Genomic DNA, 57,671 nt, shown 5'->3' with positions numbered 1-57,671 from the left:
CTTATGGAATTGCAGGGTATCAAAGTATGTTAGTGAGGCAACAAAGAATGTTGCGCGATGCGGGTTCAAAGACGGCAAATACAATTGTTGATATTGGTGCTAATGTAGGGTTTTTTTCTATGATGCTACGAGAACTTTATCCAAAAGCGCAAATTTATGCTATAGAGCCTGTCCCGCAGATTTTTACAAATCTTAAAGCAAACCTCACTTCTAACCTTGACAAAGTATATGGTGTTGCTATTTCAGATAAGGATGGAATGGTTTCTATGAGTTTTAAGGATCAAGAGTCCGCCGTTAGTCATGTTATTGATAGGGATGCAAAGGATAGTGGTAAAACTGTTAAAGTGCGATCCACAACTTTGGATAACTGGTGTCTTCAAGAAAAAATTAGGGTCATTGACCTTTTAAAAATTGACACCGAAGGTTACGAGGCTCATGTTTTAAGAGGGGCTCAAAAGACTCTTATCAAAACAAAGTATTTACATATAGAGATAAGTTTAGAAGATAACAATAATTACACCTTTAGCCAAATCAACTCTTTGTTGTATAGCGATAAATTTAATTTTCAGTTGGTTTATTTTAGAAATTTTACCGATAAAGGTTATGGACCTATAACAGTTGGGGATTTTCTGTTTCGAAATATTATGTTAGACTAGCCCCCGTAGCTTTAGTGGTATTTCTTGTTTTATGAAAAAAAATCGTATCCTAATAACTGGTGCTTCTGGTATGTTAGGCACAACCTTTTATAGTACCTTTAAAAATTTGTTTGATATTGTTTCCACGGATCTTAAACCCCTAGACCCTTGGACGCAAAGGTTGGATGTAAGAGATAAAAATTCCATATCTTTGCTGGCTAAAAAAATAAAACCCGATTATATTTTTAATTTTGCAGCACTTACAGATGTTGAATATTGTGAATCCCATTCCAACGAAGCTTACGAAACTAATGCCCAAGGAGCCGAAAATGTAGCTTTAGTCTGCAAAAAATACGGTATCCCAATGGTTCATATCAGTACCGCTGGAGTTTTTGATGGGACAAAAAAAATCCCTTATACCGAAGAAGATAAACCCAACCCAGTAAATGTTTATGGAAAGGCCAAGCACCAAGGTGATCTTTCGGTACAGAGAATATTAAAAGGGAATTATCACATTTTTAGAGCGGGTTGGATGATGGGTGGTTTTGACAGAGATAAAAAGTTTGTTAAAAAGATTTTGGATCAAGTTGATCAAGGGAAGACCGAGTTATACGCTCTTACTGATATGTTTGGTTGTCCTACATACACCGAGGATTTTTCTAAGGGTATTGTAAAAATGTTGCGCGTAGCCGATTCGGGACTTTATCATATGGTTAGCGAAGGAAATTGTTCTCGTTACGATGTAGCAGAAAAGATAATTGAATTTTTTGATTTTAGTCATGTTAAGCTGACGGAGGTCACCTCCGATTTTTTTGCCAAGAATTATTATGCACCACGACCGCCTTTTGAGGTCGCTATTAATCAGAAAATTCATAAATTGGGTCTTAAAGTTATGAGAAATTGGGAAATAGCTTTAGAGTCGTACTTAAACAAAATGTTAAAATTTAGAAATGCCAAAAGATAGAAAATTTAAAGAGCCACTGGTTTCTATTGTCACCACAGCCTATAAAAACGAAAGATTTAATCAAAAATATTTTGATTCTGTTAATAATCAATCCTACCCAAATATTGAGGTAATTTTTGTGGATAGTTTATCTCCAGATAATACAGTTGTTGACGCCCAAAAAAGAATTAAAAGAGGTCAGGTAGTGGTGTCTCCCACAAATGCGGGTTGTGCGGCTGGAAACAATCTTGGAGTTTTAAATGCGACCGGAAAATATATATTTCTTTTAGGTCCCGATACTTGGACTGATCCGAAATGTGTGGAACTGCTCGTTAAAGCTGCGGAAAAAGATGACGAACAAATATATACCGCAAGACAAATGACCTACGATGGCAAAGAATTTATTAGCTGCGGGATCGCAGCTGACATTTTTGGATATCCTGCAAGAACTTATAGCAGGGATGGTAAAAAAAGGTTAAAAAAAATCTTTTATGCTGATGGGACTAGTGTTTTTATGAAACGAGAGAACTACATTAAAATTGGAATGATGGACGAAGTCACTTTTTTGTTTGCCGAAGATGTAGATCTCTCATGGAAAGCTCACTTAATGGGGATGTCTGTGATTCCAGTTTTTGATTCTGTTATCTACCATTTTAGTGGTGGTAGCGTTGGTATTGGTGGGTATCCAAATCCCAAAGAAAAATATGTTACCAACTCTAAGAGAAGATTTTTGGCCGAAAGGAATATTATTCGAAATATCCTAAAAAATTATTCTGTTTGGAATGTTTGGTGGATTTTGCTATACTATTTTTGTATTAATATAGTTGAGGCTGTGGCTTTGGTTCTAACTGGACAGGCTTCTTCTGCCTACAATTCATACTTTAGGGCGTATGTATGGAATATTAAAAATATAAAAAGCACATTTAGTAAGAGAAAGCAGATTCAGCAGATTCGTACCGTTGGTGATATAGAAGTTATGAAAAATATGTACTTTTTACCCCACAAAATACTTGCTTTTTTAGAATTAGGTGTTCCTAAAGTTACAAAATAAACCTATGAAAATATTAACAATAATAAATGTTGCTAGAAAAAAAATAATAGAGTTTTGGAAATACTTAAGAAAAAACGCTACCGTTAGGGAGATATACTTGTTTGTTAAAAGGAGTTTATTAGCAAACCTACTTATTATTCCTTTGATTTTAGTTTTTGTCTTTGGTCTTATCATCACCATCCCTATAGTATCCAGAACTATGGCTCACTCCGACGAATATCAGTTTTATTTTAATGCTTTTACTATAATGGCTGGTCAAGAACTTCACAATTATATTCATGTCGCTTTAACCGAATATTTGCTTGCGGGGTTTTTTTCTTTTATAAATCTAGTTACTAGCTCAGGGGTAAATTTTCCCCAAGGCGATCCCTCGTTGGCCACATACTTTTGGGGTCATTGGTTTGGATTCATCCTCTATATTTTGGCCTATATCTTAGGACTTATTGTCTTGCAAAAGAACGATAGCAAAATTAAATTGCGCTCAGTCTTTTTTAGTGTTCTGTATTTCGCATCCCCAGGAATTTTGGAGAGATTTATTAGGATAAATTCTGACTCGATGATGGTAATAGTTTTTTTGAATTATCTTATCATCTCTTTCTGGTTACAAAAAAGCAAGGCATCGGTTGCCAAAACTTTTGTGATTAATCTCGCATTTTTGTTTTTGGGCTCTTTTACCAATTTAAAGTCTTTATTCTTGTTTCTTCCAATTTTTTCCATCACAACAGTAAATTCATTTTTATGGTCGCGACAGAAACACACCTCTTTTAGCATAAATTATCTATACAAATCTGTCCTTTACACCGCTGGGATTTTTTTTGGCGGGATTCTTCTTTGGGTGATTTTTATGCCTAAGCCTTTTGATTACATTAGATTTTGGTATGGGGTAAAGAAAGCAACTGTTCACAGTACGCAGTTTGATTTTGATTATCCGAGTCAATCCTTTGGGAGTTGGAAGGTTTATATATATGATTTTTTTGCTGAATATTTGGGACTATCAGCCCTTGTGGCTGTCGTACTAGTTCTTTTACTTTTTATTCTCGTTAAGAAAAACGATTTAAGAAAGATTTTTAATAAAATGCTACAAAAAGTTAACATAAGAAGTATTTTTGAAGGGGATCTGTATCCTTACACAGGACTTGTTCTAGCGCTATCGCTGGTGTTTTACTATTTAGGGGTTTCCATGCGAGTTGTTCACTGGTCCAGATGGGGGGTCCCGATAGGATTTTTGGGAATAATGCTCTTATCCATGGTATTAGAAAAAGCTGTTCTGATTCTAGATCCTCTGAAAAGATGGTCTCTAAAGAAGGTTCTCTTTGGTTTCCTTGGAATTTTCCTGATTACTACCTCTCTAAGAGTGTTAATTACTGTCGACATGATAAGAACGGATTTTCCAGAAAAGGGAAATTTTCCGTTAACCTATATTGATACAGAGAAGCTAGCCTCTGATTTGGGCATTGCGAAAGAGGAAATGATTCAAAAGATGATGTGGTTTACTGGTTACACACCAAAAACTATAGGAAGTGACTCTTTGGAAAAAATCACGGAGGAAAAGAACAAGGATGTGCGTTATGTTCTTTGGCCTTATTGGAACATTGGTTTGGTTTATACGACGAAAAATGTTGATTTAGGAACCCACAACCAGAGGGCGTTTATTGATAAGTATATGGAGAAAATTTTTTACCGATTTCCAACTTTTGGTGCATTTTATATGCACATAACAAAGTATTTTGCTTGGAAGGTGCTTGGAATTACATGGAATCCGGAAATAGATTCTCTTTTGGAAACTCAGTATGCGGTTGTTAAACTTAAAGAACGGGTTTCCAATATTAGTTTAAATTACAGTGTGGGGTTTAAAGACATGTCTCATTACTTTTTTCCGAAGTCGCTAACCTTTAATATGGCTACCTTAAAGGATGGTTATATGTTTCCTCCTTGCTACTCCTACCCCGATACGAAGTATGTATCCGATGGCAAGAAAGTTGAGCCTCCCAGCGACATTGGAATTGGGGCCAGAACAGCAGGCTTGTATTGTCATAGCACCAGATTTAGGGTATTTTTTAAGGGTACTTACAGAATTAGGGTTGAGGGATTGCCAGAAAATGTGGACAATATTCAGAAGGTTTTTTCAAATATCAGCACACTTTCTTGGAATCCAGACACCAAGACGGCCACAATAGAAGCCAAAAGTACTATGATACCTGGTGATTTTGGTGTAGCTACGGAAGAGAAGAATATTCCCGGTCTACAATTTCGGGTTTTTTATAGTGATTAATTATTTTTAGTCAGGGGAGTTACCCATACATATGGTGATAAAAATGGGTATTCCAAAAATTAAACAACTTGCTTTTAGACCCGAAGTGCTATTTTTTCTTTGTATTGCAATCTTGGAAGCAGTTTATGTATACATTCTGTTTGGTGATGTCGAACTGTTGGCTAGTGGAGATAATTACACATACTTACAATTGGGAAAGAGGGCATTTAACTTATACATTTGGGATACCGCTATTCCTTTAGGGGGTATAAACAACGCAACCCCAAACTTATTGGGATTTCCCCTCTATTCAACACTGTTTAGCTTTCTATCAACGGCTGTTCTTCAAAGGCTGTTGATTTTCTGTTTGTATTTTTTTGGGTTCGTGGGTTTCTACAAATTAACGAGATTATTCTCCCGGAAATTTTCCGTATTTGCGCTTCTTCCTGCAACGGTGCTTTTTTCATTTAACGCATTTGGATCTTTGAATCCATTTTCATTTTTTCCTTTAATGTATGGGGCATATCTTCCACTTTCTTTATATTATTTTATTAAGTTGGTAGAAAGTAAAAGTTTTAGTTTTTCTTACATATTTAAGTTACTGGTGTTATCGGTGATTTTCACTCCCATAAATTCAAATCCTGCTTTGTCTGTGACCATATTTATTCCCCAGGCTTTGTATCTAGTTTTATCAATAAAGAATATGCATAGAGCGAGGGTTTTAAATGTATTAAGTTATTACATCGCCTTTATTTTGGTAAATTTGTGGTGGGTAACACCTATGCTTTATTATTATATGGAAAATGCAAATAGGGTTTTTAAGAGCGGGTGGTTTTCTGCTTCATCGGTGGGGCACTTGTATCAGAATTTTAGATTCATTGGGCAGTGGGGTTGGTACGGCAAACACTTTCTATACGATTATTACCCATTTCATGATTGGTATGACAAGCCAACCATTTTCTTTTTTAGCTATGCATTGGTTATTTTTACGATCGCTTTGTCTTTTGGACAAAAAGTGAGTTCAAGAAAACCCCAAATCTTTTTTATTGCTCTATTTTTGCTCTCCCTGTTTTTGGTAGGGGGGTCTCGTTCGCCTTTTGGTTTCGTTTACACCTTGTTGTTTAATTACTTTCCCGGATTCAAGATTTTTAGAGAACCTTTTACAAAATTCGGTGAATTGTATGTGCTATCCTTCTCGGTTTTATTTTATGTAGCACTCACAAATATTGAAAAGCGTTTTCAGGGAAAGTGGAAATTTGGATTATTTATGTTCGTTTTGTTGTTAGTTCTTATGAACGCAAAACCAGTTCTTTTGGGCGAGCATGTGTGGTCTAAGTGGAATGGGAGCGTTAGAACTTCAAGGATAAATATACCAACATACTGGAAAGAATTTGAAAAATTTACTCACGATAATTTAAAAGATGCTCGAATACTAACTACCCCAAAATCCTATTATGGTGGAGCTTGGAATTGGATTTATGGATTTTCATCAGCCGATGACATAGCGGTAAACTTTGTGGATGGGGGAAACAGTGTTTTGAGAAACCCCATTGCTTCAGGTTCCGAAGCGGGTGAAGTTATAGATAATATATTTCGGGTTGCGGACTTGCCTAAGAATTATCTCGCATTGTTATCTGTTGATTATATATTGCAAGAGAATGATTTAGACTGGAGGTATTCGGGGGAGTTGACTCTGCCACCCAGTCAAAATGATTTAGCAATTAATAAGTTAGGTGTTGAAAAGATCCAAGAGTTTGGCGAATTTGACCCAAAGTATCTTTTAAAAATACCTAACGGAGAAGCAAATACTTCTTTAAGAGAAGAGCTCTATGCCGAACTTACAGGGAGACCCGCTTTAGTTCTGTATAAGGTTCCAGAAGATAATAAATTGCCGAAGTTTTACATTCCGAAAGATCTCGTATATTCGTGGTCAACTATTCAAGAGTTACCCTATGTTTTGAGTACATCTAATTATGCAAAGGGTATTGGGGTTTTTATAAAAGATACAGAGAAGGTTGATGAATCACCTTTGAGAGAATCCGCAGATAGAGTAATTTTTGGTACTAGAAAGTTTTCGCGGTTTTCCTTGGAAAATTTAACATGGAAAGAGGGTTGGGCTTGGCCGGTTGTGGTTAACACGAATCCCACAGATTTTAAGTACAAATTTGTGCAGGTAAAGGAAGATATAGAAAAAGCTATCCCCAAAAACCCCCTTGATAAGGCGGACTTGTTACTTTGGCTTGCTGCAAAAAGAGCTGCGGAGATAGCTAAGTATAGAGTACCCCCACAATTAGAGGAACAACTTGTTAGGGATTATGCGAATCTGGTAGATCAATCAATGGAGGTGCTTAAAAATGTTCCAAAGGAAAAAATAATGAATGACGATGAAAGTGAGGGGGATTTTTGGGGAATGGTGGGTAAGGTGTTAATGTATGTTGAGAGATCCAACGCAACCATTCCTCTTTCTGAATATACTTTTGGTAACAGCAAAGATCCTAGAGTTCTATATAAAAACTTTGTTGCTTGGATTTACGAGGTCTCGACCCCCGATTGTGGCGATTACTGTTACACTTTTAAAGTTCCGGAAGATGGGAGGTACAGTGTTTATGTTGGTGATAGTGTTTTGGCAAAACTAATTTTGCCAAAAGTCAAAATTGCTGATTTGGAATACACGGAGGTCAAAAACCAAAAGGATGAGATAAAAGGTTGGTATTACGATGGTATTACCACATTTCAAAAAGGCAAAAATTATATTGTAAATTTATCGCTCCCTAAAGGTAAGAATTTAATTGGTTCTGGCGGGTGGTTGGTTCCGAACTTCGCTACTTTAGATAGTTCAAGTGCAGATTTTGTTATGCAAAACATTTTTCCGGGTTATTATGTGCTTGGTTCAGATATCGCTCGTCCTAGGGAAATAGAATCTAGCCTAGTTTTGTGGGACGACATGATACATTACAAACCATTGGAAAATTTTGAGAGTGGTAAGAAATATTCGGTATCTTTTGAGTATTCGACTGATTCGGGAGGCTTGGGCATAGCTATTATTGAATCAAATTCCCCAGTTCAAACCCCAATCTCTAATAGTCAGTTGCTTTTGACTAAAGTTTTAGTCAAGGCTGAATTAGATCAGAGCTGTTTGGATAGATCTGGAGAGTCCAATTGTTGGCGTAGTTACAAAAAGATTTTTAGGGCAAGTAACGATGCTAAGTCGGCGCTATTTTACATTTATGCCTACCCGTATGCTCGGAAGGCTTCCCATGTAAGGGTAAAGAATATTAGTGTAGAGGAGGTGTTAGAACCCATCATTGTAGTTAAGAAAGGGGGGAATAAGTCGCTAGATACGACCCCAACTGTTCCTAACATAGTGTTTTCTAAGATAAATTCGACTAAGTACAAGGTTAGTGTTTCAGGAGTAACCGATCCTTACGATTTAATTTTTAGTGAGAGTTACAATCGTGGTTGGAGAATGTATCTGGATGGGACAAAACTTATTTCTAATTCTAGTCATGATATTGTTAATGGATATGCAAATCTGTGGCATGTAAGTCCCGAGGATGCAGATAATAAAGAAAGTTATACATTAGTCATCGAGTTTTACCCACAAAGGATTTTTAGGATTTGTGTTATTTTGAGTTTGAGCACATTTTTGGTAGCCACGATATATTTTATAACGGCACGAATGTTTAAATTTATCACTGCTATTAGAGTTCATAGTTTGTCATGAAGATAATTCTTAAATTAAAATTAAAAGTTGCAAGATTGCTGAAGCTCCTTAAGAAATTCCTGGTAAAAAACAAGGTTATGTTGCTTTTCCTGTTCATGCTGGGTGTTTTGATGGATATGGTATTGCTAGAGTTTGTTTATTCGTTTGTATTTTTTCCCTTAATGGTTTTGTGGTTACTGTGCGAATTGGTGTATACACGAAAACATGATTGGTACCTGATGCTTTCAATAGTATTACTGTCTTTGGTGCTGCCGCTTAAGTTTCTTAGTCTTGAAACTGTCGCCGAGAAAATTTCTATTTGGGCATATTTTTATCTGGTAGTTGCATTTTTTAAGAAACTAAAAAAAAGTGGGAGTAAAATTATCGTTGACTAAGTCAATAAAAACCCCAGGAGTCCTTTTGTTTTTTTTAATTGCGGTTATAGAGATTATTCACATCCAATTGTTATTTGGTGATGGACATCTACTTGCGGGTGGAGATAATTATCAGTACCTACAACTTTGTAAAGAAACCACAAATAATTATTCTTGGAAGGAGTCTCTTCCGTTTGGTGGACCAGGTTACGATGTAGCAAATTTGTTTGGAATTCCCTTATATTCAAAGCTTACGTGTTTTTTATCCCAAGACATTTCGGAGCGTTTGTTAATTTTTACTCTGTATTTTTTAAAATATTTTGGGTTTTTTTTGCTTTCAAAAGCACTTTTTAAAAGATTTTTGCTTTTTGCTTGTATTCCAGCGTGTCTTTTGCTTGTTTTTAATCCTTTTGGAGCTCTAAATCCATTCTCTTATCTTTATCTTTTAGATGGGGCATATCTTCCCCTTTCCCTGTATCTCTTTGTTCGTCTTTTGAAAAGTGAAAGAGTAGACTATTTGACTCTTTCGATAATTGCTTTATCTAGTGTTATTTTTTCCTCATTAAATTCTAATCCTGCTTTATCCATGACGATTTTTATCCCCCAACTCATCTATTTAATATTTAATCTTCATAGACTGAGCAAAATTAAGCTCTTAAATCTGTTTTTATATTCAATGGTTTTGATCTTGTGTAATTTATGGTGGATTGTAGCGCAAGTTCAATACTATTTTTCCAGCGTTGGGATACTTTCTAATGGTAATTGGTCTGACTTTACAAATCAAGGTAGCTTGTTTCAAAATCTTAGATTTATTGGTCAGTGGGGTTGGTATGAGGGGCACTATCTCTATAATTATTATCCCTTTAGCCAGTATTACGATTCTCCTCTTGTAGTTATTGCTACTTACCTAGTTGTCGCTCTTACGATGGGGTATGGGGTTGTATTGGCGCTAAAAAAAGATAGACCAGCATTGTTTGCGTTGGTGTTTCTTTTGATTAGTTTATTTTTGGTTGGTGGTTCAAGACCCCCCTTTGGTATTTTGTACAGGTTTTTATACGATCACATCTCTGCTTTTAAGGTTTTTAGAGAGCCTTTTACCAAGTTTGGTGAGTTATATGTTTTGGCATTCTCCCTTCTTTTTTACAGATTGTTGTTGGGGATTAGAGACTGGATTAAGCCCTATTTTAGAACAAATATCTTCATTTTATTTTTATTTTTGGTATTTATTTTTGGTAAGCCAGCAATTTTAGGTGAGCATGTTTGGGATAAATGGAATGGAAGTATGCGAACTTTTAGAGTATCTGTACCTCAATATTGGGATGACTTTTACAAATTCCAAAAAAAGAATTTAAAAGACGAACGAATTCTTACTGTTCCAAAAACTTATTATGGGTCGGCTTGGAATTGGCCTAAGGGTTTTTCCAGTGCTGATGATGTCGCTGTCAATTTTGTAAGCAATGGTAATACAATTCTTGGAAGACCAATAAATACAGGATCCACTTCCGAAAAAGTAGTTGGAAATTTTTATAGTGATAGTAATGTAAACTCAAATTATTTTAACTTTTTGGGCGTTAAGTATATTCTTCGCGAAAACGATTTAGATTGGAGATATTCTGGAGAACTAACTTTATCGCCGAGCCAACTTGATGATTGGATAAAAAAGTTAAATGTTATAAAAGTGGCAGAATTTGGAAAATTTACGCCGGAATATCTGGAGACAATTGTCAATGACGATCCTAATGTTAATCTAAAAAATGAGCTATACAAGGAACTTCTGAATAGACCCGCCCTCGAGATTTACCAAGTAGATGGAACGGAAGATTCTCAAAAATTTTATCCCATAGGTAATATTTACTATGTAAATGGAGAGATAGAAGACATTTCAGAGCTTCTAAGTTTTACAGGAGCATTAAGTTCAACAGGATTGTTTTTGGAAGACATAGACTTTTCCTCTGTAAAAGAATCTTTTTCTCCAAATCAAATTTACGGAGTCGGTAAGCGGGATTATTTGTCTCGGGGACATTATTTGGTCACTGTACCAGAAAAAGGAAGTTACAATGTTTTTATTAAAGGAGATAAAATCGGACTCACCGGATTTAAATTAACGCCATCCTTAGATATTGTTAAGGGGTGGTATAACATTGGAAATACATCACTTGAGGATAGTAAAGAATATTCTTTTTTTCTTGATATTCCAAGGGGGAAAAATATATTGGCGGGAACCGAACCATGGCACAAATCCAATTTAATTGGTGAGAATAACTATGCCGATCTCGCCAAAACTCTTTTTTTGGAAGAGGGGGGTGATATTTATTATAAGTTTGTAGACTCAAAAGAGCTCAGTGGTAGCTACAGTATATCTTTGGATTATAATTTTTCTAAAGATATCTTAGGGTTTGCTGTTGTTGGTGTGCAACAAGATGGCGGGTATAAAATATTTTCCGAAAAGTTTAGTGGGGCTGGAGCATATTACAACGAAATGGAGTTAAAAAAAGATACTAATTCCCTACTATTTCTAAAACAAGAGTTTCTAATAAACGATAAGTTAAAGTCAAAAGTTGATTTTATGAATATCTCGTTTGCGAAGGCAGGAAGCCCCTCGGTGGTTTTAAAGAAAGTCAGTGACGAGAAGCAACAGAAAACCAGACCCCCTAATATCACTTATACAAAAATCAACCCTACAAAATATCGGGTTCAAGTTGATGAGTCAGGAGACTCCTACAACCTGGTTTTTAACGAATCGTTTGATAAGAATTGGAAGCTATATTTTAAAGGTAGAAATGAAATCTCATCAACTCGTCATTTTAAAATCAATGGTTATGCTAATTTGTGGAAAATAGAACCCGAGGATGTTGGTGATGCATCAAGTTATACGCTGACTGTTGAGTATGTAGTGCAAAGGAAAATAGACCTACTTATTGGGATTTGTCTTACTACTTTCTTTTCTTCTCTAACTTATGTGATAATCCGTGGGGTAATAAAGCTAAAGGAGTACTTAGTTTTTAACAAAGTATGCTTACCAAGAAAAAAATATCCATAGTTCCTGTATCGTACAAAGACGAGGGGAATATAGAAGAACTCTACAAAAGAGTGGTCAAAGTAATGCAAGAAGTAACTTCTGACTACGAAATAATCTATGTAAATGATGCCAGTCCTGACAAATCACAGGAGATTCTAGAAAGCCTTGCCGGAAAAGATAAAAGAGTGACTGTAATTACGCATTCCCGGAATTTTGGCAATCAAAGCGCGTTTTCTACAGGGATGGAGCAAGCTCTTGGTGATGCAGTAGTAATAATGGATGGTGATTTGCAGGATCCCCCAGAGCTTATTGTTGACTTTGTTAAAAAATGGCAAGAAGGTTACGATGTGGTGTATGGACATAGAAGCAAAAGAGAAAAAAGTATGGGAAAGTTTTGGGAGTTAGTGCAACATAATTTCCATGTATTTTTTAGTAGAATAAGCTATGTCAAAATGCCGGTTGATGTGGGAGAGTTTTCACTAATGGATCGTAAGGTTGTTGATATTATTAACTCTCTTCCAGAAAAGGATAGATTTGTACGAGGTCTTAGGGCTTGGGCGGGTTTTAGACAAATAGGTGTCTCTTATGTTAGACCAGAAAGGTTCTGGGGTACTGGTGTTGCGACAAGTGGCGTTTCAAGAAAATTATATTGGGTACGCAAGGAGGTATTTACTTTTTCTTACGCTCCTTTTGATTGGATTTTTTATTCTGCGATAGTAGGAATTTTTGTGACACTAATTACGGTTTTGTTATATTTGGGAGTTGCAATTTTTGCCCCCACTGGAGCAAGGCTTTTCTCTCCGGTTGCTATTTTGGTTTTATTTGTTGGCAGTGTCCAGCTTGTGTGTGTAAGCATTGTCGCAGAATATCTAAGAAGAATATTAGAAGAGGTAAAGAATAGACCATACGCTGTAGTTCAAAAAATAATTAATGATCATAGAATTTCTAAAAAGTAATATCATTGGTGGGTTAGGTGACCAGGTGGGTGGGTTTATTGCGCTCTCTAATAAAAAACTAATTGGTGCCCCTTTTAATAACAACCCCACACATCTTTTGGAAAGTAATCAGCCAATATTTTCTTTAATTTATAATGAGGGGTCACAGATATTTAATCCAATATTATTCTCTAATCTGTTTTCTATAATTAGCGTTTTATTGCTTCTGATTTTTTGCTTTTTGCTTTTTAAATATCTAAAGGTTAATATATTTGTAAGCCTTCTTTTGTCAATCCTATTTACTTTTTCTCCCTACACTTATCTTCATTTAGGGGTGCATCCTGCGTTAATGCAAGTTTGGATGATTCCAGCTGGTATTATTTTACTTCTCAAATCCCAGACTTTAAAACAACAAATTATCACAGGGGTGTTTATCGCTTTTGCAATATTTGTGAGTAATTATTTAGGTTATTTTTTGTTGCTTTTTGCGGGCAGTTTTTTGTTAGCTAATATTACTATCAAACTAACTTTTAAAAAGTTCACCTTTGGTTGGTTCAAATTAGAGCTCGTTAAATATTTAGTGATTTTTGGAGTGGTTCTATTAATTTGTATCCCAACACTTCTTACCTATTTTAAATCTTCATATAGGATTACACCATCTTTTGATGGGGGTGTGAGTAGAACTTTGGAAGATTTCCAGAATTTTAGTGGCAGACCGTGGTATTTAGTTTTGCCTCCAATTCAAAATCCAGTATTTGGAGGGGTTACGAAATCGGTTTTAAATTGGATGAAGAGCGATTGGGGGTATTTTTTGGCGGATGATTATTTTAATAATGAAAGTCCCGAGATGTTTTTGGGATGGGGGAACATTTTAGTTTTTATTTTTTCAATAGCTTATTTTGTAAAGAGATCCAAATGTCAAATGACAAATGACAAAATTAAAACAGCATTAATTTTTGGACTAACGGGATTTCTGGTGTTTTTATTTACTTTTCCCCCTTATTTTGATTTTGCGGGGCATAAAATTTATACTTTGGGATTTATTTTGTACAAATTGTTTCCTATGTTCAGGGTTACACAAAGATTGGGGATAGTGATATTAATGTGCGTTCTCATTGTAAATGGTGTTTTTCTTAGCGAAATTGTAACTAGATATAAAAACTTTAAAACAAAACTTCTTTTAGTAAGATTAATAATCATAGGATACATTGTTTTTACGCTATTTGAGTTTTACATACCAATAACGATAACAGATGTTTCTAAAACACCAGAGGTTTATACCTACCTTGCTCAAGATACAAAAAAAGTGAGTTTTAATTTTGTTGGAGAAACAGGAAGAATTGGTCAATACACGGGTACCGAAATAATCGTTACTTACCCAAGACAAAATTCCGATGATATCTTTTGGATTACAAGGCATCAAAAAGGCTTAATAAACCCAAGGAATTATGAAAATGACGAATATGGTTTTGATTCAATGGAATTTACCAAATGGCTTCCAACGCAAGAGGGTTTGGAACATGCAAGAAGCTATGGAGTTTCTTATATTGTTTTTAGCAAAACTGATCTACAAAAGGAGATTAAATCTGACCCAAACTTTGTTAAGTCCGCCGACCCCGAGAAGTTTTTTAGGGAAAACCTTACTTTGGAGAAAGATTTTGGGGACATTTTGCTTTTTACACTCTCCGCTCGCTAAAGGTGAGCTACGAGTATATACCTATCTAAGCCACTTTAACAACCCTACGGGTTTAAAACTAGCATAAGATGGGTATAGATTTGACAACCAAAACTAGTTGGTTTAACATAAAAAGTGTAATTTATTGAACAAAAAACTGTTTTTTGTGCATTATGACTATTAAAATGATCAAAAACGAGCTTTTTAAGCAAAAAAACGATATTAATTCTATTCTGAATACAAGTATTATAGAAAGAGAAAAAACCGCCGATGCTAAAAACCTTGTCGAAAAAACTTTAATTAAAGTTGTGACCGGACCAAGAAGATCGGGGAAATCGACTTTTTGTTTGTTGCTTCTTAAAGGTAAATCTTTTGCCTACGCCAATTTTGATAACGCTATTATAAAGGGATGTAAAAATCATAGTAAGTTAGAAGAAGCTTTGTTTAGCGTCTATCCAAATACAAAGATTGTATTTTTAGATGAAATACAAAACCTGCTCGACTGGGAGTTATTTGTGAATGGTCTACAAAGACGGGGATACAATATATTTCTGACGGGATCTAACGCTAACCTATTAAGTCAAGAGTTGTCCACTCACTTAACAGGTAGATTTGTCGAGATAAAAATTATGCCGTTTAGTTTTAAAGAATTTCTTTTGGCTAAAGAGATAGACCGCGGGGGTTTAAGTCCTTTATTGAAAGATAACTTTGACGATTATCTAAAATCTGGTGGTTTTCCTGAACTCGTAATGCAGAATTTGAGTCCCAAAGTATATCTGTCTTCTCTTATTGATTCTGTTATCTTAAACGATATCGTTTCTAGGTACAAAGTTCGTAATCCACAAGAAGTTAGAGATTTGATTTTTTATCTATTTTCTAATTTTTCTTCGGAATTTAGCTACAGAAAATTACAATTTTCTTTGGGGATTTCTAGTTTGCATACTACTAAAAAATATGTTGATTTTTCTGTTTCTGCTTTTTTAATTTGTGTATTAAACAGGTATTCTCACAAAGTTAAGGAGCAAATAAGATCACCAAAAAAAGCATATTTAATTGATACTGGTGTGGCAGATGCCCAGGCTTTTCAATTTTCTTACGATTACGGAAAGTTTTTAGAAAACATGGTTTTTTTGGAGCTACTAAGGCGTGGAGCTAGACCAAATTTTGAAGTTTTTTCTTATAAAACTGATAATAACAAGGAAGTAGATTTTTATTTAAACAAAAGACAACTAATTCAAGTTTGTTACGATATTTCGGATAAAAAAACAAAAGATAGGGAAATTTCAGCTTTAATTACCGCTGGAAAGGAGCTTTCGTGTAATAATCTACAGATATTAACTTACGATCAAGAGGGGTTGGAGACAATTGGAGACAAGGAAATTAGTCTTACGCCTGTTTGGAAATGGTTATTAACCTAGATTTTGGGGACATTTTGCTTTTTAGGTTTTAGATTTTCTTTTGGTACAAGTAGTAAATTGGTGTAGTGGAGATGTAATAGGTGTTAATTAGATTGTAAGCGCTCATAATGTAGGGGCTTTCTAGCCATCTATTGTCAGTTTTAAATAAAACTAAATATTTTGGGTATTCGTTAAGTGGCGTTTTGCGTCTTACATACTCTGCCATGTCATCCACAACCCCGATTGTGTAGGGTTTTAAACAACCTTTGTAAGTTCCTCCAATGCCAATAGAGTAGGTGTCGTCATCATTCCCTTCAATGTTATTAATATCCGATGCCACATTGTAAAGCATCGATTCGCAACCTCCAAGTTCTATAAAGAGTTTCATTTGTATGTTTCGTGTAGCAAAAAGAGTAGGATAGACAATAAAGTTTGGGGCAATAACAAAGATTTGGTAAAAAGAAAATACTACAAGGGAGAAAATGGTAGCAGGTTTAATAAGAGAGGTTTTTATACGGGGAGCAATTTTATAAGCAACGAGCAATGTTAACGGTAATACAAAAGGGAGAAGGTAGCGCTCGTAGAGTTTGTTGTCTTCAAAAAGCAAGGCAAGTAAAATAAGATATCCGGAAAAAGGTAGGAACTTCATTAGGGACGAACCCGACATAGTCGGGATCGTCCCTTTTTGTATTGTTCTGATAACAAACGATGAGAAATATCTTACGGTTAAAAATAGGATTCCCGCGACGAGAAATGGAGAAAATCTAAAGAGAAATACTAACAGATAGAATTTATCGCCAAAATTAGAATCGGCGTGATTAATAATATACACCGAGCTTATTTTATCTGTGTTCTCTAAGGAATCGTGAATGATTTGCCTTGTTACCTCTACTGGATTTACCCAGTTGGCAGGAAAGACGATAAGGTAGGTTGCCAAAAGTATCAAGGAAAATATCACACAGGATTTTAGAGTTTGCCCTACCTTTTTATCTACGAACATTCCTTTAATTAGAATAGCCAATCCACATCCAAAGGCGATTACAATTGCTGGAGATTTAGATAGAAACGCCAAACCAAAAAACACTGCCGAAAGAAGGAGGTATCTAAATTTAGAATTTAGGATTTCGGATTTAGAATTTATAAACAAATATGTATAGAGAACTCCTATCAATGAGAAAGAAGAAAAAAGTACATCCACATGAAATTGTCGCGTATAAAAAAGAAAAAAAGGATCTATCAAAACTAACAATAAATACAGCAAGGCAATTTTTCTGTCAAAGCACTTTTTTATTAATCTGTAGGCTATAAAAACAAGAGTTAGTGTTGCTAAAACTTGCGAAAGCTTAACGACAAAATTAATGGTTACAAAGTCGTTTGGAATATTTTCATCCAAAATATGTCCTGTTAGTTTTGGATAGATTACAGTTAAGGCTCTGTAGGCAGTTCCTCCAAGCCACATGGTTGTTACCCCAGGATGTTGTTTTTGATAAGTTCCTGCAAAATCTCCGTTTAAGAAGGCATGTTGAAAGTTTACGGCTCTTCTAAACCAGCGATTGGAATCAATAGAATAAAAATCCCTTCCCAAAAAATACATGCGTGGAATTAGGGCTAAAATTGTAAGCACTGACCAAAAGATTATATTTCTAACATTCTTCATCTTTCGTAAAGGTAAATGTAGGGGTCAATAAAAAATGACAGTGGATAAGAAATTTTTTTTGTTTCACTGGTTTTATATCCCATATTTTGCAAATCCTCATCGTCTTTATTATAACTAAAAATGTATGTGTAATCATGCTCATCAGTTTTTGGATCTTTGGGGTTTGGGTAAAGCATTCTCCAAGCATGGGAAGGGTTAATTTTATTTGGGGCAACACCGCTCTCTGTCAACTCTTTAGATCTTGCCCAGACATAACGGTTATTAAGAATGAAATCGGCAACAAATTGGTAATTAAGGAAAAGCAAAAACAGTACAAATCCTCCAATTAGTATCTTCTCAAATTGTTTTAAAGGTAACTTAATACTATATGCAAAAAAACAAATCAACATGGGAAAACTTAGTAAAAGGTATCTATCGTAAATTGTTCGGTAACTTTGGTTAAGGTTTAAGGATAAAGCATTAATAAGTATAAATATTAGCAAGGGGTTAATCAGTCCTTTGGGATTAAAAATTAGATAAGTTACGAGAAACCCCACCGATAATTTGCTAAAGATGTCTAATATTTGGTAAAAAACAAAATTTCCAGCAAAGGAGTATTTTAACCCGTTAATACTGTTAGCGTAAAATCCCGATCTTTCAGCAATGTTTTGAAAATAAGGGAATTCGCCTCGCGCGGTAAAGCTAAGATTAAGTAAATGAGTAAGCAGTACGGTTATAACAACCGATATTGTGATTAAAACAACCCCCTGTTTTAACGATTTAACGCTTCTTAATATTAGTATTAAAGCGAGTGGCCCGACAAATGCCATTAAGTAAATTAGGGAGGTAAAGATAATGGAGTAAGTGCTAGTTGCATGGGAGAAATTGTCTAAATGGATCCCTTTTATCTCTTGCATTGTTTGTGTCTGTGGAAAAACAAATTGGTAAAAAACCAACAGAATTAGAATGGTAAAAACGCAAGACAGAGCATATTTCCATTTCTTAATGACCATAAGATATATCCCAAAACTTAGAGCCAACAAAATCGCATTTTGCTTGACAAAAAAGGCTAAGACAGTAAAAAGTAATGCTAGGTGAAAATCTTTTTTTCTTTCTTTATGGTTAAATTTTAAGAAGAAATATAAGGAAAGTAGGCAAAAGAAAACCAAATAGTTTTCGGTCATAAAACCAAATGTAGAGTAAATGTGTAGAGGATTAAGAAAAAATAGAAGTGATAATAGTATTATCACCGATCTTTTTGCTGTATAAAGTGAGATAATTCTAGAAAATATATAAAAGTTTCCAACGGATACTATTAAGGTCAAAACGGGTAATGATTTAACAGTAAATATTCTGGAAAAAATTGTTGCCATCAGGCCCTGCGTGTAAAAGGTCGATCCGATGATTGGATACAGCGTAAAGTTCTTGCTAAGAAAATTGCTGACTGTTAAATAGTGAACCCACTCATCGTTTTGCATAAAGTTGATAGATAAAGCAACTGGAATCAAGATCACAAATAGCAAAATTGTAATGTGCCAAGGTTTAATGTTTACTGGCATTGGTAGAGATCATAAACTGGTGAGAAATATAAGTAATAGGTCTTATTAAAACTACATAAATTTATGTACTTGTCAGGGATTCTATCACTATTCTTTACAACAATATAATCTAAGGAAATGGAATCCGGGATATAATCACTTGGACCAAAAGTTTTTCCTTTAAAAAACGGTTTAAAACTGGTAAAAGTTGGACGAACTAATACCGATAAATCCTCGGGATTATTTTTGGTATTTAAATCTTCTGCCACTTTATATAAACCCTCACCAACCATCTCCGCACCTAGATATTTTCTGGCAAATACGAACCCACCGTATAGTTTGTTGTAGTAAGCTGAGTAAGTTGGAGAAATAGAAATAAATAGAAATAAATAGTAAAACCCCCCCATCAAAATTACGGATCTTTTAATAGGTGTTCTTTTTATTGACTCCAGAAAGTCGTTTAAGATATAAGCTATAAGGGTTGCCATAATTGGAAAAATTGTAATTAAATAGCGATCGATTTTTTGATTAAAAAATGAGAGAAATATTACAAAAGAAATAATTGTTACAGTGGGTAGTGTCAAAAGTGTGAATAAACTTGAGCCCTGCTTAATCTTTCTCACGCCCAATCTTATTCCCCATACATAGCAAAAGCTAAAGATTATGCTAAATCTTAAAAACATAGAAGCAATATAAAAGTACCAAGGGGCAAAGTTGTTTCTTCCCACGAGTGCGGTCATTACTACCTCTTCTTTCATTTTTAAGAATGTGTTTATTGGGTTTAATACAAGAGCAGGGAAAAAAGCGAGAGTAAAAGCACCAATACCTACCAAAGAATAAATAAACAGAAGTATTTTTTTGTTGCGAATTGAAATAGCAAGAAGGTGCATATAAATAACAAATAATGGATATGCCGAGATGTATTTTGTTACCAGAGCAAGTGCAGAAAACAAGGAAAATAAAAATAGATACCTGCATCTTTTGGTTTTAAGAAATAGCAGATACGAAATAAACAATGTTCCAACAAAAGCACTTAAATACCCTTCGGCATGAACAAATCTAGTTATCCCTAAATTAAAAGGTTCGGCAACAAGGAGAAATAATGCAAGTAAGGCAATCCTTCTGTTGAATACCTTTTTGAGCCCAATAAAAAAGTAACCAGAAAAGGCGAGATAAGCAATTTCTATGGGAACCTTGGCGAAGAAATTATAAATTGGAAAATAGTTGGCATCATAGATGGGAAACTTATACCCTCTAAGCGCTTGCACTACAAATCCTGCAATATTTAAAAATAATCCTGTGCTTGCCATTAAAGTTACTCCGGGGTATTGATAATCTGGCATTGTGGAAAAAACCCCGTTTTTCCAATTATCAATAAGTTTTTTGCTCCATCCAAACCAAAATGAGGCATCATCATTGGACTCGTCCCAGCCTAGTTTATAAAAACGGGCAAATATGGTAAAAATAATAACAAGGATAAGAATCCAATTAGAGGTCAACCAGCATCTAAGCCTTTGATGAAATTTCACTATTTTAATCTATCAAAAGGTTTCTTATTTGTCACCCTTTACTTACAGGCATGTTGGGGTAGAATTTGGTAGTATTAAATAATATGTATTCTATTGTGGTTCCGGTTTACAATGAGGAAAAGGCGGTTAAAGACACGATTGACAGAGTTTATGCTGTTTGTAAATCAATGGGTGAAAAGTTCGAAGTAATTGCGGTCAATGATGGGTCAAAAGATAGCTCGCTGGGTGTTTTACAAGCCATTTCCTACGATGAATTTAGAGTTTTAAATCACACAGTTAATAAGGGTTACGGGGCATCGTTAAAAGACGGCATAAAACTTGCAAAATACGATCAAATTGCCATTTGTGATGCCGATGGAACTTATCCCATAGAAAGAATCCCAGAACTTTTGGCTGGTCTTACAAGTTATGACATGGTGGTAGGAAAGAGAATTGGTAGATACAAAAAAACACCCTTTATTAAATCGGCTCCAAAATTTATTTTAGATCAAGTTGCAAATTTGGTCGTAGGTAGAAAGATTGAGGATATCAACTCGGGATTGCGCGCTTTTAGAAAAACCGATATCACGCCATTTTTTAATCTTATTTCGGATAGATTTTCATTTACCACTACTTCAACTCTGTCCTATATGTCCAATGGACTTAGCGTAAAATATATTCCTATTGAATATGATTTTAGAAAAGGAGTCTCTAAAGTTAAGGCTAAAGACGGAGCGGATTTTTTGTTTTTAATTTTGCGAACCGTGATGTATTTTAACCCTTTAAGATTTTTTCTGTGGCCAGCTTTAGGTTTAATGGGTCTGGGGTTTGTTAAATTTGTTTACGATTTATTTGTCGAGCCTTATTTAAACATTACCACCTCCTCGATGCTGTTCTTTCTTGCAGGACTCCAAATTTTGGCTATTGGAATGTTGGCGGATCTGATTGTTAGAACAAAGAAGTGAAATCCTCAATACTTTCTGTGTTGGTTTTTGTTGTTAGTTTAGGAATTTTATCCGTCAATCTAAATTCTGTCGGGGAACATTGGGATGAAGTTACAGTTGCTTCGGTTGGCGAATCATATTTAGGGTTTATGAAAAATGGCGATTTTAGCCCCAGTTCGTGGGAACTAAATCACGAACATCCGCCTGTGGCTAAATATATTTACGGTGTGGCTCGTTTCTTAACCAAGAACATCTCACTTTTGCAAGATAAGAGTGGTTATTATCCCGCGGGGCGCGATTTTGTTTTTGCCCGATTTTTTAGTGTTGTGATGTCTGCGATTACTGTCGCGATTATTTTTCTCATCGCTTGGGAATTAACAAAATCGCGCCAGATTGCGCTTCTCTCATCGGCATTTTTATTTGTCAATCCAGTGTTTCAATCCTACGCTCGAATAATTTCTTTGGAAGTTCCGTTGTTGCTTTTTGGATCGCTGTTTGTTTTGTTCTCTATAAAGTATGCCAATACCAAATCACTTAAAAACTATTTAGCAGTTGTTGCCAGTTTTACGCTATTAATTGGTACTAGATACAATGGGGTGTTGTTACTACCACTTTTTATAGGGAGTCTCCTTTTTAGGGAGACTCCCAAACCCAAAAAAGGAGACTCCCTAAAAATGGTTTTAATGCCAGTGTTTTCTCTCTTAATATTAATTGGAATATGGCCATACCTTTGGCATAGCACAATTATTAATTTATTAGCCAGCGCAGACCGTGGTTTAGAGGTGCATACCAGAGAATACTTTATGGGGCAGTTGGGGAATACGCCTTGGTTTTACTATTTTGTTTATTTTGGTGTTAGAACCCCGCTTTTGCTCTTGGCGACTTTTGTGATAGGGGTTTTTTGTCGCCCAAAGAAAGAAAAATTGATGTTAATCGCCTTGTTTTTACTCCCCTTTTTAGCAAGCGTTTTTCCCTTAAAGCAAGATGGTTTGCGCTATGTAAATTTGTATTTAATAGGATTTTCTATAATTTGTGCTTTGGGGGTTAATTTTCTGCTTGATTTAGCAAAGAATAAAATCTTAAAGTCTTCGATCTTAGTTTTGATTTTTGGTTTTTGCTCTTTGCCCTTAATTAGGTTTTTCCCTTACTACTTGGACTACTACAACGGATTGGTCTCAAGTAACAAAATCTACAACCAACGCCTTTTTGAAATTGGCGGTTGGGGAGAAGGGGTTTTAGAAGCAGTTAAGCGCTTACCCAAATCTCAAAGTAGTCTTGTCAAGAAGGTTTATCTTGCCATAAGTCCTGTTCATATCATTCCAGATTTACCAGAAGGCTACAAATCCACGGCTGATTTTTCACAAGCGGATTTTGTCCTCGTAAACACAAATTACCGTTGGTATGATAATATGGTAACAAGCGAAGATTTAGAAAATCTAAAGCTCATAAACACTGTTCTTGTAGGTAATAAATTCCCCTTGATAACTACATACATCCGTAGCAGTATGGTATTATACTAACTAATATGGAAAATCCGAAGATAGCCCACATTAAGCCCGTGTATTTAGAAAAAACTGAAATTTGGGTTTGGGAGTATATTAGAAACTTGACTCGCTACGACCCGTTTATTATATGTGAGGTAGAGAAGAATTTAGACCTTTTTCCCTTTAAACCCATTTACAAAATAGACCCCGCGAAAGGCGCTAAAAAAGCTTTAGGTTCGGTAGTGAGGGCCTTTATTCCTCGTCACTTAGCCGTAGAAGAGGCCATGGCGCAGGTTATCAGCCGTAACAAGCCGGCTTTAATTCACGCTCATTTTGGCTCTAATGGCGTTTACTCGGCGCCGTTATCCTCAAGATTCGGTATTCCGCTGGTGACATCTTTTTATGGGTTTGATACCAGCTACCAAGGATTAGCCGATAAAATGCGCAAATTTAAGCTCCCCACCGATAGATTCTATTGGGAGCTTGCCTATAAAAGATTGTGGGAGGTGGGAAGCGCTTTTACCGTAACTTGTCAGCTGATGAAGGATACTTTAGTCAACCAGTTGGGAGCTCCTGCGGATAAAGTTATCCCACTGCATCTAGGAATGAATTTGGACAAATATCACCTAGTTATTAAAAAGCCCACCACCGCTCCAGTTATTCTAATTGCCAATAGATTTGTTCCCAAAAAGGGCATGGAATACGCCGTTAGCGCCTTTGCCAAGGTTTTGACTCAATACCCAAATGCCACACTTAGAATAATTGGCGATGGTTCCGAAAAAGAAAAAATAACAGCCCTCGTCAACTCATTAGGAATCACAGACTCCGTCAAATTTTTAGGTCTTTTGGGTTACAACGACTACATGGCAGAGATGCAAAAGGCCGATCTGTTTTTGTCACCCAGCGTAAAAGTTTTGGGAGATGAGGAGGGTGGAATCAATACTACAATAATAGAGGCTATGGCAGTTGGCACCCATGCTTTTGCTACAACAGAATCGGGAACTGAACTTATCTATCACGAAAAAACCGGTCACATGGTGAATCAAAGGGATGCTAACGACTTAGCCGATAAAATAGTCTCTTTTCTTAAATCGCCTAATTTGTGGGAAATGCTTGCCAAATCAGCTCGAAAGCATGTAGAAGAAGAGTTTGACAATCATAAGCAAGGCAAGAGGTTGGAAGAAATTTACGATCATGTACGACTTTAGCTTTTATCCGGGAAAAAAAGTTTTGGTTACGGGTGGTCTAGGCTTTATTGGAAGCAATTTAGCCATTAAACTGGTAGAGCTCGGCTCCGAAGTTACCGTTGTCGATGCGCTTATCCCAGAACTTGGGGGCAATCAGTTTAATATAGACCCCATAAAAAAAGATGTCAAAGTTGTAATTGCTGACATGCGAGATTCTGCCAAAATGGAGAAGGTTTTGGAAGGGCAGGAGGTTGTTTTTAATATTGCAGGTCAGGTAAGTCACGAGGATGGAATGGTAGATCCCTTGTGGGATTTAGAACTTAACGCCACCTCTAACATTTATTTTTTAGAAGCCTTAAGAAGAGTCAATCCCACAGCTAAAGTTATCCACTCCGGAACTAGGCAAATTTATGGAAAAATAGAGCATATTCCAGTTAACGAAAGGCATTTGGTCAGGCCCTCCGATACCAACGGCATTAGCAAATTTGCCGGCGAATGGTACCACATGGTCTACGCTTCGGTGTATGGTTTAAAAACCACTTCCATTAGATTAACCAACACTTTTGGACCCAGACAACTCATGAGGCATGGACGGCAAGGTTTTATTCCGTTTTTTATCCGATTGGCGCTAGATGGCAAAGAAATTAGCGTTTATGGCGATGGGTTGCAGGTTAGAGATATGACTTATGTGACCGATGCCAACGATGCTATGTTGTTGGCCGGGCAAAGTGACACTTCTAATGGCAAATACTACAATATAGGGGGCATAAAACCTATTACTCTGTTAGATTTTACTAAAAACATTGTAAAAATGGTTAAAGGCAGTAGTTATCATTTAATACCATTTCCCGAAGGTCGTAAAAAAATAGATATTGGAGATTATGTTGGAGATTACACTAAAATAAAAGAAGATCTAGGCTGGCGTCCTAAAGTATCCATAGAAGAGGGTCTAAGAAGAACAATTTCCTATTACAAGAAGCATAAAAAGCATTATTGGTAAAATGCCATCAAGATATTACCTCCCGCTTATTCTTTTATTCTCAATCTGCCTACTAATCCCATATCTTGGGATTTACTATATTCAGCCCACCACAGATCTTTGGATACAGCGCGCCGTGCATTTTTACTATGCTGTAAAAAGTTTTAATTTTGAAGGTTCTTATACCATGTACCACCCAGGGGTAACTATTATGTGGCTTGTGGGGGTAACTTCGGGGATTTTTTACAAGATTAATGGAGGGGTGGATATTTTTTCTTTTGATATTTTTCCTCAATATATCTTTTTAACGACACTCTCGGTTGTTTTGGCAGAAATAGGAGCCTTAATTGTTTTGTATAAGGTTTTATCCCGAATACTTGGGGAAAGATCGGCTTTTTTATCCGTTGCCGTCTTGCTTTTGGAGCCGTTTTTCTTGGGAAATGCCAGATCTATTCATATGGATACTCTCGTCACACTTTTCGGTTTTATTTCTTTAAGCTATTTTTATCTAGGGCTCAAAGATTTTGTCAAACTAGATTTTGTGGCAAGTGGGGTGTTTTTAGGACTTGGGTTACTCACTCGCATCAACACAGGGGCGGTTTTTGTGTTTTTTGTCGTTTACATACTCTACAGAACATTTAGAAAGAAAATGCAACTTGTACAAGGAGTAAAGTCCTTATTTTTGGTTGGAATTGTGGCATTTGCAGTGTTTTATCTTTTATTTCCCGCCATGTGGTTTAATCCTCTAGATACTTTGTTTAAGGTATTAAAAGAGGGGGTACTTGATACGGCTTTATTGGAAGATTCTAGGCGAAATGTGTTTTTGGCACTGTCTAGTTTTCCGTTTATCCAAAAAGTATTTACTTATCCTATATATTTACTCTTTAGATTAACCCCCGTAATACTACTGTTATCTTTATATTTTGTTGTTGTAGAAAGAAAGAAGCTGGAGCTGGAATCGAGAAAGTTTGTGAGATTTGTAGGGCTTTTTGCTTGTTTTTACTATCTAATTATTACCATTCCTGATAAGCAAATATTTAGATATGTTTTGCCGATTGTTCCAGTCTTTGCAGTTATAGCAGGACTTGTTCTTTCTAGGATAAAGAGAGTTGGTTTGATAGTTGTAATATTTGCTTTTCAGCTATTTACAATTGTTAAAATCTACCCTAACTTTTTTGTTTATTTTAACCCGCTTATTGGGGGTATATCGCGAGCCCAAGATGTGATTAATTTAAACCAAGATGCTACGGGGTACAAAGAAGTCGCGAATTATCTCAATAAGATTTCGACTCCAGCAACAACAGTTGCCATGTACGACAGCAACGCATTCACTCCGATTTTTAAAGGTAATGCCATTATGCTAAAATCTTATCAGACGATATACGGAAAAGATGTGGATACAGACTATGTTTTGCTGCCAATAAATTTGGGAAATGAGTTTTTGCCTAGCAGTAAGTATCACTTATCAAAGACTTTCAAAGTGTCAGGTTACGATTATTATTTCTTGTATGAGAGGATATGATCAATTGGTTTGTTGATTTTAAAAAAGAATTGCTAGAGATTGGTTCAGAAGTCAACGCCTCGATAAAGAGGGTTTTAGACAGAGGTTGGTTTGTGCTAGGATCAGAAGTTACATCTTTTGAAAAAGAGTTTGCCAAATACTCCTCGTCACAATTTGCTGTTTCTTGTGGCAACGGAACCGACGCGATTGCGCTCGCCCTTAAATCATTGGATTTACCTGCAGGCTCGCAAGTTTTAACCACCCCGTTTACGGCAACTTACACTTCATTGGCGATTAATATGGCGGGATTGGTTCCAGTTTTTAGTGATATTGATGAGACTTACAATATAGATGTAAATTTAAAGTTCAATCCGCCAATCGGCGGACAAAGTTCAAAAATAAACAGGTTTGTTTCTCACGAAATAAAAGCAGTTGTACCAGTACATTTATACGGAAATCCCTGCGATATGGACCCCATCGTCAACTACTGTAAGGAAACAGGGGCGGTTCTAGTGGAAGACTGTGCTCAAGCTCATGGGGCAAAATATCGGGGCAAAACTGTAGGAACATTTGGAGAATTGGGTTGCTACAGTTTTTATCCCACAAAAAATCTTGGAGCCTATGGTGATGGTGGGGCTGTAGTTACAAACGATGCCAATCTTGATAAAAAGCTTCGCATGCTTCGCGAGGGTGGTCAATCAGCCAAATATCAACACGATATTTTAGGCGTCAACTCGCGGCTTGATGAAATGCAGGCAGCAATATTACAAGTTAAACTCAAGTTCCTAAAAAAATGGACAGAGCGAAGACAACAAATAGCCAAATATTATTTAGAAAATCTAACAGGAGTCGGCGATCTTAAATTTCCTAAAGTATTAGAAGGTTCTGAACCGGTATACCATCTTTTTGTTCTAGCAACATCAAAACGAGACGAGCTCGCAAAGTTTTTAGCGGAAAAAGAAATTAAAACAGCTATTCACTACCCAATCCCGCTTCACCTGCAAAAATGTTACTCGTATTTAGGCTACAAAGAAGGGGATTTTCCTAACGCCGAGAAAGCCTGTCGCGAGGTTTTAACAATCCCACTACATCCATATTTAACTGATGAGGAGGCTAGTGAGGTGGTAAAAACCATCAAAGGTTTTTTTAGAACATGACCTTTTGTGTATTTATCCGCTCCACAACATATCACAACAAATCTGGAGGTCTAGAAACCCAAAACAAAGTTTTATGCGAAGGGTTAGTAAAAGCTGGTCACAAAGTTTTTGTTGTCACCACAAGTTTAAATAGGGATTATCCCAAATTTGGGATAATCCCTAATCATGTTCCTAATTATGTATTTACTAATTCTCAACCTGGGAAATATTCTTTGCAGTGGTTCAAGGAAAGCGTTAAGGCTTATAAAGATTTATCATCCAAAGAAAAAATAGATGTCCTAATTAGCCAAAGTAGTGCTGGACTTGCTGTTTTTAAGAATGCTCGTAATGTCAATGTCAAGAAAATTGCAATTAATCACGGCACTTCTTTTGGGGAGTTTCAAACTCGCCTAAAACAAGTTCATTCTCTAAGAAATTTGATTCGGCTTATTATAAAAGATCTTCCCATGTTAGTTGGGGGATATTTGGAGGACTATCGACTTTTTAAATTGGGGGATAAAATTGTCTGTGTAAGCGGAGTTGTTAAGGGTAGGGTAGAAAAAGAGTTTCCAAAGTTCCAAGATAAGCTGGTAGTGATTGATAATGGAGTAGATATCGAAAAGTTCAAATGTCGAATGACAAATGTCAAATTAAGATCAAATGACAAAAAGGAAATGAGGTTGTTAACAGTGGGAAGAGTAGTAAAAGAGAAAGGGTTAGAGGTGCTTTTTGAGAGTCTTGAGTCACTTAAGGAGCTTGGGTCACTTAGACTCACCATCGTTGGTGGGGGAAGCGACTTGGAGTATTTTAAATCTCTCGCTAAAACACTGGCGCTCCCCGTGGATTTTGTGGGAGAAGTCACAAACGAAGAAACTGTTAAATATTATCAGCAAGCAGATGTTTTTGTTCTCCCGACCCTTAGACAAGAGGGATTTCCCATGGTTTTAGCCGAAGCAATGGCTTCTGGTCTTCCAATCATCGCGTCCCGTGTTGGTGGAATTCCTTCGGCAATTGTTAGTGGTGAGAATGGTATTTTGGTTACTCCAGCATCTCAAGAAGGGCTTTCTAATGCTATTAGACAACTTGCAGAGAATCCAAAATTGCAAGAAACTCTGTCAGAAAACGCTCTTATTGCCTCCAAAGAAAAATATAGTCAACAAACCATGGTAAAAAAATATCTTACATTGGTGGTAAAATAGTGCAATGAGTTTTAGAATAGCAAGAATTATCTATGATTGGCCAAAGCCTTGGGATGGGTTGGCACCAGCACCATACTATCTAACAAAACATCAAAAGCTTTTGGGTAATTCTCTGACCGTTTTTTGCGGTCGTTGGAATAAATCCGGCGGTCCCGAAAAAATCTCCGGTGTTAGCATAATCTCTTTTCCTCGCGAGCCTGTAGAAGGCGTTATGCTGCTTACCACAGCGCCTTTAATGTCCTTATATTTTTTGTTTTGGAGAGTATTTAACAAAGTTGACATTTATCATGTCCATGGGCATTTTGGTTTGTATATCTATCTTTACAAATTCCTTTTTGGTTGGTTGGATAAAACTCCTCTTGTGGCTCATTTTCATAACACTACTGCGGGAAGAATTGCAATTACCAATGGGGAATCTGTAAACAAAGACGGTTTTTTCGTTAAAAACATTGCAATACTTTTGTCTTTAATCTCCGATAAACTAGCGGTCAAAGTGGCAAGAGCGTGTATTTTTGTAAGCAAACAAAATATCGATGAAGCGATTAAATATTATCATGTTCCTCGGGAAAAATGTTTTTTGGTAGAAAGTGGCGTGGCAACAGAGGTGTTTGATAACAAGATTCAGAAAGGCGATAAAAAGCAAATACTTTATGTAGGAGCTTTAAATTCCAGAAAAAATGTAGAATCCTTGGTTGCTTCTTTGCAGTATCTTCCCGATTTGTACAATCTGAAGATTATTGGAAGAGGCTTCGAAAGTTTCGTTAACAAGATAAAAGAAATCGCAAAAGACACAGGGGTTTTAGAGAGAGTTATTTTTGAAGGATACATAGAAAATGCTCATTTGCCAAAATACTACGCGGAATCTGCCATTTTCGTCATCCCGTCGCTCTATGAGGGTCTTCCCAAAGTAGTTTTAGAGGCGTTGGCATCGGGAATTCCGGTACTGGCGTCGGGGTTTAGTATTAAATCTCCAATCAGCGGCCTGTTTTTTATAGATAACCCCACGCCACGAAAAATTGCAAGCAATATTTTAAAAATAGTGCAATCTAATGTCAAAGTTGATAGTAACTATATCGAAAAATATTATAGCTGGAAGGCAAAGGCGCAAGAAATTCAAAAAATCTATGAGCATCTTGTCGAAAATTAATTTATCCCATTTAAAATATCTTTTTCTTATACCAATAGTATTAGGCTGGTTTTATTACCAAGGATACTACCTTTCTCGCAATTCGTACCCCTTTGACGATCAATCCGATTATTTATCCTATGCTATCCAAATCAAAGATACTGGTGGGGTATTAAAATTTCCCTATAATCTTGTTACTAACAACTTTAGCGAGAATCGGAAAAACCCTTTATATGCTGTTTTACTCTCTCCCTTTGCCAAGGCAAATCCAAGTTTTTTTAGGGATGCCAAGTTTATAAACTATATTTTGTCTTTTACTCTACTAATTACTATTTTTGGCGTGGTTCTAAAGTCGTTTGGAATCGTTCCAGCTATGGCTGTAGCGGTTGTTTTTTCCTGCAATAAATTCTTAATCGAAGAATTTGCGGTGGTTGTTCCAGATAGTCTTTTTGTTGGTCTTTGTGCCGTATCGTGGTTTTTTCTCTGGAGAGGACTAGAAGAAAATGCGTCAAAAAAATTAATTTGGGGTATGGGGGTAGCGTCGCTGGCTTTTTTTGCCAAGCCCGCCGGGATTTTAGTTTTATTATCTTATATTTTTTCGGTAGGGTTAATCTTTAAATTTAAAGTTTTATCAAATAGAAACTTTTGGTTATCGTTAGTTACATTTTTCTTAGTTTCCTCCCCACTTTTTTTGCGTAATATCATTGTCTATAGGAATCCTTTCTATAACAATAACACCTCGCTATTATGGATTGATAATAGGCAGGAGAGAAGGGCAGTTGGTTTTAGGGAAAATCCCCCCACAGCTTTGAATTATTTTAAAACACATCAGCTTGGTAATGAAGTTTCTCAGCTAGCCCAAAATTCTGTAAGGATTTTATCTAATGTTTCTTTAATTGCCTTGTTTGAGGTACAACAACTGCGTTATCCTATTATCCTTTTAGGATTAATGTTGCTCGGGATGTTATTTGACCCGCAAAAAAAGCGAGCATTGTTTTCGATGGTTCTTTTTGGTGCGTTTTTTGTCTTTTTTTCCTACAATTATCGGGTTAGTCCTCATTACCGCCATCTTATTCCGGTTGGGTTTTTGTTTATTTGCTACCCGACTTTCTTTCTAGTTTCTATACTTAAGTCATCTAAGGTACTTAAGTTACTTATGCTTTTAATCTCGTTTACCCCACTAATACTGGCATATCAAACGGGGAAAGTTGTTCCATTGCCCAAAGTAGAGGCTGGGTTAATAGAAATGCCGTCGGAGCAATCGGCGTTGATAAATTTTGCGCAAATTAATTTTACTAAAGATACAATTTACATTAAAGGCAACGAAGAACGGTTGTCATATGAGTGGTATACCAGTATTTCGGGGGTAAAAATAATTCACCCCTACCTAAATTCCTTTGCGGAGTTTGTAAATTTTATAAAGGAAAACAAAATTAGATATATTATTTTGGGTTCATCAACGGTGTATTCATTTCCAGAGATTTATGATGGGTATTTTAACTTTAACTCTGGAAGGGTAAAAATTGTTACAACCCCCAAAAATTGGAGTTTAGTATTTTCTTACTCCGGCAATGACGAAAACAAATTGCCCAGAGTACTAGTTTATGAAATTATCTAAAAAGCAACTAATTTTGGTGGGGAGTTTTTTGTTTTTTTATTTCGTTATTAAAGTTGCTCTGTATTTTTTAAATCCCACGGAGGTTGGTGATTCTTACCGTTTTTTAAAAGCGGGGCTTTCTCTGTCCTCTTTTAGCTACCCGCTAAATGAAAAACGCCTTCCTCTTTTTCCTTGGTTTTTATCCTTAGGAGTAAACAAGTTTGTTTCTAACGAAATTAAGTTTTTTGATCCAATCTGGTGGGGAAGATTTGTAGCCACAGTTTTTTGTTTGGGATCGTTACTTTTAACATTTAAAATATCTTTAAGGCTTTTTAATAATTTTAGAATTGCCTTTTTTACTCTACTACTCACTGCACTTTCCCCAATTTTCTTTTATGGAACATCACGGGTTCTTGCCGAAGGGCAGTTCGCTTTTTTTCTGCTGTTATTCTTATATCTTTATCTTCTTAAGAAAAAGTATTTAGTTCTAGGATTAGTTGCGGGGCTATGCTTTTTAACTAGGTATGAAGGAGCTTTGCTGATATTTGCTTTTGGTTTGGACGCTCTAATTGCCAAAAAATTTAGGAACTTCGGGCTTTTGGTGCTGGGGTTTACCCTGGTTGCAAGTCCCGTAATTGTTCGCAATATATTAATTTTTGCTAATCCAATAAAATCGGCTTATTTTTTGGAGCCTGCTGGTTTTAGCTACAACTTTAAATCAGTACTCATCGTCGTCTCGGCTTTTTTGTTTTGTTTTGGAAATTTGCTCATTTCTCCTTTGTTGCTAATCACATCAATTAAAAAACTTCTTGTTGAGCATCGTCCCATATTTTTCTATTTGATTATGAGTATTGCCCTATTCTTTTTTTGGATTGCGGCAATGCCCCGTTTGTTTGTTTACCTAATTCCAGTTTTTGCTATCTTTACAGTTCCTCCAGTATTGGAGACATTGTCTAAACCTTGGTTTAAATCTAAATTCTACCTTATAACACTATTTATAAATACTATAGTGTTTATTTTGTTTAGAATGGAATACCGTTATCATTTTTTGGTTTTGGGCAAATGGTTTTTGCTGGTATTTTTAGTATTGTCAGTTGCTACAATGCTATTTTTTATTGCGGATAAAGCCAAACTTTTCCTGGGTTTTTTAGCGCTTTCAATACTTGTTTCCGCGGTTGCCTATACAATTCGTTTTAAAGATGTTTATCGGACTGTATATCAAGCCGTGCTCTTCTCTAAAGATTTAGATGGGAAAATAGCCTACAGCGACGAAACCGGTATTACCTCATGGTATTTAGCTGGTCATGACACATTATATTTTGACGACACTGATGGGGAAGAAAGCGTTGATTTTTTAAGATCACAAAGTGTTAAGTACGCTCTAGTTACGAACGAATTCGATGAGTACAGGCGCCTGATTTTTTTGGAAAGGGAGGATAGAGAAAACGATGTTGAGCTTGTAAAGAAATTTACAATAAATGATGGTGGTTATATTAGGTACTCAAAGATTTTTCGGTTAAAATATTAAATGATGAAACTTTCGATTGTGGTTCCGGTTTATAACGAGGAAAAAACATTAAAGAGGTTAATTTCAAAAATACAAGCAGTTAACTTTGTTGATAAAGAAGTAATACTTATCAACGATTGTTCCAAGGATAAAAGCGCTGATATATTAAAACAGTACGCCAGTAAAAAAGGTTTTATAGTATTAAGTCACGGTAAAAATAAAGGGAAGGGTGGTGCTTTAAAAACTGGTTTCGAACATGCTTCCGGTGACTATGTTATTGTTCAAGACGCTGATTTGGAATATAACCCTCAAGACTACAAAATTCTTCTTAACGAGTTAAAGAACGGTAAATTTAAGGTTGTCTATGGTTCTAGATTTATGGGTCAGTATAAAGATATGTCAAATTTGCATTATATTGGAAACAAAGTTTTAACCCTTGTTACAAATATTCTATATGGGCAATCTTTGACCGATATGGAGACTTGTTATAAGTTGATTCCGATTGAGGTTATAAAAGAGGTCGATATAAAATCCAAGAGGTTTAATTTTGAACCCGAAATTACCGCCAAAATTCTAAAAATGGGCTACAAAATTAAAGAAGTTCCCATTTCATATTTTGGTAGAACACACAGTGAGGGTAAACACATCACCTGGCAAGACGGATTTTCGGCACTTTGGACATTGATTAAATTTAGATTTACAAATTAAATGAGTACTTCACTAAGAATCCCGCTAATACTATTTATACTAAGCTTTTTTGCCTATTTCGTTTTTTGGTTGGGGTTAAATATTACTTCCAAAAACGATTTATTAATTCAAAGCGAAGATGCAATCCCCGCTACATATCTTCCTCTGTCATTACTTGACGGTCGAGGATTCGTGCTTACCGAATATTATAACTATTTTAAAAAACAATGGCCCAATCCCGAAAATAAGCTTGGGAAGCCATATTATTTGTTCAATTCTCAAAACGGCGAGTATATCTCGGCTTTTCCAGTAATTGTTCCAATATTAGCGGTACCCTTTTACCTTCCAGTATCAATTTTGGGAATTCATTATAGCTCCGACTTAATTCCAATTACCGCAAGGTGCGCCTCGGCGTTTTTTGTTGCTTTATCGGTAGTATTTGTTTATTTATCTTTAGTTAAGATTACGAGAAACCGCAAAGTCAGTATTCTTTCGGTAGTAGCCTACGCCTTTGGAAGCATTTGTTGGGGTACAACTTCTCAAAGTTTATGGCAACATGGAATAAATCAATTTCTTTTATCGGCCGGTTTCTATTTGCTTTTATTTAATAAATCTTATTCATCAATTTTATTTTCTTTGGCTGTTTTTAGCCGACCGACTAATATTATCTTTGCTGTTTGGGCATTTGTTTATGTTTTAATTAAAGATCGCAAAAAGGCTTTTGTGTTTTTGTTATGGAGTTTGCCTCCATTGCTTTTTCAATTTTGGTACGATGTGACTTACTTAGGTGGGGTTTTAAACCACCCATATAGTGTCCAGCAGTTTACCAATTGGCAAGGTAGGTTTCCCGAGGGATTTTTAGGTCTTCTGATTTCTCCAAGTAAGGGTTTGCTGATCTTGTCCCCGGTTTTCATCTTTGCCTTAACGGGAATTTACTATGTGTGGAGGAAAAATAGAATCCCACGCACAAGTGCGTTGGATTATGTAACGCCCCCGACACAGGGTCGGGGAAATTTATCGGAAGAAATCTCACATAAATCTTGTTATAAAACTGGATTAGAATATAAAGCCTTATCAATAGCCTTGTTGGTGTTTTTTCTCGTTATGGGAAAGTGGATTCATTGGTATGGTGGATGGTCATTTGGTTATAGAATGGTGTCAGAAGCATTACCGTTTTTGACTATATTTCTTGGTATCTATCTAAGCTTTAATTTCAAGAAAACAAATGTTTTAAGGCGTTTCTATTTTCTACTCATTGTATCCATTTTAGTTCAAGTAATAAGTTTGCTTTTTGATTTTAGGTACTGGCATGCAACATACGATGCTGGTCCCTTTTCTACATCTTGGCTCTGGTCTCTAAAGGATTCCATGCTAGTGTATTTTGCAAGGTTGGCGCTAATTAAATTTGGATTTTACCCATGAAAATAAATCTTCTTGTACCTATTATAGTTTTGGCTTTTTTGGTTCGCGTTGTGGGAATTAATTTTGGTTTGCCTTTAGAACTTCATCCCGACGAGGGAAAAATTATCTACCCCGCGAACTCTATGTCAGTTAATTTCGTGGAATCTTTGCAGGGGAGGGGAGACAATGCTTTTTTTAATCCTCACATCTTTTATTACGGAGGGGTTAATTTTTTTATTCTGACCAGTACAATTAAGTTAGTATCTTTCGTGGGTCGTAATTTTAGTGTTTTTAATCTTGTATCGTTGTCTCCAATTTTTCTTTTGGCAAGATTTATCACCGTGTTGTTTGCTACGGCTACAGTATATTTTGTTTACAGATTAGGTAGAGATTCATTTGGAGAGAAGGTTGGTTTACTTTCCGCTCTTGTTCTAGCTTTTTTTCCAACCCATGTTATCAATTCGCACTATTTTTCTCCAGATATTATTGCGACATTTTTTGGAGTAGCCTCTATCTACTTTCTTTCGAGAAGGAAACTTCTCGCATCTTCAATTATGGTAGGTCTTGGGATTGGGACAAAATATTATCCTGCAATACTTGCAGTATTTCTGGGTCTGGGGATTTTAATATTTCTCAAAGGTAGTCTAAAATCACGTCTAACAAAGTTACTAAAATATACTGTCTGCGCAATCGTTGTTTTTATAATCACCAACCCCCATGTAATTTTAAATTTTCCTGAATTTGCTCTAGACATAAAAAATCAATTTGCTCGAAATGGCGGGGGGATATTAGGTTCGGTTAGCCCTAGGTTCTTTTATCTTCTTGTCAATAATGACAGCTCCTCCATGGGTCGTTTCCTTGGAAACAGCTTATTTTTTGATTTGGGTCCTTTAGCACTGTTAGTGGTCTTTATTGCAGTATTTTATCCATGGTTCCACAAAAATGCCTTTGCAAAATATTTATCAGGCTTTGTTATTTGTTATTTTTGTTTTGTATCAGCTTCTATTTCTAAAGAAATGCGATGGTTAATGTTTGAAATACCAATGATTGCTATACTGGTTGGGTACTTTTTCTCCAGCCTAAAATCTAAAAAAACAGCTCTAGTAATTGGTTTTCTATTTCTGCTTTTTCCAATCTATAAATCGGTAACTGTGTCCCTATCTTTTGCTAAAGGAGACACGAGACCAACAATTGTTACTTGGGTCGAAGAAAATATACCCCAAAGTTCCACAATCTTATCCGACCCTATACTTGTTGCTCGAAGTCCTTTTGACGATGAAAAATACCAAGTATTTGAGGTACCCCATGCAAAATATAATGTGAATGAGGCTTATGAGAACGAATCCACCCCCAATTTAGATATTATCCCAAAACCCCTGTATGTGGTAACTAGTAGCAAATTTATTGATTATTACAATTCTTCTGATTTTAGAGCGCTATTTCCGACTGCTTCACAAAAATGGATTGATTATTACAAGAGTATCGAGTCGTTTACTAAGCAAATTAAATGTATCAGAACTAACGAAGATGGTCTAATCAACTTTACGGGACCGGATATTTGCATATATTTGATGGAAAGGTAAGATGTAAATATGCTAAAAGCTCGAAAATCCTTACTTTCGGACAGCGTTTCTGCTACGGGAGCTAATCTTTTTGCCCAGTTTTTTACTTTTTTAATTTCAGCAATTATTGCGGCACAATATGGTGCCACCGAGAGCACCGACGCATTTTTTTATGCTTTAGCTGCGGTAATGGTGGTAAATGCAGCCATCACCGGGGTTTTAAAGTCAGTTTTTACCTCGGTTTTTTTGCGTTTTGTGCATAAGGAAAAACAAGACGAGAAGGAAATTTTGGGCTCGTTTTATTTATACTTTTGCATATTTCTGCTTGTTATTTGGTCTCTTTTTAACATTACCTCTTATCTTGTAACTGCCCATGTAACAATTCCTGGAATTTTGGATCGGGAACTTTTGTTTAGAATGCTTTTTGAATTGTCGTTTCTTATTATCGCAAGTGGTCTTGTGGAGTGTCTTTCTACCGTTTATAACACCTATCAAAAGTATATTATTCCAATTTTAACGCCAATTTTTCGAAGTGTTGTGTTTATTGCGTTTGTTTGGTTTACCAAATCAAACTTAGGGGTAGAGAGTCTTTCCATTGGAAATTCCTTTGCGGAACTTGCTCATCTAGTAATTTTATTTACCATTTTAAAGTACAAGGGAATTTATTTTGGATTTAAGCTAGTTTTCCATCCTGCAGTAAAACGCATGGTAACAATCTCGCTTCCGTCGTTTTTGAGCAATGCTACTACTCGAATAAATGATTTTGTTGACGCCTCTTTTATTGCGCCAGTTTTAGTTGGGGGTGTAACAATTATCAATTACGCTAACAAAATTTCTGCAATTCCGGCGATTTTGCTTACCGGAGGTTTTTTAACTGTAATTCTTACCCATTGGTCATTAAAGGAGAATTTGGAAGGAGACGATTCACTCAAAGAAAGTTTATTAAATTCGCTAATTGCTGTGGGAATGATATTTATTCCAATTTTGGTTGCCATGTTCGTTTTAAGAGAGCCTTTAGTTAAATTGCTGTATGAGCGCAAGAACTTTACCCCAGATTTAACCTACAAAACCGCACTGCTTACAGGTCTTTATCTTTTTGGTCTTTTGCCTCTTATGCTGGGGCGGATCCTAACTCGTGCATTTTTAGTAATAGAAGATACTTGGACGCCATTTTGGGTGGGAAACATTAGAGCTGTAATTAATGTCGTAACCAACATTTTGTTTATAAAAGCATTGGGTTATCCAGGAGTTGCTGTTTCTACATCTTTTACCTCTTTTCTGCTGTTTGCTTTTATGTTTGTAAAGCTTAAAAAGAAAATACGGCTTGCCATAACTAAAGAATATATCGTTGAATGGGGCAAGGTTTTGTCTTCTGGGGCAATAGCCGGTTTTGCTATATTTTCCTTTTACAAATTCTTTGTCCACTCCAGCTATTTGTACCTGTCTTTATCGTTTATCGGGGGTGTTGTGTCACTTGGGTTTTTCTCCGCATATGGACTTTTAGTTTATTTATTATCTTGTTATTTGTTAAAAGTTAAGAAACTGACCGAATTAAAGCAATTAATATTTAAAAAGGGGTGAGACCCGATTTTGGGTCTCACCCCATTTGCATATGAATATTTGTATATTTTCGACAACTTTTTTTCCGAATACGGGTGGGGGGGAGAGATTTATTCATGGATTAGGAACCCATCTATCCGAATCTCAAACCGTTTTTGTTCTTGTCCCTTTTGATCAAAAGATGCTAGTTAATTTTAAGCCCAATTATTCAATATTACGCCTGCGATTTATCAACCCTTTTTTACAGCACAAAAGACTATTAGAAGCAATCCTCTTACTCAATCTTTCCTATTATCATTTGAAATACCGCTTTAATCTTGTTCAAGCAGTTGTTTTGTATGAGCCTGGATTTGTCGCAGGAATTTTTGGAAAAATATTTAATGTCCCGGTTATTTTACGACCAACTGGCGAAGATATTCAGTTTGACAAATCTATCTCATACGGAAGAATCTCCAACCCATTTTATAAATCACGAGTTACTCAAGCTCTTAATCTTGCCACAAAAATTGTTGCCATAAGTCCTACTGTCAAAAAAACCATTATGGAGTTTACCAACGGTAAGCTAAAAGAAAAGATTGTGGGAATCTCAAACGGTGTCGATTTAGAGAAATTTAAGATAGGGGAAATTGGGGTAACGAAGAAGATAGGGGAGATAAGATTGCTAACTGTTGGAAGGAATGTACCAAAGAAGGATTATCCTACAATGCTTAAAGCTTTAGCTGTAGTTGTCAAGGAGTTCCCGCAAGCCCATCTTGACATTGTTGGCGGGAACGAAGGGGGGCTTACTCCAATCATTTCTCAACTCGGGATTACAAACAATGTAACTCTGCTTGGGAAACTTCCAAAAGATCGTGGTGACTTTTTGCAATATCCTCCGCAGGAAGTTTTGGATTTATATAACAAAGCCGACCTGTTTGTTTTTAGTTCGTTAATAGAGGGTTGTCCCAATGTAATCCTAGAGGCAATATCGGCAAAGTTACCAATTGTTGCAGCTAATAGCCCAGGTACTTGGGACTATGTTAAGGATCTTCAAACTGGGTTGCTGTTTAAACCTGGGAACTTTGTAGATATGGCTAATAAAATTATCAAGCTAATAAAAGATAAAGATCTCTATTGTAAGATTCAAGAGTACCAAAAGAAATATTCTCAAGAGTTTGATTGGTCAGAAATAGCACAAAGATATCTCAAGTTGTATAATAACATTACATGAACATTTCAATTGTAGTTCCTTGCTATAACGAGGAAAAAAATATCAGACCATCGGCAGATGGTCTCAAAGAAGTTCTCACAAAAATTGGTAAGTCTTGGGAGGTGATTTTTGTTGACGATGGGTCAAAGGATGCTACTTGGGAAGAAATAACACAAGTTTGTAGAGAAAATAAACAAGTTTGTTTCTCACAAAATAAAGGCTTTAAAGGCGTTCGACACATGAGAAATTATGGGCAAACGGCAGCCTACCAAGCGGGGTTTGACGCGTCAAAAGGCGATTTTGTTATAACTTTTTCTTCGGACAACGAAACCCCGGCAGAAGAGATAGAAAAAGTCATAGGCAAGCTTGAGGAGGGCTATGATATGGTAAACACAAATAGGGAAGAACGCTACAAAGAAGATGCAGGAAAATCGTTCTTTAAAAGAATCCCATCGATTTTGGCGAACAGAGTTATTAACAAGATGTCTGGGTTGCAGGTTAAAGATACGGGTTCAGGAGTAAAGGGTTTTAGGAGAGTACTTGTTCAAAATATGCATCTTTATGGAGATATGCATAGGTTTTTGCCTGCTTACTGCTCTATGTTTGGAGCAAAGATTTGCGAAGTTGATGTGGCTTTTAATCCTCGTATTTATGGGGAGTCTGCCTATGGTAAGGTTGGTTTATCTCGGACATTTAAGGTGTTTTTAGATATCATCGCTTTAAAATTTTTGCTTTCTTTTTCTACCAAACCTTTTACTATGATGCCGATTAGGATTTTTGGCGGTACGGGGATTATCTCCATGATACTAGGCGGATTTTTAGGTAGTATTTTAGCCTTTGATAAAATTGTATTGGGTCAAAATATTGGCACAAGACCGCTTTTGTTTTTGTCGGTCCTTCTTATTATTTTGGGATTTCAGTTTATCTCTCTCGGTCTTTTGGGAGAACTTATGCTTAGAATTTATTTTGAATCTCAAGGCAAAAGAACTTATATTGTTAGAGAAGAGGTAGCTTAACATCTCACATGAGCAATAAATCCCTCATTTTACGATTGGTAATATCACTTCTTGTTCTTTCTATCCTCTATCAAAAGTTGGATTTTAATTCGGTACTTGCTACCATAAGAACCGCCAACTTGTGGTATCTGCTTTTGTCATTTTTAATGATCTGTCTTAATTACATAATTAGTGGTTTTAGGTGGCGGTCTTTAATCTTTTTTTCTTCCTCGTTTAACGGTCGTGGTGTTTTTAAGTTGATTAAGCTGTATTTTATTGGGGCTTTCTTTAATAATTTTATGCCCACGAGTATCGGGGGCGATGTTTATAAAGCCTATGTTCTTGGGAAAAACACTAATGATATGCCAAAAGCTACTGGAGCAACCTTTGCTAACAGGCTTTCCGGTTTAGTTATCTTAGCTTTACTTTCGACTATAAGTTTGGTTGTACTTTTGGGATTTTGGGGGATTTTGATTTTTATCGCTTTTTGGATTCTTTGTATACTTGGTTTTGTTTCGCTTGATTTATTTTCCAGACTAATTCCAAAATTAAAGCCTTTTAACGATGCAATTCATCTCTATCGCTTTCACAAAGATAGCATTGTCAAGTCTCTGTTTTTTTCGTTGCTCGTTCAAATTGTGGCAAACTTGGCGCATTTTTTTGCCACCAGGTCAGTTGGTATATCAATTACACTCCCACAGGCTTTTTTTGTATTTCCTATAATTGGATTTTTAAGTTTCTTGCCCTTGTCTTTTAATGGTATTGGTATTCAAGATTTTTTCTATGGTAAATTCTTACTATTTTGGGGAATCTCCCCTGTTCTGTCGGCAACATCTTCGCTGCTGTACCATGCCACACGAGTCTCGGTTAGTCTTATTGGTGGATTTTTGCTTCTAGTGAGTAATGATAAATCTAAAGAAACATCTTAATCTGATATTTTTATCTCTCGTCTACTTTATTTCTCGTCTGCCAATGTTGGGAAACGATATTGTGAATGTGGATGCTCCCGCATGGAACTACAGGGCTGTGCAATTTTGGGCATATCTTAAAAACTATAATTTTTTAGAGACTTATAGGACATATCACCCCGGAGTTACCCTCATGTGGCTTTCTGGTTTTGGGCAGGAGATATATAGTGTATTTTATAAATTAAAGTACGGGATAAGACCTGTTTATTTTAATGTTAGCAATTTTCGTTGGATATTATTTTCCGAGACCCTTCCTTTAGTACTTTTTAACTTCGCCTTTATAATTTTGCTCTACAAATTGATTGAGAAATTGTTTAATCAAAAGATAGCTTTTTATTCGGTTTTAATTTTATTACTGGAGCCATTTTTTATAGGTAACACCAGGGTTTTACATCTAGACGGTATGCTTTCTCTTTTGGGAATTAACTCCGTTTTGTTTTTTATAAAGTATCAAAAATCCAAACGCACTAAAGACGCCATTTTTTCTGGGATATTATTTGGGTTGGCAGTATTGACAAAGGTCTCCTCCCTTACATTATTTCCAACCATTGTAATAATCTCTCTGTTATTCGGCAATATACTGTCCTTAGTAATTTATGCAGTAGCAGGACTTACAGCGTTTTTAATTTTGTTTCCAGCCTGTTGGGTAGATCCAATTCGTGTTATAACAAAAATAATCTACGACGGGGTTATTAAGACAGGTCAGGGTGGGCAGCCCCAAATTTTCTTTGGGCAAGAATCTTTAAATCCAGGAATACTGTTTTACCCCACACAATTTATTTTTAGAGCCAGCCCAGTTTTAATAATTCTTTTAACTGTTGCTTTATACCTAATATTTTCAAATTACAAAGTTGTGCTTAAAGGACTAAAGTCATCAAAAACCATGACGATACTTGGGGTTTCTATTTATACTTTGGTTTATTTTGTTTTTATGACAGTTTCCACAAAAAAGATAGACAGGTACCTCATTCCCCTTTTTCCGCCACTGGCAATTTTTGCAGGCTACGCATTATCCAAGGTAGTTCCGCGAAAGCAGTTTTTTGTTGCTGTAGTGCTGGTTGTTGTATCTGCTGTTCAAATACTTCCTCTGTTCCCAGATTTTTTTGCCTACTTTAACCCGCTTGTTGGTGGGTCTCATATGGCAGTAAATGCCGTTGGGCTTCAGGATTGGGCAACTGGATACATGCGGGTTACTAATTATTTAAATAAAAAGCCGGGGGTGGAAAATATTACACTTGCCACTTATAATGATGCTAGTGTAAGACCAACATTTTTGGGTATTGTTGTTTCAATAGATTCCGTTACCGACTTTTCAGAAGTCGATTACGTTGTAGTGCAAAGGGATGATGCTAGATCGCCTTTAATTCTTAAGAGCATGAGTTTAGATAGAGTGTTTTATATTGGATCATATGACTACTACTACCTTTACAAAAATATTCAACTCTAAGTGGTTCGTAGTATCAATCATTTTTCTAGGGATTGCTCTTAGATTTGTTGGTATTTGGTGGAATCTGCCAAAAATTTACCATCCCGATGAGACCGCCCTCGTTAGCGGAGGCCTGGGTCTAAGAATAGTTTCTAACCTTAAGCATTTTGATTGGCCTCATATGCAAATGTATATTTCTCTTTTTGCAGTTTCGGCTTGGGCAAAAATTACAGATATTTACGGAAACCTTTTTGGCATTTCGGTTAACAACTCCAGTTCTATATTCTTAGAAAGACCTGCATCATTTTACCTGGCGATTCGTTTCGTGTCATTTTTAATGTCATCCTTGTCCCTGGTAATTTTTTATAAGGGCGTAAGGGAATTTTTGGGGCGTAATGTTGCTGTTATATCTCTGTTGTTCTTTGCTTTAAGTTTGCAAAATATAGAGGATGCCCATTATGCCACATTGGAGTCCGCGCTTACCTTTTGGGTTGTTTTAGTTTTTTTCTTTTCGCAAAGAATTTTAAGAAATACTAAATTAATAAATTATGCTTTAGCAGGTCTTTTTGCAGGATTTGCGACATCAACAAAATATAATGGTGCTTTTGCCGTTTTGCTCATTTTTTCTGCGCATGTGACAAATGTTATCAAATTTAAGAAATCGTATCGGGAGGTTATTTTTTCAAAGAATCTTATAATTGCAGCAGTAATGTCTGTGGCGGGATTTTTTATTGGTACTCCTTATGCCTTGTTAGATTTTAAAACTTTTGTAAAAAGTGATTCTCCGGTCGGAGCGTTGTGGCAATTTAAGAGACAAAGAGGTCCAATATCAGAATCCCTATTAAATTTTAATCTTGGAGAATCTAGATATAAGACAGGTGTCGGACTATCCTTTGGGGTTATAGGGGCGTTATTAGTGCTGCTTGGGATATTTGCCGTGCTTAGAAATTATACAAACATTAGTTTTTTTCTATTGTTTTTCCCATTAGCGTATTTTTGGTATATGGGGACTTTAAAATTGTTCTATCAACACTACCTAAATCCAGTTTACCCCTTCTTTGCCATTTTATCTGCGGTTGGATTTAAGCACGCTGTAAATTACATATTTCACAGAATTCAACAACCCACGGTAAGAGGTATGCTACTTGGTTTATTTTTTATCTTAACATTTGGAGGTTTGTTTTATCGTGGGGTTGTAATGAATTATGTTTTTGCAACAGGTGATACCAGAAGGCGAGCCGAAAATTGGATTTTACAGAATGTTACTCCGGGCTCAATTGTTGGTATTAGTGGTGCTTATAGCGTAAATCTAGATGATTATGTAAATGGAGCGGGGTATAACGCAGTAAAAATCGACGAGGTTTTTAGGGAGATGGACCGAGAAATTGGGCATACCGATCAAATTGCTTATTTTAAAAGCAAAGGAATAAGTTTAGTGGTAACAGGAGATTACGATTTAGATGCTCGTTTAAAGACTAATTTTCCAGCAAACTGCAGATATCCTAGTGGTGATGCTTGGGCAATAGATACTATGCGAGTTATAAAGCTTTTTCCTGCCCGAAGTTCTGTTGAGCCTACAGTTGCCGTTTTGGGATTTGAAAAATAAACGAGTTTGTTTTTTATGATACAAAAATGAATATAGTTATTTTATCCAATCAGTCGTTTTCGCAGGAATTAAAAACCAACAAATGGCATGTGGCAACAAGACTTGCCAAACTTGGTCATAAAGTGGTATTTGTAGATCCTCCGCTAAGGTTAAAAGCTTTACGCAATACTTTTACAAAAAAAGACTGTAGTGTAGATTTCTATGGAGTAAGAGTTCTGACTTTATTTAGACCATCGCCCCAGAAAGACATTTCTAAAACATTTCCCGTGCTAGATTGGCTATTTACTAAATACACAGCCTGGAAAATCAAAATACTGGCTGGCAAAAATATAGTACTTTGGGTTTATCATGTCGGCTATCCCGATTTAGAATTGCTAATTAAACAAATTAAACCGACAAAATTAATTTACGACATGGTTGATGAATATACAGAATTTCCAGAGTACGCAAAAGTAAAAGATTGGTTGCACCAAAGGGAACAGTGGTTACTAGAAAAAGCGAACCTTTGTTTTACCTCGGCAGTTTCCCTTTACGAGAAAGCAAAAAAAATTAATCAAAACAGTTATTACACGCCAAACGCGGGAGATTTTGAATTATTCTCTAAGCCTCAAAATAGTACCCCAGAGGATTTGCGGAATATACCACACCCAATAGTAGGTTTTGCGGGAGCGCTGGATGATTTTAAAATAGATATCTTGCTTGTTGCAAAATGCGCCCAAGAACTTCCCGCAGTCTCTTTTGTTTTAATTGGTCCGCAAAAAGTTTCCCAAAATTCTCAATTTGATTCCACGGCCCTTTTAAAATATAAAAATATTTATTTGTTAGGTCAGAAAAGATTTGTTGATCTCCCAGCTTACTACCAAAATTTTGATGCCTACTTTATCCCCTACGATCCGAAAAATTATACATCTTTTCCCGTTAAATTTTTTGAGGCTCTATCTTGCGGTCTTCCCACAATCGTAACTGCTCTTAAAAGCTATTTTAATTATAAAGATCAATGCTACATTGCAAAAGATCACAATGAATTCGTAAAACTAATTGTAAAATCCTTGAAGGAAGACAATAAGGAAAAAAGGGAGGCACGAATATTACTAGCCAAAAATAATTCTTGGGACAATAAAGTAAAGAATCAACTCGAAATAATTCAAAAAGGGATCCAAAAAGGGGTGAGACCAAAAAAAAAGCCAAATGTTGTAATTGCACTTAATTCGGGAGAACAATTAGGAGGTGTAGAACGCCAGGTGGGAGATATTGTAAAAGGTCTTGCAAAAGATTTTAATTTTACGGTTGTTTGCAAAGGTGGTTCCATGGTCAAAGAATATCAAGCAAGTGGTGCTAATTTTGTGGAGTTATATCCTTGTCTGGATTTCGATCCTTTGTATGTATTTAAGCTACTTAAGCTAGTTAAGCCACTTAATCCCATTGCTCTTCATGCCCACGAGCTAAAAGCGGGTTTTAACGCCATGCTCGCGGGTTTTTTAGCAGGAACACCAGCAAGGATTTATCATGTTCATACCCCGATAACTTATTGGCAACTTCCGAAATGGAAAAAGCCCATCCTTTTTAAATTAAATCTCGTAGCGAATAAAATTGCCGGAAACTTTTTAGCCACAAAAGTTATTGCGCTAACGAAATCAATTAAGATTGAAAGAGTAGAAAAGGAGGGGATAAACCCAAGCAAGATAGAAATTGTTCCCAATGGGATTGGTATCAAGGTATACCCGAAATCCCCAACAGCTCTAAGAATACATTGGAAAATTCCCAGAGAAGCTTTTGTTATAGGTAACATAGGGAGACTAACTGTAGAAAAGGGACACGAGGTTTTAATTAGAGCATTTTCCAAGATTCTGCAAAAAAATAATAATGCTTATCTTGTTTTAGCTGGGGATGGCAATTTACGAGAATCCTTGGAGGGTCTTTGCCGAAAGCTTAATATTTCCTCCAAGGTTAGGTTTTTAGGAAGCTTTAAGAACGACCAAAAATATCAAATATTGACAAGTTTTGACCTTTTTGTTTCGCCAAGTCTTGCCGAAGGTTTTGGTATATCAATAATTGAAGCAATGAATGCCGAGGTTCCTGTTTTGGCTTCCAATCTTCCGGTTTTTAAGGATGTTGGAAAAGACACCATAAACTACTTTGAACGAGGTGATTCCGATGATTTAGCTCAAAAGATTTTAAATTTTAAATATAACGAAAAAAAGATAAAAGAAGCTTACGATTTAGTTGCTAAAATTTATTCTATGGAGAAATTTTTAGATTCCTACAAGAAGTTGTATTCAGTTTTAGGGTGACACCCTAATAGGGTGTCACCCTTAAATAGCATGAAAGTACTTTTTCAATCACGATTGGATTTGTTTGACAAATACGGTGGGGATACGGTGCAGATGTTGGAGACTAAAAAGGCGCTTGAAGCGCTTGGTGTTTCTGTTGATATTAACTGCGAGCTTTCTTTGGATCTTTCTCAATATGACCTTGTTCATGTTTTTAATCTAGATTGGGTTTGCGAACCGTATCTTCAAATAAAAAATGCTAAAAGACAGGGGAAAAAAGTGGTGCTTTCTCCAATTCATCATAGCCTTGCGGAATTTTTAAAATACGAACAACTTAATCGCTGGGGATTGTCTGTTTTGGGAAATGCCGTTTTAACCAACCAGCCTGCTCGTGATACGATAAAAAATTTAATCAAGGGGATTTTATATCCTAAAAAACTCTATCCCGCTTTTTACCAGTTGTTTTTTGGGATTAGAAACGAGCAGCGCCGAGATGTTGCCATGAGCGATTATGTGTTGGTGCAGACAGATCTAGAGGCAAAAGATTTGAAATTAGATTATAAGACCGGAGATTTTAAATGGAAAAAAGTTGTCAACGGAATTAACCCAGAAAAGTTTGGAGATACTCTAAATGTTAAAAAAGAAAAAGTAATTCTATCGGTCGGGAGAATTGAACCTAGAAAAAACCAAATTAACTTGGCTATGGCTTTTATTAGAGCGGTAAATTCGGGGGAGCTTTCTGGTTACAAGATGATTTTTATTGGAAAGGGTAACTTACACCACCCAACTTATCTTAAAGAATTTTATAGAACCATCCATGACCAAGAACTTTTTGAATATTTGGGGTTTGTTGAGCAAGAAAAATTGTGCAATTTATACCAAACCGCCTCAATTTTTGCTTCTCCTTCTTGGTTTGAGACCACGGGTCTGGTCTTTTTGGAGGCAACGGTGTGTGGTGTATCTTCTCTTGTTGCGTCAGGGGATAGAGCAGGGGAGTACCTTGGCGACAATGCTGTGTATTGCGATCCTGCATCAGTCAATTCAATCTATAAGGCATTGATAGAAGCGCAAAGACCGACGGTAGCTAAAAGTTTTCCAGAATTTGTTAAAAAGACTTATACATGGGAGAATTGTGCCAAACAAACCTTGGAAGTTTATCAGAGGGTTTTAGGGTCTTCTACTGAATAGCTATGGAACCGCTTCTTTTTGCTGGGATTGTTCTGACAATCTTGTATTTTTTTCTTGCTAAAAAGGATTTTGTAAAATCTATTTATTATCTTATTCCCCTTTTACCGCTGGATAATAGAATCTACTTTAATTGGGGATTGGAGCGAGCAACTCCAGCAAGATGGGCGTTGCTCGGGATTATTGCGTGGTATCTCCTTTCTTTTACTCTTAAAAACCTTGTAGTTATTAAGTCGCTTAGGTCACTTAAGTCGCTTAGGTTAGAGACAAGAATCACGGAAGACAAGTTTCTCTTTTTGTTATTAATTGTGTGGTTAATTCGCCTTGTTTCAACCGCTTGGTCTTTGGATATTCCCGCAAGCTTAAACATCAACATTTTCTTTACTGAAATAGTATTACTCTACATAGTCTTAAGGAAGGCGTTTTTCTTATCCGGGGAAAAGTTTCTTTATAATTGCCTTTTTATCTATTTTGTAACCGGTGTTGTTTTAGCTGGATTTACTCCAATTCAATACTACTTTTATAAGTTCCAAGGTCGTATTCTTCCTGGAGTTTGGCCGCTTCCAAATTCTCCAGTAAGGATAGGCTCCCTGTTTTGGGATGTTAATCACTACGGCGCTTTTGCCGCCACAATAGTTTTTTTGAGCTTTTCGTATCTTGTGACGACTGCAAAAAAATATCTGCCTTTGCTAGTTCCGGCGACTATTTTGGTTGTAGTCTCGTTTGTCGCAACCTTATCAAGAAGCGCATTTATAGGCTTTGGTGTTGGGTTATCAGCTTACATTTTAGGATTGGCGTTTGGTCATCGTTTAAAGGCTTTATTTTTAGGAATTGTTACCATCTTGATAATCGTTAGTTCTGGTTTTTGTCTAGTTAATCTGGGTTTTGTAAAAATCCCAAAAAGGTTAGTAGAAAGATTTTCGTCACTTAATTTTTCTTATCGTGTTTGGGACAGTTCTATTAATGCCCACTCCGCGTTAATTTTAGGCTCATGGCAAATTCTGGAAGACAATCCAGTAATTGGCGGGGGGTATGGGTCGTTTGACAAGCGCTTTAGGGAAACTCCTATTGCTAAAGATTATTTTGAGTTAGATCCCGTAAAAGATGCCAAAATTCCAGCGCACAGTGTTTGGTTTGAACCGCTTTCGGCGACAGGACTAGTAGGGACAGTCCCGTTTTATTTCTTAATTGGGACTCTTTTTTTGGCATTAGCTTATAGGTTAAGAAAATCGCTTCAAAATAAAGAGAGAAATTCAATTATTATCTTGGGTGTTTTTGCTGGTCTTGTTTCTATTTTTACTTCGGGGGTCTTTTATTCTTATAATCTCGAGTTCTTTTACTTTTTTGTTTTTATTGCGGTGTTTCTTTCTTGGCACAATTTGCAGAAAATTAAATTATCCACAAAAGATATTGGAATTGTGACTTTTTTGGTAGTGCTTGCAGGATCGTTTATTTTTTATAAACTGGGTCGTCCAGCGCTTTCTGACTGGGATGAATCTATTTACGCATTAATCTCTGAGAACATTTTGCATTTAAAGGGGGATGCTTTTGCGCTCGTTTGGCGGGAAAACGCGCTTCGCGATGGTAATGGTTATTGGTTCGAGAAGCCACCTTTATATATGTGGCTGACTGCTTTTACTTATTTTATTTTTGGGATTAATGAATTTTCGGCGCGATTTGTTTCGGCAATAGCAGGCGTTGCTGGAGTATTAGCGGTCTATCTTTTTGGCAAAAAAATGTTTTCCGAAAAAATTGGAATTATTTCAGCTGTAGTTTTGGCAACCACAACACATTGGATTTTTCAGTCCCGAAACGGAACTTTAGATATTTTAACTGCGGTTTGGATACTTCTCGCAATGTATTCTTTTTGGAAATCTCAAAAGACGCAAACAAGTTGGAAGTGGGTGGGAATATTTTTAGGATTAGTTGCTATGACAAAAGGTGCGGTTGTTGCTATTCCTATTGCCGTATTATCTCTATTTGTTCTCGTTGATTTTATTTTCCTAAAAAACAAACTGTACAGACTAAAACATTTCTTAACAATCATTCTTTGGTTTTTAATAATAGCTGTTCCTTGGCACGCTATTGAGATCATTCGATTTGGGAGGGAGTTTATCGACTCTTACTTTCTTTATCATATCTTGGAACGATCTCAAGGGATTGAAGGACACACCCAAGATTTTTGGTGGTATCTTGTGGTTTTAAAAGTTTGGTTTAGGCATTGGGCGGTGGTATTAATCCCCTCGCTTGTGTTCTCAATTTACACTGTGGTCTCAAATAGATTCTCAAAGGAGCAAAAACGCCCACTTGTTTTCTTAATTTTATGGGGGTTTGTGACTTTTTTAATTCTCTCTATTTCTAAATCTAAAATTCAATGGTACTTGGTTCCAATTTACCCACCGTTGGCTATTTTGGTTGGATGGTTTATCTGTTGGGCTTTAGATAGAATCACTAGCGTCTCTTTTACGAGATTGTGGAAAAATATTAGTTTCATTGCTTTAGTATTTGTAATAACTATAGCATCTGTTTTTTTGCTAATTCGTTGGAAGTCTATGTGGTTTCTTGATGATGTAAATCGCGATATTGCGACCCTTGGAGCGACAGTTTCGGAGTTAAATGACGATTCGGCATTTTTACCGCGAAAGTCAGCGGTGTATTTTTATAACATGTCTCCTGGTCCCGCGTATTTTTACATCCTGCGATTTTCTCGACCTGTTTCGGGAAACGAACTTTCCGATATGATAAAAAGCCCAAAAGGCAAAGCGTTTATGGCGATATCTTCCGAATCTAGTTACAAGAAGCTGCTTGTCAAATACCCCAGTTCACGAATTATGGTATATAGAAAGGAAGGAGATTTCGTTTTGTTTGGAAAAGACTGGCTTACCGTTCCTCCTATATTTACGCAACAACCGTATCAAATAACGCCAGCGGAATACGACCCTTTTTATTTTGAGAAAGAAATGTTTGGTTCTAAATGGTTTAACGAATAACTTATGCTTGATCTATCGGTTGTAATTTTAACTTTTGATTCCCAAAACTTTATCCAAGGGTGTGTTGATAGTCTCATCAATTCTCACGAGATTTCCTTCGATTCCCGTAAAGGGAAATATCAAGGAGAGATTGTAGTTGTAGATAACGCTTCCCGGGACGGTACCTCAAAAATAGTTTTAAATAATTACTCTCTCGTTAAATTAATCCAAAGCCACGAGAATTTGGGATTTTCCAAAGGTAATAATTTGGGAATAAAAAAATGTTCCAGTCGCTACATTCTTCTTTTAAACCCCGACGCCTTTGTTGCCAAAAATACTTTAGAGGAAATGATTACTTTTATGGATAGCACTCCAAAAGCCGGTATCGCGACTTGTTTTGTTGAGCTTGTGGCAAGTTCCAAAATAGACCCAGCATCTCATCGTGGTTTTCCAACACCATGGGCATCTTTAACATATTATCTGGGTTTGGAAAAACTGTTTCCTAGACTACCCATGTTCAGTCAGTATCATCAATCGTATAAAAACTTCAATAAAACTCATGAAGTAGATGCCGTTTCGGGATCGTTTATGTTAGTAAGATCGACAGCTCTTAAAGAGGTAGGACTACTAGACGAAGATTATTTTATGTATGCGGAGGATCTAGACTTGTGCTATCGCGTAAAAGAGGTAGGGTGGAAAACATACTTTTGCCCTTTTGTTAAGGCTTATCATTACAAGGGAATGTCCTCGGGAATTAAAGGCAATTTAAAAACTCAAGTTCCAGTAACGCAAAAAGAAAAAGAGGTAGCGTTCAACGCCTTTTTTGATACAATGAAGATGTTTTACGACAAGCATTACAAAAACAAATACCCAAAAATTATACGAGGTTTGGTTTTTGTTGGAATAGATCTTAAAAAATTGCTTTCAAAAGTTAAAATGAAAGTTTAAAGGAGGAAATTAAGGATGAAAATTGGAATTGATGCTAGGCTTTATGGATCGTCTGGACTTGGTAGGTACATAAAGAATTTAATCAGTGAGCTGGAAAAATTAGATACTAAAAACGAGTACGCGATTTTTTTAAGATCACAAAATTACGAATTGTACACCCCACAAAATCCGAACTTTAAAAAAGTGTTGGCGGATTTTGCTTGCTATTCACTTGTAGAGCAGATTTTCTTTCCAATTGTGCTCTATCAAGAAAAGTTAGATTTACTTCATGTACCGCATTTTAATGTTCCCATTTTATATTTTAAAAAACATGTTATTACAATTCACGATTTAATAATGCATTCTTCTGGTGATGCCAATGTTAAACAGCTTGTTTACAAATTGGTGGTAGTAATATCAGCAATTAAGGCGCGTAAAATATTTATTCCAACTCGCGCCTCATTTGATCGAATAAAGAAAGTTTTGTGGTATCTTAATCTAGACAAAAAGGCTGTTATAACTTATGAAGGAGTAGATCCAATTTTTTATCAATCTTCCGAACCAGACCTTGTTGCTTTAGATAGAATTGGAATTACCAAGCCCTATATTTTGTATGTTGGAAATGCTTACGAGCATAAAAATCTTCGTGATTTAATAATAGCTTTTAAGAAAATTGTAGATTGGGGAGAATTCACTGGAAGTTTGGTAATTGTAGGGCAACGGGATATTTATCTTGCCAGAATCAAGGAGTTGGCGTATAGTCTATCGTTGCAAGATAGAGTAATTTTTCCCTCTTTCATAGAGGGGTACTCGTATATAAATGACGATACGCTCTCTCAAATATATCAAAATGCTAATTCCTATATCACAGCGTCACTAGAAGAAGGTTTTAATCTAACACCGTTGGAGGCAATTGCGTCAAAAATTCCTTGCGCTTTATCTGATATAGAGTGTCACCGAGAGGTTTACCAGGATTCTGTTTTGTACTTTAATCCCAAAAGTATCATAGAAATAGAAGAGGCGATTAAAAGAATTACTTTGGACGAGAAGTTGCGGGAAAGTCTTGTTGTAAAATCACAAAGGTTGCTTTTGCAATACAATTGGCGAGATATGGCTCAAAAAACATTGGATGGCTATCTAAGTGTCATGGGTGGTACACCCTACGGGTATATACCCATCTAAGCTATTTTTCCAACCCTACGGGTTGCAAACTAGCATAAGATGGGTATATACTCAACCGATGTTTTACGAGCAAACTAAGCGAGCAATGGATTTAGCAATTTCTCTTGTAGCTCTTGTTATTTTATCTCCTGTTTTTATTGTTGTGGCTATTGCCATTTTTCTTCAAGACGGTGGGTCTCCTTTGTATTCCCACAAAAGAGTTGGACTAAAAAGGCAGGAATTTACATTCTATAAGTTTAGGTCAATGGTAAAAAATGCCGACGCTATACTATATTCTAATAGAGAGCTTTACGAAAAAATGAGAAGCGGAACAAATAAAGTTAAAGATGATTTTAGAGTAACAAAAATTGGAAAGTTTATTAGAAAGTATTCTATTGACGAGCTCCCCCAGCTCTTTAATGTTTTAAGCGGATTAATGAGTTTTGTGGGTCCCAGAGCCTTAAGACCCGACGAACTTAAAAAATATGAGGCGGAAAATCCCCAGGAGACTCCTTATTTAGATAAAGTATTGTCGGTAAAACCGGGAATTACGGGATATTGGCAGGTAAGCGGGCGAAGCAAAATTCCATTTGACAAACGAATTAGAATGGAGGCAGAATATGCAGGTATTAAATCGATTAAATTTGATATTATTATCATTCTTAAGACACCGTTAGCCGTCCTTAGGGCAGAGGGCGCTTGTTAGATGACTACAAAAGCAATTTATAAATCTTATGGGGGAGGTTTTGCTATTCCAAAATTTAGCTTTCCCAAACCCGGTCGTGGCGTAGCGATATTTTTTATTGTAATCGCTTTTCTATTGGTTATGTCAACTATAGCTGGCGCTGTTTTTGTGGTACTTCCTGGGATAGAGTTAAAAAAACAATCCGAAATACTAAGAACAGATGCCAGAGCCATCAAAGACGCCTTCACAGAGAAAGATTTTACTTTGGTTCAGCAAAACTTAGTCAAAACATCTAGGGATTTGGATAGTTTTGAAGACACCTACAAAAGAAGACTAAAAGTAGCTTCTCAAATTCCCTTTGTTAGACCTTATTATAATGATGGCTTGCATGCGATAAATTCGGGAAAAACAACAATAGGTGTTGTTTCGGATTTACTTTCTACTTTGGAACCATTTGCTTCGCAACTTGGGTTTAAAGACGGCGGGTCGGGCGAAGAGGTTGACAATAAAACTAGAATCTTTAATTTGTTAAAGCTTATGCCCGAGATTTCTCCTCAACTAAGCGCCAATTTGGCAAGGGTTGCCGATATAGACAGCGAACTTTCATTAATTGATGAAAACAGATACCCAGAAGAAATACGGGGGATTAAAATTCGCGAGGGTATTTCTCAAGTAAAGTCAAGCGTACATGAGGTAAGCGTTAAGGTACCAACGCTGGACAAGTTGTTTTCCATTCTCCCTGATCTTTTGGGACTTACCACACCTAAAACCTATATGCTGGTGATGGCAAATAATTACGAGTTAAGGATGTCGGGGGGATTTAATACCTACCTAGTTTTGGTAAAAATGGACAAGGGAACTCCGCAGGTAGTTATGTCTATAGATACTTACGATATAGACAAGGACAAAAGCTTTTTGGTTTATCAAGCTGTTCCAGCGCATTTGCGAGACTATCTTTTGGTTACAAGGTTTTACGCTCGGGATGCTACGAGCAACTCCCCTGATTTTAAAATTGCTGTAGATGAGTTTTTGGCAAAGTTTTGGAAGGTAGATTATTCTATGCCTCAAAAGTTTGATGGTGTTATTCAAGTTAATAACACCGTGGTAGAAAATCTGCTTAAAGTAGTGGGTCCTGTTACCGCCGGTGGTTACTCTATAAAAACCGATCAAAGCAATTATGTAACGGTTCCTAAACAGGAATTTAACTCTCAAAATGCAATTATGGAGCTGGAAAAAATTGCCGGAGGGGCGTTAGCAGAAACTATTGGAAGAAAGGATATCATAAGATATTTAATGCTTTCTATAATTGACAAAGCCTTAAACACCCCGGTCGAAAATTTGGGGTCTCTAGCACAAGTGTTTTTTAATGATCTTAGTCAGAAGAATATCTCTTTGTACTTTTTCGATCCTGTTGCTCAAGGTACTATAGAAGATTTAGGTTACGGAGGTCGTTTAGCGCCAGTTCCCTTGGGGTACGATTATCTGCATGTAAATAACAGCAACTATGGTGCTGGAAAACGAGATTGGTTAATAACAAGGGAACTTTCTAAAGAATCGTTTTTGGAGGATGGTAAAAAAGTTTCTGTAGTGAAGATGAAAACGGTAAATCCAATGTCCCCAGATTGGTGGCAGTGGATGAAGTTTTATCGAGATTACTTTAGAATTTATGTACCATTGGGATCTAAATTAATCTCGGCTACCGCGTCCGATGGGCAAGACCTAAAGGCAAAGGAAATTGAGGATCTTGGAAAAACGGCTATAGAAGGGTTCTTTAAACTAGAGGAGAATGCGGAAAATACAATCACGATTAAATATTCTTTGCCAGATACAGTAGATTTCGACAATTACAAACTGCTTTTGCAAAAGCAGTCTGGGGCGGGCGATATTCCGTTTACGGTAACTCACAAGGGGGCATCCAGAAGTTTTGATCTTTTAACGGACAAAGAATTGGCATTTTAGATTTAGAATTTGAGGTTTTTTACCACTACAGCAATTGTTTTGAGGCGAATCAATTACTCCGATTCTGACCGGATTTATACCCTTTTAACGCCAGATCTAGGAAAAATTTCTGCCATTGCCAAAGGGGTGCGCAAAATAAAAAGCCGCAAGGCGGGGCATTTAGATTTAGGTTGTATCGTTAAAGTATCTCTTGCAGAAGGCAAAAACCTCCATATTCTTACTCAAGCCGAAACAATACAAACAGTAGAATTTGCTAAAGGTAATCTTAAGCTTGCTAATGCGATTCTTGAAGCTATTGAATCTATCAACAAAGCTCTTTACGAAGGGCAGGCAGGGTCTTTTTACTACCAGCTCTATCGTGACTTTAGGGATAACTTGAGCTTTGGAGAATCAATCGACAACGAGTTACTCTCTTTATATAAGCGGTTGATAATTCATCTCGGATTGTGGTCAGATTCGTTTGAGGGCAAACCACTCTCATTTTTACGCTCATACTTCGAAGACACCACCGAATCTAAAATTAGAATTAAATAGGGATAATCCCTCATCACCCCATTTAATACTACAAGGGAGTAGATATTTGAACCAATATCTTGTAATATAAGTACATGGCTGATGAAAAGCAGACAAAGTTTGAAAAGATAGTATCTCTTTGCAAGCGCCGTGGTTTTGTGTTCCCAGGATCTGAAATTTATGGTGGGTTAGCCAATACTTATGATTTTGGTCCTTTGGGTGTTCTCCTATTAAGAAACATAATCAATAACTGGTGGAAATTTTTTGTAACTACGAGAGAAAATATGTTTGGTTTGGATACAAGTATTCTGATGTCTCCTAAGGTATGGGAGGCGTCAGGACACACAAAGAGTTTTAGTGATGTGTTGGTCGAGTGTAAAAAATGTCACACCAGAACGAGAGCAGATCATTTAGTCGAGAATTACTTTATTGAGAATAAGGGGAGTTATAAAGGAAATTTTGATGGGTGGTCTACAGAGAGACTTAAGGAGGTAATACACGAGGAGCACATTCCGTGTGAAATCTGTGGTGCCCATCAGTTTACTGAGCCTCGTAACTTCAACTTACTATTTCAAACAAGCATTGGGATTTTAGAGGAAAGCAAGTCATTAGCATATTTGAGGGGGGAAATTGCCCAAGGGATGTTTGTAAATTTTAAAAATGTATTGGATACCATGAGACCAAGGATACCCTTTGGTATCGCTCAAACTGGCAAGGCGTTTAGGAACGAAATCACCCTAGGAAATTTTATTTTTAGGACTTTAGAGTTCAATCTAGCCGAGTTCGAATATTTTATTGACCCCAAAACTCCATGGAAAGATCATTTCAATTATTGGAAAAATGAAATGGAGACTTGGATTTGTTCTTTAGGTGTTCAAAAATCTCACTTACGGTGGAGAACCCACACAGATACTGAACGGGCACATTACTCAACTCACACAGAAGACTTGGATTACGAGTTTGCTTTTGGTTTTAAGGAGATGTTTGGACTTGCGTATAGAACCGATTATGATTTGCGTAATCATATGGAGAAATCTTCCACGGAATTACGCTATACAGACCAGCAAAGTGGAGAGAAGTATATACCACATGTTGTAGAGCCTACTTTTGGTATCAACAGGGTTTTGTTATGCCTTCTCACCGAAGCATATTCAGAAAGCTCTGATGGTCGTATTTATCTTAAGTTTGATAAGTCAATTGCGCCCTATCAAATAGCGGTGTTTCCATTGGTTCGCAACAAGCCAGAAATCACTACCAAAGCTCGAGAGGTTTTTGGAATGCTT

Annotated in this window: 40 protein-coding genes (1 of these 40 running past the window's edge); 37 read left to right on the top strand and 3 right to left on the bottom strand. The window is 36.4% G+C overall.

All coding sequences use genetic code 11. From position 1 onward, the window contains the following. From KKF75_01325 to KKF75_01285, 9 genes are all read left to right on the top strand, one after another. Window positions 1-656 carry the 3' portion of an FkbM family methyltransferase gene (locus tag KKF75_01325; protein ID MBU4380846.1) on the top strand. It extends 208 nt beyond the left edge of the window, so only the last 656 of its 864 coding nucleotides appear in the window; its start codon lies beyond the left edge, outside the window; its stop codon occupies window positions 654-656. A 31-nt stretch (window positions 657-687) separates the two neighbouring features. Further along, complete coding sequence (gene rfbD, locus KKF75_01320) at window positions 688-1,599, top strand: dTDP-4-dehydrorhamnose reductase (GenBank protein ID MBU4380845.1); 912 nt, start codon at window positions 688-690, stop codon at window positions 1,597-1,599. Continuing rightward, on the top strand, window positions 1,586-2,629 hold the full coding sequence (locus KKF75_01315; GenBank protein ID MBU4380844.1) for a glycosyltransferase: 1,044 nt from the start codon (window positions 1,586-1,588) through the stop codon (window positions 2,627-2,629). The genes rfbD and KKF75_01315 overlap by 14 nt, the downstream gene beginning before the upstream one ends. Before the next feature lie 4 nt (window positions 2,630-2,633). After that, window positions 2,634-4,901 carry a hypothetical protein gene (locus KKF75_01310; protein ID MBU4380843.1) on the top strand — a complete coding sequence of 756 codons (2,268 nt, stop codon included), beginning with the start codon at window positions 2,634-2,636 and terminating at the stop codon, window positions 4,899-4,901. A 31-nt stretch (window positions 4,902-4,932) separates the two neighbouring features. Further along, a complete protein-coding gene (locus KKF75_01305; protein ID MBU4380842.1) occupies window positions 4,933-8,604 on the top strand; it encodes a hypothetical protein in 3,672 nt (1,223 codons plus the stop codon). A 348-nt stretch (window positions 8,605-8,952) separates the two neighbouring features. Beyond that, window positions 8,953-11,997 carry a DUF3367 domain-containing protein gene (locus KKF75_01300; protein MBU4380841.1) on the top strand — a complete coding sequence of 1,015 codons (3,045 nt, stop codon included), beginning with the start codon at window positions 8,953-8,955 and terminating at the stop codon, window positions 11,995-11,997. Beyond that, entirely contained in the window at window positions 11,970-12,932 is a 963-nt protein-coding gene (locus KKF75_01295) for a glycosyltransferase family 2 protein (GenBank protein ID MBU4380840.1), read from the top strand. Before KKF75_01300 ends, KKF75_01295 begins: the two co-directional genes overlap by 28 nt. Then, window positions 12,907-14,607 carry a hypothetical protein gene (locus tag KKF75_01290; protein MBU4380839.1) on the top strand — a complete coding sequence of 567 codons (1,701 nt, stop codon included), beginning with the start codon at window positions 12,907-12,909 and terminating at the stop codon, window positions 14,605-14,607. The genes KKF75_01295 and KKF75_01290 overlap by 26 nt, the downstream gene beginning before the upstream one ends. Before the next feature lie 152 nt (window positions 14,608-14,759). Further along, window positions 14,760-16,004: an ATP-binding protein gene (locus KKF75_01285; GenBank protein ID MBU4380838.1), complete on the top strand. Its 1,245-nt coding sequence runs from the start codon at window positions 14,760-14,762 to the stop codon at window positions 16,002-16,004. Window positions 16,005-16,032: 28 nt separating this feature from the next. Here KKF75_01285 and KKF75_01280 read toward each other — a convergent pair whose 3' ends face one another. Genes KKF75_01280 through KKF75_01270 form a run of 3 tightly spaced genes read right to left on the bottom strand, consistent with a single transcriptional unit; the run spans window position 16,033 to window position 20,686 of the window. Continuing rightward, a complete protein-coding gene (locus KKF75_01280; protein MBU4380837.1) occupies window positions 16,033-17,640 on the bottom strand; it encodes a glycosyltransferase family 39 protein in 1,608 nt (535 codons plus the stop codon). Next, the gene (locus KKF75_01275) at window positions 17,637-19,178 is read right to left on the bottom strand and encodes a glycosyltransferase family 39 protein (GenBank protein ID MBU4380836.1); all 1,542 of its coding nucleotides are present in this window, start codon (window positions 19,176-19,178) and stop codon (window positions 17,637-17,639) included. Before KKF75_01275 ends, KKF75_01280 begins: the two co-directional genes overlap by 4 nt. Continuing rightward, window positions 19,169-20,686, bottom strand: a complete 1,518-nt coding sequence (locus KKF75_01270; protein ID MBU4380835.1) for a glycosyltransferase family 39 protein — start codon at window positions 20,684-20,686, stop codon at window positions 19,169-19,171. Before KKF75_01270 ends, KKF75_01275 begins: the two co-directional genes overlap by 10 nt. Window positions 20,687-20,769: 83 nt before the next feature. Between KKF75_01270 and KKF75_01265 the strand changes: the two genes are divergently transcribed. The 28 genes from KKF75_01265 to KKF75_01130 form a co-directional block, all read left to right on the top strand. Next, window positions 20,770-21,630 carry a glycosyltransferase family 2 protein gene (locus tag KKF75_01265; protein MBU4380834.1) on the top strand — a complete coding sequence of 287 codons (861 nt, stop codon included), beginning with the start codon at window positions 20,770-20,772 and terminating at the stop codon, window positions 21,628-21,630. Further along, complete coding sequence (locus KKF75_01260; GenBank protein ID MBU4380833.1) at window positions 21,627-23,129, top strand: glycosyltransferase family 39 protein; 1,503 nt, start codon at window positions 21,627-21,629, stop codon at window positions 23,127-23,129. The genes KKF75_01265 and KKF75_01260 overlap by 4 nt, the downstream gene beginning before the upstream one ends. Before the next feature lie 5 nt (window positions 23,130-23,134). Beyond that, complete coding sequence (locus tag KKF75_01255; GenBank protein ID MBU4380832.1) at window positions 23,135-24,301, top strand: glycosyltransferase; 1,167 nt, start codon at window positions 23,135-23,137, stop codon at window positions 24,299-24,301. Further along, window positions 24,288-25,280, top strand: a complete 993-nt coding sequence (locus tag KKF75_01250) for a GDP-mannose 4,6-dehydratase (protein ID MBU4380831.1) — start codon at window positions 24,288-24,290, stop codon at window positions 25,278-25,280. The genes KKF75_01255 and KKF75_01250 overlap by 14 nt, the downstream gene beginning before the upstream one ends. Before the next feature lies 1 nt (window position 25,281). After that, window positions 25,282-26,781, top strand: coding sequence for a glycosyltransferase family 39 protein (locus KKF75_01245; GenBank protein MBU4380830.1), 1,500 nt, complete (start codon window positions 25,282-25,284; stop codon window positions 26,779-26,781). Next, window positions 26,778-27,917, top strand: coding sequence for a DegT/DnrJ/EryC1/StrS family aminotransferase (locus KKF75_01240; protein MBU4380829.1), 1,140 nt, complete (start codon window positions 26,778-26,780; stop codon window positions 27,915-27,917). Before KKF75_01245 ends, KKF75_01240 begins: the two co-directional genes overlap by 4 nt. Beyond that, the gene (locus tag KKF75_01235; protein ID MBU4380828.1) at window positions 27,914-29,095 is read left to right on the top strand and encodes a glycosyltransferase family 4 protein; all 1,182 of its coding nucleotides are present in this window, start codon (window positions 27,914-27,916) and stop codon (window positions 29,093-29,095) included. The genes KKF75_01240 and KKF75_01235 overlap by 4 nt, the downstream gene beginning before the upstream one ends. A gap of 4 nt (window positions 29,096-29,099) precedes the next feature. Next, window positions 29,100-30,242 carry a glycosyltransferase family 4 protein gene (locus tag KKF75_01230; GenBank protein ID MBU4380827.1) on the top strand — a complete coding sequence of 381 codons (1,143 nt, stop codon included), beginning with the start codon at window positions 29,100-29,102 and terminating at the stop codon, window positions 30,240-30,242. Then, on the top strand, window positions 30,220-31,839 hold the full coding sequence (locus KKF75_01225; protein ID MBU4380826.1) for a glycosyltransferase family 39 protein: 1,620 nt from the start codon (window positions 30,220-30,222) through the stop codon (window positions 31,837-31,839). Before KKF75_01230 ends, KKF75_01225 begins: the two co-directional genes overlap by 23 nt. Then, complete coding sequence (locus KKF75_01220; protein MBU4380825.1) at window positions 31,826-33,346, top strand: glycosyltransferase family 39 protein; 1,521 nt, start codon at window positions 31,826-31,828, stop codon at window positions 33,344-33,346. Before KKF75_01225 ends, KKF75_01220 begins: the two co-directional genes overlap by 14 nt. Before the next feature lie 3 nt (window positions 33,347-33,349). Further along, window positions 33,350-34,033, top strand: a complete 684-nt coding sequence (locus KKF75_01215) for a glycosyltransferase family 2 protein (protein MBU4380824.1) — start codon at window positions 33,350-33,352, stop codon at window positions 34,031-34,033. Next, window positions 34,034-35,434, top strand: a complete 1,401-nt coding sequence (locus tag KKF75_01210) for a hypothetical protein (GenBank protein MBU4380823.1) — start codon at window positions 34,034-34,036, stop codon at window positions 35,432-35,434. Continuing rightward, the gene (locus KKF75_01205; GenBank protein ID MBU4380822.1) at window positions 35,431-36,996 is read left to right on the top strand and encodes a glycosyltransferase family 39 protein; all 1,566 of its coding nucleotides are present in this window, start codon (window positions 35,431-35,433) and stop codon (window positions 36,994-36,996) included. The genes KKF75_01210 and KKF75_01205 overlap by 4 nt, the downstream gene beginning before the upstream one ends. 9 nt (window positions 36,997-37,005) lie before the next feature. Then, window positions 37,006-38,556: a polysaccharide biosynthesis C-terminal domain-containing protein gene (locus KKF75_01200; GenBank protein ID MBU4380821.1), complete on the top strand. Its 1,551-nt coding sequence runs from the start codon at window positions 37,006-37,008 to the stop codon at window positions 38,554-38,556. 31 nt (window positions 38,557-38,587) lie between these two features. Then, a complete protein-coding gene (locus KKF75_01195) occupies window positions 38,588-39,745 on the top strand; it encodes a glycosyltransferase family 4 protein (protein MBU4380820.1) in 1,158 nt (385 codons plus the stop codon). After that, window positions 39,742-40,740: a glycosyltransferase family 2 protein gene (locus tag KKF75_01190; protein MBU4380819.1), complete on the top strand. Its 999-nt coding sequence runs from the start codon at window positions 39,742-39,744 to the stop codon at window positions 40,738-40,740. Before KKF75_01195 ends, KKF75_01190 begins: the two co-directional genes overlap by 4 nt. An 8-nt stretch (window positions 40,741-40,748) precedes the next feature. Then, the gene (locus KKF75_01185; GenBank protein MBU4380818.1) at window positions 40,749-41,648 is read left to right on the top strand and encodes a flippase-like domain-containing protein; all 900 of its coding nucleotides are present in this window, start codon (window positions 40,749-40,751) and stop codon (window positions 41,646-41,648) included. Then, window positions 41,623-43,134 (top strand): glycosyltransferase family 39 protein, encoded by a 1,512-nt coding sequence (locus KKF75_01180; protein MBU4380817.1) that lies wholly within the window; start codon window positions 41,623-41,625, stop codon window positions 43,132-43,134. The genes KKF75_01185 and KKF75_01180 overlap by 26 nt, the downstream gene beginning before the upstream one ends. Beyond that, window positions 43,097-44,719, top strand: a complete 1,623-nt coding sequence (locus KKF75_01175; GenBank protein ID MBU4380816.1) for a glycosyltransferase family 39 protein — start codon at window positions 43,097-43,099, stop codon at window positions 44,717-44,719. Before KKF75_01180 ends, KKF75_01175 begins: the two co-directional genes overlap by 38 nt. Before the next feature lie 26 nt (window positions 44,720-44,745). Continuing rightward, window positions 44,746-47,010, top strand: a complete 2,265-nt coding sequence (locus KKF75_01170) for a glycosyltransferase (protein MBU4380815.1) — start codon at window positions 44,746-44,748, stop codon at window positions 47,008-47,010. Between the two features lie 30 nt (window positions 47,011-47,040). Next, window positions 47,041-48,177 (top strand): glycosyltransferase, encoded by a 1,137-nt coding sequence (locus tag KKF75_01165; GenBank protein MBU4380814.1) that lies wholly within the window; start codon window positions 47,041-47,043, stop codon window positions 48,175-48,177. 2 nt (window positions 48,178-48,179) lie between these two features. Continuing rightward, a complete protein-coding gene (locus KKF75_01160; GenBank protein ID MBU4380813.1) occupies window positions 48,180-51,164 on the top strand; it encodes a glycosyltransferase family 39 protein in 2,985 nt (994 codons plus the stop codon). Between the two features lie 3 nt (window positions 51,165-51,167). Then, on the top strand, window positions 51,168-52,091 hold the full coding sequence (locus KKF75_01155) for a glycosyltransferase family 2 protein (GenBank protein MBU4380812.1): 924 nt from the start codon (window positions 51,168-51,170) through the stop codon (window positions 52,089-52,091). A 15-nt stretch (window positions 52,092-52,106) separates the two neighbouring features. Then, entirely contained in the window at window positions 52,107-53,252 is a 1,146-nt protein-coding gene (locus KKF75_01150; protein MBU4380811.1) for a glycosyltransferase family 4 protein, read from the top strand. A gap of 58 nt (window positions 53,253-53,310) precedes the next feature. Then, window positions 53,311-53,937 carry a sugar transferase gene (locus tag KKF75_01145; GenBank protein ID MBU4380810.1) on the top strand — a complete coding sequence of 209 codons (627 nt, stop codon included), beginning with the start codon at window positions 53,311-53,313 and terminating at the stop codon, window positions 53,935-53,937. Then, on the top strand, window positions 53,938-55,875 hold the full coding sequence (locus KKF75_01140) for a DUF4012 domain-containing protein (protein ID MBU4380809.1): 1,938 nt from the start codon (window positions 53,938-53,940) through the stop codon (window positions 55,873-55,875). Window positions 55,876-55,884: 9 nt separating this feature from the next. Further along, complete coding sequence (recO, locus tag KKF75_01135; protein ID MBU4380808.1) at window positions 55,885-56,409, top strand: DNA repair protein RecO; 525 nt, start codon at window positions 55,885-55,887, stop codon at window positions 56,407-56,409. Window positions 56,410-56,483: 74 nt separating this feature from the next. Beyond that, window positions 56,484-57,671 (top strand): glycine--tRNA ligase (locus tag KKF75_01130; protein ID MBU4380807.1); only part of this gene is annotated, 1,188 nt, incomplete at its 3' end.

The organism is Patescibacteria group bacterium (genome assembly GCA_018896215.1).
Lineage (GTDB): Bacteria > Patescibacteriota > WWE3 > 0-14-0-20-40-13 > 0-14-0-20-40-13 > JAHINB01.
Note: the sequence above shows the minus strand (reverse complement) of the source record. Positions and strands in the feature narration are given on the sequence as shown.

What these genes read in the sequence shown, in the direction of transcription:
- rfbD (MBU4380845.1), top strand. Translation starts at nt 688, where the DNA reads ATGAAAAAAAATCGTATCCTAATAACTGGTGCTTCTGGTATGTTAGGC.
- KKF75_01315 (MBU4380844.1), top strand. Translation starts at nt 1,586, where the DNA reads ATGCCAAAAGATAGAAAATTTAAAGAGCCACTGGTTTCTATTGTCACC.
- KKF75_01310 (MBU4380843.1), top strand. Translation starts at nt 2,634, where the DNA reads ATGAAAATATTAACAATAATAAATGTTGCTAGAAAAAAAATAATAGAG.
- KKF75_01305 (MBU4380842.1), top strand. Translation starts at nt 4,933, where the DNA reads ATGGTGATAAAAATGGGTATTCCAAAAATTAAACAACTTGCTTTTAGA.
- KKF75_01295 (MBU4380840.1), top strand. Translation starts at nt 11,970, where the DNA reads ATGCTTACCAAGAAAAAAATATCCATAGTTCCTGTATCGTACAAAGAC.
- KKF75_01290 (MBU4380839.1), top strand. Translation starts at nt 12,907, where the DNA reads ATGATCATAGAATTTCTAAAAAGTAATATCATTGGTGGGTTAGGTGAC.
- KKF75_01285 (MBU4380838.1), top strand. Translation starts at nt 14,760, where the DNA reads ATGACTATTAAAATGATCAAAAACGAGCTTTTTAAGCAAAAAAACGAT.
- KKF75_01280 (MBU4380837.1), bottom strand. Translation starts at nt 17,640, where the DNA reads ATGAAGAATGTTAGAAATATAATCTTTTGGTCAGTGCTTACAATTTTA.
- KKF75_01275 (MBU4380836.1), bottom strand. Translation starts at nt 19,178, where the DNA reads ATGCCAGTAAACATTAAACCTTGGCACATTACAATTTTGCTATTTGTG.
- KKF75_01265 (MBU4380834.1), top strand. Translation starts at nt 20,770, where the DNA reads ATGTATTCTATTGTGGTTCCGGTTTACAATGAGGAAAAGGCGGTTAAA.
- KKF75_01255 (MBU4380832.1), top strand. Translation starts at nt 23,135, where the DNA reads ATGGAAAATCCGAAGATAGCCCACATTAAGCCCGTGTATTTAGAAAAA.
- KKF75_01250 (MBU4380831.1), top strand. Translation starts at nt 24,288, where the DNA reads ATGTACGACTTTAGCTTTTATCCGGGAAAAAAAGTTTTGGTTACGGGT.
- KKF75_01245 (MBU4380830.1), top strand. Translation starts at nt 25,282, where the DNA reads ATGCCATCAAGATATTACCTCCCGCTTATTCTTTTATTCTCAATCTGC.
- KKF75_01240 (MBU4380829.1), top strand. Translation starts at nt 26,778, where the DNA reads ATGATCAATTGGTTTGTTGATTTTAAAAAAGAATTGCTAGAGATTGGT.
- KKF75_01235 (MBU4380828.1), top strand. Translation starts at nt 27,914, where the DNA reads ATGACCTTTTGTGTATTTATCCGCTCCACAACATATCACAACAAATCT.
- KKF75_01230 (MBU4380827.1), top strand. Translation starts at nt 29,100, where the DNA reads ATGAGTTTTAGAATAGCAAGAATTATCTATGATTGGCCAAAGCCTTGG.
- KKF75_01225 (MBU4380826.1), top strand. Translation starts at nt 30,220, where the DNA reads ATGAGCATCTTGTCGAAAATTAATTTATCCCATTTAAAATATCTTTTT.
- KKF75_01220 (MBU4380825.1), top strand. Translation starts at nt 31,826, where the DNA reads ATGAAATTATCTAAAAAGCAACTAATTTTGGTGGGGAGTTTTTTGTTT.
- KKF75_01215 (MBU4380824.1), top strand. Translation starts at nt 33,350, where the DNA reads ATGAAACTTTCGATTGTGGTTCCGGTTTATAACGAGGAAAAAACATTA.
- KKF75_01210 (MBU4380823.1), top strand. Translation starts at nt 34,034, where the DNA reads ATGAGTACTTCACTAAGAATCCCGCTAATACTATTTATACTAAGCTTT.
- KKF75_01205 (MBU4380822.1), top strand. Translation starts at nt 35,431, where the DNA reads ATGAAAATAAATCTTCTTGTACCTATTATAGTTTTGGCTTTTTTGGTT.
- KKF75_01200 (MBU4380821.1), top strand. Translation starts at nt 37,006, where the DNA reads ATGCTAAAAGCTCGAAAATCCTTACTTTCGGACAGCGTTTCTGCTACG.
- KKF75_01195 (MBU4380820.1), top strand. Translation starts at nt 38,588, where the DNA reads ATGAATATTTGTATATTTTCGACAACTTTTTTTCCGAATACGGGTGGG.
- KKF75_01190 (MBU4380819.1), top strand. Translation starts at nt 39,742, where the DNA reads ATGAACATTTCAATTGTAGTTCCTTGCTATAACGAGGAAAAAAATATC.
- KKF75_01185 (MBU4380818.1), top strand. Translation starts at nt 40,749, where the DNA reads ATGAGCAATAAATCCCTCATTTTACGATTGGTAATATCACTTCTTGTT.
- KKF75_01180 (MBU4380817.1), top strand. Translation starts at nt 41,623, where the DNA reads ATGATAAATCTAAAGAAACATCTTAATCTGATATTTTTATCTCTCGTC.
- KKF75_01175 (MBU4380816.1), top strand. Translation starts at nt 43,097, where the DNA reads ATGACTACTACTACCTTTACAAAAATATTCAACTCTAAGTGGTTCGTA.
- KKF75_01170 (MBU4380815.1), top strand. Translation starts at nt 44,746, where the DNA reads ATGAATATAGTTATTTTATCCAATCAGTCGTTTTCGCAGGAATTAAAA.
- KKF75_01165 (MBU4380814.1), top strand. Translation starts at nt 47,041, where the DNA reads ATGAAAGTACTTTTTCAATCACGATTGGATTTGTTTGACAAATACGGT.
- KKF75_01160 (MBU4380813.1), top strand. Translation starts at nt 48,180, where the DNA reads ATGGAACCGCTTCTTTTTGCTGGGATTGTTCTGACAATCTTGTATTTT.
- KKF75_01155 (MBU4380812.1), top strand. Translation starts at nt 51,168, where the DNA reads ATGCTTGATCTATCGGTTGTAATTTTAACTTTTGATTCCCAAAACTTT.
- KKF75_01150 (MBU4380811.1), top strand. Translation starts at nt 52,107, where the DNA reads ATGAAAATTGGAATTGATGCTAGGCTTTATGGATCGTCTGGACTTGGT.
- KKF75_01145 (MBU4380810.1), top strand. Translation starts at nt 53,311, where the DNA reads ATGTTTTACGAGCAAACTAAGCGAGCAATGGATTTAGCAATTTCTCTT.
- KKF75_01140 (MBU4380809.1), top strand. Translation starts at nt 53,938, where the DNA reads ATGACTACAAAAGCAATTTATAAATCTTATGGGGGAGGTTTTGCTATT.